Origin of the sequence: Agrobacterium tumefaciens, assembly GCF_017726655.1 — a bacterium.
GTDB classification, from domain to species: domain Bacteria; phylum Pseudomonadota; class Alphaproteobacteria; order Rhizobiales; family Rhizobiaceae; genus Agrobacterium; species Agrobacterium tumefaciens_B.
In genome coordinates this window covers 1,123,090-1,177,312 of record NZ_CP072308.1, presented here as the reverse complement: position 1 = coordinate 1,177,312, position 54,223 = coordinate 1,123,090, and the positions used below count along the sequence as shown (strand labels likewise).

Annotated in this window: 58 protein-coding genes and 1 pseudogene; 47 read left to right on the top strand and 12 right to left on the bottom strand. The window is 61.9% G+C overall.

The features are described from left to right. Positions 1–103 precede the first annotated feature (103 nt). The 3 genes from AT6N2_RS05895 (at position 104) to AT6N2_RS05885 (ending at position 3,056) form a co-directional block, all read left to right on the top strand. Positions 104–1,636: a sensor histidine kinase gene (locus AT6N2_RS05895; RefSeq protein ID WP_209089228.1), complete on the top strand. Its 1,533-nt coding sequence runs from the start codon at positions 104–106 to the stop codon at positions 1,634–1,636. Then, positions 1,608–2,510, top strand: coding sequence for a peptidoglycan-binding domain-containing protein (locus AT6N2_RS05890; RefSeq protein WP_209089226.1), 903 nt, complete (start codon positions 1,608–1,610; stop codon positions 2,508–2,510). Before AT6N2_RS05895 ends, AT6N2_RS05890 begins: the two co-directional genes overlap by 29 nt. Before the next feature lie 192 nt (positions 2,511–2,702). Further along, positions 2,703–3,056, top strand: coding sequence for a DUF1491 family protein (locus AT6N2_RS05885; protein WP_144575271.1), 354 nt, complete (start codon positions 2,703–2,705; stop codon positions 3,054–3,056). A 67-nt stretch (positions 3,057–3,123) separates the two neighbouring features. Here the strand turns inward: AT6N2_RS05885 and AT6N2_RS05880 are convergent, their stop codons facing one another. Continuing rightward, positions 3,124–4,071: a DUF2336 domain-containing protein gene (locus tag AT6N2_RS05880; protein WP_233282495.1), complete on the bottom strand. Its 948-nt coding sequence runs from the start codon at positions 4,069–4,071 to the stop codon at positions 3,124–3,126. A 561-nt stretch (positions 4,072–4,632) separates the two neighbouring features. On the opposite strand from AT6N2_RS05880, the gene AT6N2_RS05875 reads away from it, so the two are divergent. Continuing rightward, positions 4,633–4,821, top strand: coding sequence for a hypothetical protein (locus AT6N2_RS05875; RefSeq protein WP_209089224.1), 189 nt, complete (start codon positions 4,633–4,635; stop codon positions 4,819–4,821). A gap of 20 nt (positions 4,822–4,841) precedes the next feature. Here the strand turns inward: AT6N2_RS05875 and AT6N2_RS05870 are convergent, their stop codons facing one another. From AT6N2_RS05870 to AT6N2_RS05860, 3 genes are all read right to left on the bottom strand, one after another. Beyond that, positions 4,842–5,390, bottom strand: coding sequence for a DUF1254 domain-containing protein (locus AT6N2_RS05870; protein WP_063950937.1), 549 nt, complete (start codon positions 5,388–5,390; stop codon positions 4,842–4,844). Beyond that, positions 5,383–5,970 (bottom strand): DUF1214 domain-containing protein, encoded by a 588-nt coding sequence (locus AT6N2_RS05865; protein WP_063950938.1) that lies wholly within the window; start codon positions 5,968–5,970, stop codon positions 5,383–5,385. Before AT6N2_RS05865 ends, AT6N2_RS05870 begins: the two co-directional genes overlap by 8 nt. Before the next feature lie 111 nt (positions 5,971–6,081). Beyond that, positions 6,082–6,690 (bottom strand): LysE/ArgO family amino acid transporter, encoded by a 609-nt coding sequence (locus AT6N2_RS05860; protein ID WP_209089222.1) that lies wholly within the window; start codon positions 6,688–6,690, stop codon positions 6,082–6,084. 131 nt (positions 6,691–6,821) lie between these two features. Between AT6N2_RS05860 and AT6N2_RS05855 the strand changes: the two genes are divergently transcribed. Further along, positions 6,822–7,721 carry a LysR family transcriptional regulator ArgP gene (locus AT6N2_RS05855; RefSeq protein ID WP_063950939.1) on the top strand — a complete coding sequence of 300 codons (900 nt, stop codon included), beginning with the start codon at positions 6,822–6,824 and terminating at the stop codon, positions 7,719–7,721. Positions 7,722–7,788: 67 nt separating this feature from the next. On the opposite strand, the gene AT6N2_RS05850 is transcribed toward AT6N2_RS05855, so the two are convergent. Then, positions 7,789–9,978 carry a transglycosylase domain-containing protein gene (locus AT6N2_RS05850; RefSeq protein WP_209089220.1) on the bottom strand — a complete coding sequence of 730 codons (2,190 nt, stop codon included), beginning with the start codon at positions 9,976–9,978 and terminating at the stop codon, positions 7,789–7,791. Positions 9,979–10,232: 254 nt separating this feature from the next. Here AT6N2_RS05850 and AT6N2_RS05845 point away from each other — a divergent pair, with 254 nt between their 5' ends. The 7 genes from AT6N2_RS05845 to AT6N2_RS24115 all read left to right on the top strand — a co-directional run bounded on the left by AT6N2_RS05845 (position 10,233) and on the right by AT6N2_RS24115 (position 13,994). Beyond that, a complete protein-coding gene (locus AT6N2_RS05845; RefSeq protein ID WP_063950941.1) occupies positions 10,233–10,712 on the top strand; it encodes a YcgN family cysteine cluster protein in 480 nt (159 codons plus the stop codon). Between the two features lie 113 nt (positions 10,713–10,825). Next, positions 10,826–11,650 (top strand): class D beta-lactamase, encoded by an 825-nt coding sequence (blaOXA, locus tag AT6N2_RS05840; RefSeq protein WP_063950942.1) that lies wholly within the window; start codon positions 10,826–10,828, stop codon positions 11,648–11,650. Between the two features lie 30 nt (positions 11,651–11,680). Further along, positions 11,681–12,289: a class I SAM-dependent DNA methyltransferase gene (locus AT6N2_RS05835; protein WP_209089218.1), complete on the top strand. Its 609-nt coding sequence runs from the start codon at positions 11,681–11,683 to the stop codon at positions 12,287–12,289. A 343-nt stretch (positions 12,290–12,632) separates the two neighbouring features. Further along, a complete protein-coding gene (cueR, locus tag AT6N2_RS05830) occupies positions 12,633–13,055 on the top strand; it encodes a Cu(I)-responsive transcriptional regulator (protein ID WP_063950944.1) in 423 nt (140 codons plus the stop codon). A gap of 52 nt (positions 13,056–13,107) precedes the next feature. Continuing rightward, the gene (locus AT6N2_RS05825; protein ID WP_063950945.1) at positions 13,108–13,308 is read left to right on the top strand and encodes a heavy-metal-associated domain-containing protein; all 201 of its coding nucleotides are present in this window, start codon (positions 13,108–13,110) and stop codon (positions 13,306–13,308) included. 327 nt (positions 13,309–13,635) lie between these two features. Next, positions 13,636–13,788 carry a hypothetical protein gene (locus tag AT6N2_RS24120; protein ID WP_233282482.1) on the top strand — a complete coding sequence of 51 codons (153 nt, stop codon included), beginning with the start codon at positions 13,636–13,638 and terminating at the stop codon, positions 13,786–13,788. Then, positions 13,785–13,994, top strand: a complete 210-nt coding sequence (locus tag AT6N2_RS24115; RefSeq protein ID WP_233282481.1) for a type II toxin-antitoxin system RelE/ParE family toxin — start codon at positions 13,785–13,787, stop codon at positions 13,992–13,994. Before AT6N2_RS24120 ends, AT6N2_RS24115 begins: the two co-directional genes overlap by 4 nt. On the opposite strand, the gene AT6N2_RS05815 is transcribed toward AT6N2_RS24115, so the two are convergent. Continuing rightward, the gene (locus tag AT6N2_RS05815; protein WP_063950947.1) at positions 13,991–14,239 is read right to left on the bottom strand and encodes a hypothetical protein; all 249 of its coding nucleotides are present in this window, start codon (positions 14,237–14,239) and stop codon (positions 13,991–13,993) included. The genes AT6N2_RS24115 and AT6N2_RS05815 overlap by 4 nt on opposite strands. Before the next feature lie 172 nt (positions 14,240–14,411). Between AT6N2_RS05815 and AT6N2_RS05810 the strand changes: the two genes are divergently transcribed. Continuing rightward, a complete protein-coding gene (locus AT6N2_RS05810) occupies positions 14,412–15,800 on the top strand; it encodes an MFS transporter (protein ID WP_233282494.1) in 1,389 nt (462 codons plus the stop codon). A 29-nt stretch (positions 15,801–15,829) separates the two neighbouring features. On the opposite strand, the gene AT6N2_RS05805 is transcribed toward AT6N2_RS05810, so the two are convergent. Together AT6N2_RS05805 and AT6N2_RS05800 are read right to left on the bottom strand one after the other, a co-directional pair. After that, entirely contained in the window at positions 15,830–16,003 is a 174-nt protein-coding gene (locus tag AT6N2_RS05805; RefSeq protein ID WP_077225035.1) for a hypothetical protein, read from the bottom strand. A gap of 67 nt (positions 16,004–16,070) precedes the next feature. Continuing rightward, positions 16,071–17,789, bottom strand: a complete 1,719-nt coding sequence (locus AT6N2_RS05800; RefSeq protein ID WP_209089216.1) for a glycoside hydrolase family 32 protein — start codon at positions 17,787–17,789, stop codon at positions 16,071–16,073. A 169-nt stretch (positions 17,790–17,958) separates the two neighbouring features. Here AT6N2_RS05800 and AT6N2_RS05795 point away from each other — a divergent pair, with 169 nt between their 5' ends. After that, on the top strand, positions 17,959–19,419 hold the full coding sequence (locus AT6N2_RS05795) for a protein adenylyltransferase SelO (protein WP_209089623.1): 1,461 nt from the start codon (positions 17,959–17,961) through the stop codon (positions 19,417–19,419). A 193-nt stretch (positions 19,420–19,612) separates the two neighbouring features. On the opposite strand, the gene AT6N2_RS05790 is transcribed toward AT6N2_RS05795, so the two are convergent. Then, positions 19,613–20,713 (bottom strand): saccharopine dehydrogenase family protein, encoded by a 1,101-nt coding sequence (locus tag AT6N2_RS05790; RefSeq protein ID WP_209089213.1) that lies wholly within the window; start codon positions 20,711–20,713, stop codon positions 19,613–19,615. A gap of 125 nt (positions 20,714–20,838) precedes the next feature. On the opposite strand from AT6N2_RS05790, the gene AT6N2_RS05785 reads away from it, so the two are divergent. Then, complete coding sequence (locus AT6N2_RS05785; RefSeq protein ID WP_209089210.1) at positions 20,839–21,270, top strand: Lrp/AsnC family transcriptional regulator; 432 nt, start codon at positions 20,839–20,841, stop codon at positions 21,268–21,270. Between the two features lie 127 nt (positions 21,271–21,397). Here AT6N2_RS05785 and AT6N2_RS05780 read toward each other — a convergent pair whose 3' ends face one another. Next, positions 21,398–21,766: a winged helix-turn-helix transcriptional regulator gene (locus AT6N2_RS05780; RefSeq protein WP_063950951.1), complete on the bottom strand. Its 369-nt coding sequence runs from the start codon at positions 21,764–21,766 to the stop codon at positions 21,398–21,400. Positions 21,767–21,906: 140 nt separating this feature from the next. Here AT6N2_RS05780 and AT6N2_RS05775 point away from each other — a divergent pair, with 140 nt between their 5' ends. Next, positions 21,907–22,746: an SDR family oxidoreductase gene (locus AT6N2_RS05775; RefSeq protein ID WP_209089207.1), complete on the top strand. Its 840-nt coding sequence runs from the start codon at positions 21,907–21,909 to the stop codon at positions 22,744–22,746. Positions 22,747–22,768: 22 nt separating this feature from the next. Here AT6N2_RS05775 and AT6N2_RS05770 read toward each other — a convergent pair whose 3' ends face one another. Further along, a complete protein-coding gene (locus tag AT6N2_RS05770) occupies positions 22,769–24,409 on the bottom strand; it encodes an alpha/beta hydrolase (protein WP_209089622.1) in 1,641 nt (546 codons plus the stop codon). Positions 24,410–24,888: 479 nt separating this feature from the next. Between AT6N2_RS05770 and AT6N2_RS05765 the strand changes: the two genes are divergently transcribed. From AT6N2_RS05765 to AT6N2_RS05715, 11 genes and pseudogenes are all read left to right on the top strand, one after another. Then, positions 24,889–25,413, top strand: a complete 525-nt coding sequence (locus tag AT6N2_RS05765) for a hypothetical protein (RefSeq protein WP_209089204.1) — start codon at positions 24,889–24,891, stop codon at positions 25,411–25,413. Between the two features lie 3 nt (positions 25,414–25,416). Continuing rightward, positions 25,417–26,676 carry a DNA-packaging protein gene (locus AT6N2_RS05760; RefSeq protein WP_209089201.1) on the top strand — a complete coding sequence of 420 codons (1,260 nt, stop codon included), beginning with the start codon at positions 25,417–25,419 and terminating at the stop codon, positions 26,674–26,676. 449 nt (positions 26,677–27,125) lie between these two features. After that, positions 27,126–27,764, top strand: coding sequence for a hypothetical protein (locus AT6N2_RS05755; RefSeq protein WP_209089198.1), 639 nt, complete (start codon positions 27,126–27,128; stop codon positions 27,762–27,764). A gap of 55 nt (positions 27,765–27,819) precedes the next feature. Continuing rightward, complete coding sequence (locus AT6N2_RS05750; RefSeq protein WP_063951108.1) at positions 27,820–28,128, top strand: Dabb family protein; 309 nt, start codon at positions 27,820–27,822, stop codon at positions 28,126–28,128. Positions 28,129–28,424: 296 nt separating this feature from the next. Beyond that, positions 28,425–29,591 (top strand): phage portal protein, encoded by a 1,167-nt coding sequence (locus tag AT6N2_RS05745; protein WP_209089195.1) that lies wholly within the window; start codon positions 28,425–28,427, stop codon positions 29,589–29,591. Between the two features lie 197 nt (positions 29,592–29,788). Beyond that, the gene (locus tag AT6N2_RS05740) at positions 29,789–30,109 is read left to right on the top strand and encodes a DUF6107 family protein (protein ID WP_209089192.1); all 321 of its coding nucleotides are present in this window, start codon (positions 29,789–29,791) and stop codon (positions 30,107–30,109) included. A 29-nt stretch (positions 30,110–30,138) separates the two neighbouring features. Continuing rightward, a complete protein-coding gene (locus tag AT6N2_RS05735; protein ID WP_209089189.1) occupies positions 30,139–30,729 on the top strand; it encodes an HK97 family phage prohead protease in 591 nt (196 codons plus the stop codon). Positions 30,730–30,760: 31 nt separating this feature from the next. Next, entirely contained in the window at positions 30,761–32,029 is a 1,269-nt protein-coding gene (locus tag AT6N2_RS05730; RefSeq protein ID WP_209089187.1) for a phage major capsid protein, read from the top strand. Between the two features lie 179 nt (positions 32,030–32,208). Then, complete coding sequence (locus AT6N2_RS05725) at positions 32,209–32,778, top strand: head-tail connector protein (protein ID WP_209089184.1); 570 nt, start codon at positions 32,209–32,211, stop codon at positions 32,776–32,778. A gap of 3 nt (positions 32,779–32,781) precedes the next feature. Further along, positions 32,782–33,117 (top strand): phage head closure protein, encoded by a 336-nt coding sequence (locus AT6N2_RS05720; RefSeq protein WP_209089181.1) that lies wholly within the window; start codon positions 32,782–32,784, stop codon positions 33,115–33,117. Continuing rightward, positions 33,114–33,508, top strand: a pseudogene (locus AT6N2_RS05715) (DUF3168 domain-containing protein). Before AT6N2_RS05720 ends, AT6N2_RS05715 begins: the two are co-directional and overlap by 4 nt. Before the next feature lie 7 nt (positions 33,509–33,515). Here AT6N2_RS05715 and AT6N2_RS05710 read toward each other — a convergent pair. Continuing rightward, a complete protein-coding gene (locus tag AT6N2_RS05710) occupies positions 33,516–34,715 on the bottom strand; it encodes an MFS transporter (RefSeq protein WP_209089178.1) in 1,200 nt (399 codons plus the stop codon). 89 nt (positions 34,716–34,804) lie between these two features. Here AT6N2_RS05710 and AT6N2_RS05705 point away from each other — a divergent pair, with 89 nt between their 5' ends. The 20 genes from AT6N2_RS05705 to AT6N2_RS05610 all read left to right on the top strand — a co-directional run bounded on the left by AT6N2_RS05705 (position 34,805) and on the right by AT6N2_RS05610 (position 54,124). After that, positions 34,805–35,212, top strand: coding sequence for a phage major tail protein, TP901-1 family (locus AT6N2_RS05705; protein WP_209089620.1), 408 nt, complete (start codon positions 34,805–34,807; stop codon positions 35,210–35,212). Then, positions 35,212–35,571, top strand: a complete 360-nt coding sequence (locus AT6N2_RS05700) for a gene transfer agent family protein (RefSeq protein ID WP_063950962.1) — start codon at positions 35,212–35,214, stop codon at positions 35,569–35,571. The genes AT6N2_RS05705 and AT6N2_RS05700 overlap by 1 nt, the downstream gene beginning before the upstream one ends. After that, on the top strand, positions 35,568–35,777 hold the full coding sequence (locus AT6N2_RS05695; protein WP_209089175.1) for a rcc01693 family protein: 210 nt from the start codon (positions 35,568–35,570) through the stop codon (positions 35,775–35,777). Before AT6N2_RS05700 ends, AT6N2_RS05695 begins: the two co-directional genes overlap by 4 nt. Before the next feature lie 108 nt (positions 35,778–35,885). Further along, positions 35,886–36,467: a phage tail tape measure protein gene (locus AT6N2_RS05690; protein WP_209089172.1), complete on the top strand. Its 582-nt coding sequence runs from the start codon at positions 35,886–35,888 to the stop codon at positions 36,465–36,467. A 72-nt stretch (positions 36,468–36,539) separates the two neighbouring features. Then, a complete protein-coding gene (locus tag AT6N2_RS05685; protein ID WP_209089170.1) occupies positions 36,540–37,178 on the top strand; it encodes a TIGR02217 family protein in 639 nt (212 codons plus the stop codon). Then, a complete protein-coding gene (locus AT6N2_RS05680) occupies positions 37,175–38,059 on the top strand; it encodes a DUF2163 domain-containing protein (RefSeq protein WP_209089168.1) in 885 nt (294 codons plus the stop codon). The genes AT6N2_RS05685 and AT6N2_RS05680 overlap by 4 nt, the downstream gene beginning before the upstream one ends. Then, positions 38,056–38,490 (top strand): NlpC/P60 family protein, encoded by a 435-nt coding sequence (locus tag AT6N2_RS05675; RefSeq protein WP_209089166.1) that lies wholly within the window; start codon positions 38,056–38,058, stop codon positions 38,488–38,490. Before AT6N2_RS05680 ends, AT6N2_RS05675 begins: the two co-directional genes overlap by 4 nt. Positions 38,491–38,505: 15 nt before the next feature. Further along, positions 38,506–42,309, top strand: a complete 3,804-nt coding sequence (locus AT6N2_RS05670; protein ID WP_209089164.1) for a baseplate multidomain protein megatron — start codon at positions 38,506–38,508, stop codon at positions 42,307–42,309. A gap of 34 nt (positions 42,310–42,343) precedes the next feature. After that, positions 42,344–42,550, top strand: a complete 207-nt coding sequence (locus tag AT6N2_RS05665; protein WP_063951112.1) for a hypothetical protein — start codon at positions 42,344–42,346, stop codon at positions 42,548–42,550. A 136-nt stretch (positions 42,551–42,686) separates the two neighbouring features. Further along, the gene (locus tag AT6N2_RS05660) at positions 42,687–42,941 is read left to right on the top strand and encodes a hypothetical protein (protein ID WP_003497070.1); all 255 of its coding nucleotides are present in this window, start codon (positions 42,687–42,689) and stop codon (positions 42,939–42,941) included. Between the two features lie 93 nt (positions 42,942–43,034). Continuing rightward, the gene (locus AT6N2_RS05655) at positions 43,035–43,706 is read left to right on the top strand and encodes a response regulator transcription factor (protein WP_003509815.1); all 672 of its coding nucleotides are present in this window, start codon (positions 43,035–43,037) and stop codon (positions 43,704–43,706) included. Then, positions 43,696–45,096: an ATP-binding protein gene (locus AT6N2_RS05650; protein ID WP_063950969.1), complete on the top strand. Its 1,401-nt coding sequence runs from the start codon at positions 43,696–43,698 to the stop codon at positions 45,094–45,096. Before AT6N2_RS05655 ends, AT6N2_RS05650 begins: the two co-directional genes overlap by 11 nt. 104 nt (positions 45,097–45,200) lie before the next feature. After that, entirely contained in the window at positions 45,201–45,629 is a 429-nt protein-coding gene (locus AT6N2_RS05645; protein WP_063951113.1) for a hypothetical protein, read from the top strand. A gap of 184 nt (positions 45,630–45,813) precedes the next feature. Further along, a complete protein-coding gene (ccmI, locus tag AT6N2_RS05640) occupies positions 45,814–46,968 on the top strand; it encodes a c-type cytochrome biogenesis protein CcmI (RefSeq protein ID WP_209089162.1) in 1,155 nt (384 codons plus the stop codon). Next, positions 46,965–47,474, top strand: a complete 510-nt coding sequence (gene ccmE, locus AT6N2_RS05635) for a cytochrome c maturation protein CcmE (RefSeq protein WP_063950971.1) — start codon at positions 46,965–46,967, stop codon at positions 47,472–47,474. The genes ccmI and ccmE overlap by 4 nt, the downstream gene beginning before the upstream one ends. Next, positions 47,471–49,462, top strand: coding sequence for a heme lyase CcmF/NrfE family subunit (locus tag AT6N2_RS05630; protein ID WP_209089160.1), 1,992 nt, complete (start codon positions 47,471–47,473; stop codon positions 49,460–49,462). The genes ccmE and AT6N2_RS05630 overlap by 4 nt, the downstream gene beginning before the upstream one ends. Then, a complete protein-coding gene (locus AT6N2_RS05625) occupies positions 49,459–49,926 on the top strand; it encodes a cytochrome c-type biogenesis protein (RefSeq protein WP_209089158.1) in 468 nt (155 codons plus the stop codon). Before AT6N2_RS05630 ends, AT6N2_RS05625 begins: the two co-directional genes overlap by 4 nt. Positions 49,927–50,079: 153 nt before the next feature. Continuing rightward, positions 50,080–51,633: a Do family serine endopeptidase gene (locus AT6N2_RS05620; RefSeq protein WP_063950974.1), complete on the top strand. Its 1,554-nt coding sequence runs from the start codon at positions 50,080–50,082 to the stop codon at positions 51,631–51,633. A gap of 313 nt (positions 51,634–51,946) precedes the next feature. After that, positions 51,947–52,705 carry a response regulator transcription factor gene (locus AT6N2_RS05615; protein WP_273545423.1) on the top strand — a complete coding sequence of 253 codons (759 nt, stop codon included), beginning with the start codon at positions 51,947–51,949 and terminating at the stop codon, positions 52,703–52,705. A 9-nt stretch (positions 52,706–52,714) separates the two neighbouring features. Beyond that, a complete protein-coding gene (locus AT6N2_RS05610) occupies positions 52,715–54,124 on the top strand; it encodes a sensor histidine kinase (RefSeq protein WP_209089618.1) in 1,410 nt (469 codons plus the stop codon). Positions 54,125–54,223: the final 99 nt, after the last annotated feature.

The following is a 54,223-nucleotide window of genomic DNA, read 5'->3' as shown; positions in this document are numbered from 1 at the left end:
GGGTGCTTTGAGGTCATTCTTTTTATCCATTCCTTAAGCCGCCGCCTTCTATTGTCGGAGCCATTGGAACCGCCTTTTGGATTCGGGTTTGGTATTGCGTAATATGAGAGAAAAAGCGGTCGCACTGGTTGACCATGCAGCGGGCAGGTGGCTTGCGCGTATGGAAGAGGACGCCGAAAGGCGGACTGAGACCGTTGCGCGCCTGCGCTGGCTGATTGCCTTCAGCGCCGTCGGCCTTCTGGTTGTACCAGCCCTTTTCAGCCTGATCGTCAGCCCCGCCATCGCACTGCCGATTGGCGCCGCTCTGGTGCTGGCATTATTTTTGGCCGCTGCTGCAGTGCTCATCGCCTTTTCCCACAAGTCGCGCGGTGCATCCGCCAATGCGACCGCGTCGGCGAACGAGGATCTGATCGCGGCCTCGCAGGTGCCGGGGCTGATGCTGGTCATCGGGGAGACCGGCTTTGTCGAACACGTTTCCGGCCGCGATGTCTCAACCTTCCCGGCCGATCTTCAGGCCAGCAAGGGGCATATCCTCGTCGAATATGTCTATGTCTCTGACCGTATCGACCTGATGCAGGCTTTCGACGCGCTGAGGCAGGGCGAGGACACGGCAACGGCCGAACTCCGCTTCGAGACCGGTGCGAAATCGCGCCAGGCGCAGTTCATGCACGCACGGATCGAGATGACGGCCATTCGCGGCGCGACCGGACGCCTGCGCCGTATCGTCGCCCAGCTGACCGATATCACCGAGATGGAGCGCCTGCGCCGCGATGTCGCCCGCAAGGCGGCCGAGGCGGAATCCGCCAACGACGCCAAGTCGCGTTTCCTCGCCGCCGTCAGCCATGAGCTGCGCACACCGCTCAACGCCGTCCTCGGTTTTTCCGACATCCTCGCCGGCGAATATTTCGGCCGGCTGGAAAACGACCGCCAGCGGGAATATGTCGGCCTCATCCGCCAGTCGGGCGCGCATCTTCTCTCCGTCGTCAACACCATGCTCGACATGAGCAAACTGGAAGCCGGCCGCTACGAGCTGATGATGGAAAGCTTCCCGATTGCCGAAACGATCTCCTCCTGCGAAGCCATGCTCGGCCTCCAGGCCAAGGAAAAGGGCCTGACGCTGACGAGCCGCATCCAGCGCGGCATTGGCGAAATCGCTGCCGATCAGCGCGCCATCCGGCAGGTTCTCATCAATCTCGCCGGCAATGCCATAAAATTTACCGATGCGGGTGGTGTTGTGTCGATCGACGCCGCGCGTGAGGGCACGATGCTGAAGCTGACAGTGAGCGACACCGGTATCGGCATTGCCGAAGACAAGATCGAGCTCCTGGGCCAGCCTTTCATGCAGGTTCAGAATGAATATACCCGTCGCTATGAAGGCACGGGTCTGGGATTGTCCCTGGTCAAGGGGCTTGTGGCTCTGCATGGCGGCACGTTCGCCATCGCCAGCAAGCCCGGCGAGGGGACGGTCGTAACGATCACCCTGCCTGCCGACGGTTCAGGCATGGCGGGTGGCGGTGAAAGCGCTGAAGCCGAAAGCATGGTGGAGTTTCCACCCCGCATCCGGCAGCTCGGCGAGATGGCCGCAAGAATGAGAAAGGACGGTGACGATGGCCCCGCGAAAGCGAAAATCGCCTAAGAAAACAGCGGCCCAGCTTGGTGTCGGCATTGTTTCCTTGGTGGTTTCGGCCATCGGGCGCGAAATCCTGCGCCATCCGAAACTGGTCGGCGGCTGCGGTGCCTTTGCGGTCGTTTTCGGCTTTGTCGCCGCCAATGCGCTGTGGTATCAGCCGGGCGTTCATCCGACGCCATTCCTTCGCACGCGCGACGCTGAGAACCCGAACGGCATCGCCGGTTATCGCCCGGCCGAACCGCTCGGCACCCACGGCAATGTCACCACTTTCCGCATTGAGCGGCCAGCGGAGCCTGAGACGGCACCCCAACAGACGGCTGCAGCGGCCCCGGCGCAACCTGCCGCCGATGCTGCAAGACCACAGCAGATCGTCGCCGATATCCAGGGCGAACTGAAGAAGCGCGGGCTTTACGAGGGCGAGGCAGACGGTCGAATGGGCCCAAAGACGGCCGCCGCCATCATGTTCTTTGAAGAAACGCTCGGCATGGAACAGACCGGCGAACCGACGACACGGGTGCTGGCGGCGCTCAGGATCGACGGTGCAACGGTTGCCGCAATCCCGAAGGACCGCCCGGCTGATACCAGCGGCGGCGTCGAAATCGACCCCGTCGCCGCTGCCATCCGCAAGGCGGAAGCGCCGCATCCAAAGGCGGAGCCGATTTCTCTCAGCAGCGCGTCCAAGCCTGCAAGCCGTGATCTCATCGCAAAGATCCAGCAGGGCCTGATCAATATCGCCTATGCCGATGTGAAGGTGGACGGCGTGGCCGGCCAGCAGACCCGCAATGCCATCAGGGCGTTTGAGAAGCATTACCGTCTGCCGGAAACCGGTGAGCCGAGCGAGGCCGTGCTGAAGAAGCTGAAGTCGATCGGGGCGCTTTAGAGATATAGCAGCGGTCACGGCATATTTCTTCTCCCCGCCGGGGAGAAGGTGGCCCGAAGGGCCGGATGAGGGGGCAAGCTCTCCGAATCTCGCTGGCCGGGCCCCCTCATCCCGCTGCCGCGGACTTCTCCCCGGCGGGGAGAAGAAACAAGCGGCGCGCTCTGCGCCTATCACCTGTTCGAAAGCAAGCCCATGCGCCTCAAATCTGAAATGTTCGTCTCAGCCCTCATCCGCCGCGTCTTCACGGCCGGTGGATTTGCGGCTGTCGAAAAGAAGGGTGCGGAGGAGGCGGGCGCTATTTTCGTTCGCCAGCGGCTGCGCGATGGCCGCGAGAACCTCTATGGCCCCGCACCGCAGAGTTTCGCCGATGACGAGGAAATCCGTGCCGAGCGGCGTTTCGAAACGCGTCTTTCCGGCGTGGAGGCCGACGAAAGCGCTGCGCTGCTGGAAAAGGAGCGTCGCTTCGACAGCGATCTGTGGGTTGTCGAAATAGAGACCGACGAGATCGGGACGCTGTTGACGCTGGTGGATCAGCCCAGGTCTTAGAGGCAGACCACGGCCCCGCTTCTGCGGCCACGAAGCCTGTTGTGGCTCCCGCCGCAGGGCAGGCGCATTATCCCCGTGTGCCGGTCTTCTGCGCCGCGGGCGCGTGGGCGTTACGCTCGCGTCCATGCGTATAGCTGTCGGCCCGGCGCCAGCTTTCCAGCCGCTCTTCGCTTTCAATGATGTTCAGGCGGTCCAGCAGCGCTTCGGCACGGCTCATGTCGCCTTCGGCGGCGGAGAGATGCGGATAGAAGCATTGCAGCACGAAGGCCGCCTCGGAAAACTCCATGCCGAGCCCAGTCAGCGTCGTTGCGAGTTGCGCACCGGAAATGTCGAGCATGATGCGCTCAGACAGCCAGTAGCTGGAGGAAAGCGAGTCTGCCAGCGCCACCGCGAATTGCCGGGCGTTGCGCTCGCGCGCGAAGCGCACCAGCAACGCCTCCTGCACCTCGGTCAGACGGCGCAGGCCGAGCGTGTCGGTCTCCGGGCGGTGGAGGTGGCGGGCCATCTGCTTGATCCGCTGGCGCATGTCTTCCTCGAGCGCGGAAGCGGCGGCAGTCTTGTCCGTTTCGAGTTCGGCCGGCGGCTCGGCGGGACCTGTGGCAGCTGCCTGCGTCTCCGTATCTATCTCCGTCTTTGGCGTCGGCTCTTCTGGCCGCTTCAGATCTTCCGCGTGGCGAAGGCCGACAAGCGCGTCGATAACGGTGGGGGAGAGGTCCTCGCGCCGGACGATGGCGCGCGCATGGGCTGCCCCTTGCGTGCGGGCAACAGTTATCAGCGTATCGTCATCAAGGCATTTGGAGGAAATGAGGAAGGGCGCCGCAAGCGAAATAGGCTGGCAGGCGATGAAGAAAGCGACGGCGGAAGGCACGGCTGGATGCTGGGACAGCGCGGCGATTGCCTCCCGCTTTGCTTCATCCGTGGAGGCATTGAAAAGCGGCATGAAGAGTTCTGCGAACTGCCGAAGGTCCGTTTTTGACGGATGGGAAATAGTCTCGAAATTCGTCACCGTGGCCATAAGCACCACATCTTTCTTCCTCACGGCTCTTGGCCTCTCAAGTTCTCGAAACCGGTCGGTCAACGCACTACCCAACAAACGCAAACACAATATCGGCTCAAATTAGAGCAAATGCGTTGACGTCCTGTTAACTATGGGGGTCGGCAAGGGGGAATCCGACACTTTCAACAAGGAAATTTTAAATCCTTGATGATGCCGGAAAAGCGATGGAACTTTGCCGCATCGCCCTAGTTTTCAACGGGTGTGGCCCAACGGGAAAGAAATGAGGCTGCAGCAATTAGGGTTAACGAAACATTAACCTCTGTCTGTTTGTAATTTCATGGGCAGTATTAGGATTCCATGTTATTCTAACAGACGGAATAAATACAAAAATGGCATGCGAAGCCTGAATCTGCGCACGATCCCGTTCTAAGACGCTCTCGTAATTTTGGATCGTGCACATACCAGTCTGTGGGCTGGCCTATGCGCAATGTGATGGTGATGACATTCCCGACGCAGGATGAGGCCTGCGCGGTTCCCATGGGCAACATTGACACTCATGTCCCGAAGAGGAGATGAAGCATGGCAGAGATTATTCCAATAGCCGCGGCAAAGCGGAATCTGCGTCCGGCAGAGCTTGCGGAGCGGATGATTGGCCCGGCGAAGGTCGTGCTGTTCACCGGCGTTCGATATGAAAAACGCGATACCGAGCCGGCAGGCAAGGTCGTGCGCAACGGCAACGCCACGACGGACACCGCCCTCACGTCGTGATTATCAGCAATGACGCGGGGCTATTTCCACGGTGTCGGCTGGCACTTTGCTTCGCTTAAGAACCGCTCGGCCTCTTCGCCGAAACTCGGCTGCGGCACCATGGTCCGCAACACCACATATCCTTCCGTCTGATCCGATTCCGCCAGAATGGCCTGCGCAAGCGCGGGCGGCTGCGCCTTGCGGATCGCCGCGATCTGAACCGCATCGGCGACAAGAATATCCATTTCGCCACCTGCAGACGTGCGGTCGTTCATGCTGAAGACCTCGTTCGACGCCTTGTCGTAAACAGCAACCGACCAGAAGGGCACAGCACCGATGGCCGTCAGGCGGATCGGCTGTTCTTCGATATTGAAGGTGCAGACCGCGACGCGCATGAAGGGATCGCCGCTGCCGAGGGTCTTTTTCTCCGTCGTCTCCTCCAGCAGGTGAAAGACATGCGGCTTTCCTTCCGCCACGGCGCGCGTATAGGCGTCGCGGTTACTGAAATGCGGTATCGCCAGAAGAATGATGACATGCAGCACAGCCGCGCCGACGAGACCGGTGACGATGGCGAGCAGGACCCTAAGCATTGCCACACCCCAGCTTGCGAATTTGCGGCATGGTGATGTCGATCAGTCCGGAACTGCCGGCAATCGGCGTGTCGAGCAGGGTCATCACGAGCTTGAAGGTCTGACCCTGCGGCACCGCCAGCCAATTATAGGTTTGAGCGTCCGCAGCGATGGTGATGTCGATGCCGCCATCGGCGCTGCGCAGCAGCGTGCGGGAGTTCAGCGCGAAGGGCCGCCCGGCATCTTCAGCCAGAACGTTACCCTGCTGATCGGCCGTGTAAATCGTCCAGAAACGCGCGGGCGGCACGGTGCCCGCCAGCCGGTAGCGGCATTCGCCGGTCAGGCGCTGGCCGTCGCTATCCACCGCGGCTGTAAAAGACAAGCCTTCGGCGGTTCCATAAAGCAGCCGGCCGGCATCGGCCCGGTGCGACTTGGCATAAGGATCGGCCTCAATCGTCTGCGCTTCGGGAAACGCATCCCAGGAGCCGATGCGGATCGATCCAAAGCCGGACGTGGCTTCAAGCGCCGCCATCGTCGCGGCAATGCCGCCGCCAAAGGCGATCAGAAGGGCAATGCCAACAAGGAATGGAACTCGAAACACGCTGCTTTCCCATTTTCGAACAGGTCGAGGACTATCACTGATTCCCCGTTTGGAAAATGGCGCCGCTTGTTTAGTCCTCTTGAAAGTGCGTGGCGTCTCCCATTCCGGGCTTCAGGCACCCATGACGAGCTTGAAGGCGATGGCCCACATGGTGACGGCGACCACGCCTTCGAGCGTGCGCCAGGCCGATGGCTTCTCAAAGATCGGCCGCAGCCAGCGCGCGCCGTAACCCAGCGAAAAGAAGAACAGCAGCGAACCGGTGGCGGCACCTGCCGCAAAAGTCTTTTCGAAACCGGGAAACTGCGTGGAAATGGTGCCGAGCAGCACGACGGTATCCAGATAGACATGTGGATTGAGGAAGGTGAGCGCGAGACAAATGGCGAGCGTCTGCCACAGGCTCGTCTCCTGCCGCTCCCTGATGGAAAGCACTTCGGATGAACGTAGCGCCGAATGCAGGCTTTTGGCGCCGTACCAGAGGAGGAAGGCGGCTCCTGCATAGCGCATGACGGGATCGAGTGCCGGCATGATCGCGCTGATCCGCTGAAAACCGAACACACCGACGGTAATCAGCAGTGCATCTGCGATCGCGCAGGTGGCGCAGACGGCAAAGACATGCGAGCGGGCGAGCCCCTGTTTCAGCACGAAGGCATTCTGCGCGCCGATGGCAACGATCAGACTGAGACCCATGGTGAGCCCGGTGAAGAAGATCTGCATGTTCATGCGCATTGCTGCCTTTCGTTGTCACGGCTGAAGCAAGCCATCGCCGCATCCGTCGCTCGCCTGAGACCTTGGATATTCGCGCGGTATGGATTAATCAAATTAAACCATCTCAATCAGGATAAGCAGCGCTAATGTTGGACTATTCTTCCCTGCGCGCCGTTGCGCTTGTCGCCCGGACCGGCAGCTTCGAGAAGGCGGCGCAAGCCATGCACGTCACGCCTTCCGCCGTTTCCCAGCGCATCAAGCAGCTGGAGGAGCGGATGGGCGTGGTGCTGATCGTGCGTGGCAACCCCTGTGTGGCGACGGAAAAGGGCGAATGGCTGTGTCGCCACATGGACCATGTCGGCATGCTGGAGAGCGAGTTGTTCCAACGGCTTCCGGCGCTTGCCGATTCCGGCGTGGCACGCGAGCCCGTCACGCTCAACATTGCCACCAACGCAGACAGCCTCGGTACGTGGTTTCTTGATGCGGTATCGAAATTCACCGGCGGGAGCGACTATCTCGTGAACATTGCGGTGGATGATCAGGATCACACGGTGGAGTGGCTGCGCGCGGGCAGGGTGCTCGCCGCCGTCACCGCCCATGACAAGCCCGTGCAGGGCTGCCGCGTGACGCCGCTCGGCGTGCTGCGCTACCACGCGACAGCCAGCCCCGATTTCATGGCCCGCCATTTCGCCGAGGGCGTGACATCAGCATCGCTTTCCCGTGCGCCGGGGCTCACTTTCAACCAGAAGGACCGTCTTCAAGCGAACTGGATCAGAAAGGTTTTGGGCAAGGACGTCTCTTATCCCACCCATTGGCTGCCTTCGACAGACGGTTTCGTGAAGGCAAGCCTTGCCGGCATGGGCTGGGGCCTCAATCCCGTGCAGCTTGTCGCAGAGCATTTAACGGCGCAGCGGCTGGTCGAGGTCGTCCCCGGCACGCCACTTGATACGCCTCTCTACTGGCAGGTCAACCGGCTTGCGGCCGAGCGGCTGAAAGGACTGACGGATGCGGTCGTGGGGACCGCGAGGGCGGTGTTGGTGGTGTGAGGCGTCGCCCGGTAGGGCAGAGGGGGTGAGCCACAGGCTCCCCCAACGTCTTTACCGCGCCATAACCTCACCGCCGCGTGGCATCGCCGCCTTCATGCGATGAAGCATCCGCCACCTTCTGCGTCGTCACGCTCAGCGCTGTCGCCTCCTTCATCTTCCGTCCGATGGAGCGAATGACGCGCGTGGCTTCGGCTGAAAGCGAGCGAGGGCGCGTGAGCGCCGGCATGGTCGGCGTATTCGTTGAGGCGGCCGCCACTTCGGCAGAGGGCTGCGGGCGCGCGCCCGTCGGCAGCGGGTTCTGGATACCGGGAATGGGGCGCAGCTCCATGCCCTGATGGGCGTAATCCATCAGCCGCTTGAAGGTCATAGCGGGCAGGGCGCCACCGGTCATGTTATTCATCGGGGTGAATTCGTCGTTGCCGAACCAGACGGCGGTCGTGTAATTGCCCGTAAAACCCACGTACCAGGCATCGCGATAGGCCTGCGAGGTGCCGGTCTTGCCGCCGGAGACAATGCCGTTCTCAAGCGCGCCCCGCCGGGCCGTGCCCATGACCGGGATGGTTACCAGCATCTGGTTCATCTTCGCATTGGCATCTTCGGACAGCACGCGCTTGGCGGGCGGCTCGTTATGGCTGAAATCGTAAAGGACGTTGCCCTCATAATCCAGGACCTGCTCGATGCCGTGGCGGCGCGACTGCATGCCACCGGCCGGGAACACGGCATAGGCGGTGGCCTGATCGAGAACCGTTACTTCGGACGTGCCGAGCGGAATGGTCTTGTCGCTGCGCAGCGGCGTAGCGACGCCCATTGCTTTTGCGGTATCGACGATGACCTGCGTGCCGAGCACGTCCTTGGCGAGCCGCACCGGCACGGTGTTATAGGACTTGGCAAGCGCCATCTGCAGCGTGACCTTGCCGGCATAGGAGCGGCCGTAATTCTGCGGCGACCAGCCACGCCACGTCACCGGCGCATCCGAGATCAGCGTTTCCGGCTTCATGCCCTTTTCCATGGCGGCCGAATAGGTATAGACCTTGAACGACGAACCCGGCTGGCGCAGCGCCGCCGTGGCGCGGTTGAACTGGCTTTCGCCATAGTCCCGCCCACCGACCATGGCGCGAATGCCGCCGCCATTTTCGATCATCACGATCGCGCCCTGCTTGACGCGGTAACCCTCGCCATATTCGCGGAGCTCCATTTCCATCGCCTGTTCCGCCGCCTGCTGCAAGCCGGTATCGATGGTGGTGCGCACAACGACGGTGTGATCCCTGAACTTGCCCTCGGCGGCCAGACGCTGCACCTCGTCGAAAGCCCAGTCGAGGAAATAATCGGGCGCCTTGACGTCTTCGCGGTCGATGACGGTAGCGGGATTGCGCCGTGCGCCGACCACTTGGCCCTCAGTCATCAGCCCGCTCTGCACGAGGTTGGAAAGAACGGTATTCGCGCGGGCGCGCGCCGCCGGCAGGTTGACGTGCGGCGCATATTTGGCCGGCGCCTTGAACAGGCCCGCAAGGATGGCGGATTCGGCCAGCGTCACGTCGGTCAGGTTCTTGCCAAAGTAAAACTGCGCCGCCGCAGCAGCACCGAAGGTGCCGCCGCCCATGTAGGCGCGGTCGAGATAGAGGGAGAGGATTTCCTTCTTCGACATGTTGGTCTCGAGCCACAGCGCGAGGAAGGCTTCCTTGATCTTGCGCTCCAGCGAGCGCTCATTGGTCAGAAACAAGTTCTTGGCGAGCTGCTGCGTCAGCGTCGAGCCGCCCTGCACCACGCCGCCGGCACGGGCGTTTTCGCTCATGGCGCGGGCAAGGCCGATGAAGTCGATGCCGAAATGGTCGAAGAAGCGCCGGTCCTCGGTCGCCAGCACCGCCTTGATGAAATGATCGGGCATCTGGTCGATCGGCACGGAATCTTCATGGATGATCCCGCGATGGCCGATGGTGTTGCCATAACGGTCGAGAAAGGTGACGGCGAAATCACCCCTATAACGCCAGTCCTTCTTGGTTTCCTCAAAGGCTGGCATGGCCAGAGCCAGCAGCACGACGGAGCCAGCGGTTCCGAAAGTCAGCGCGTCGCAGGTGAGATTGACAAGGAGCTTCTTCCAGCCGCGGACATGCAGCTTGCGCGAGGCGATGGTGACATCTTCCCAGAAATCAACCAGCCGCGCGCCAGCCGTCCACAGGCCGCTATCGATGAAGCTATCGATCCGGAGCAGGATGTGCCGTTTTTTCCGGCCTTTTTTATCGTCTTTTTCGTCCTGCACCTGGCGATGTTTTCCTGTTCAAGGCAATGCGGCCGTCGGTATTTCTGCGCTTCAACCCATTCCCGACGCAAAACCGTGGCATGGTTATGTCGGAATTGCTTGACGTGGCGGTAGTTCGCGGGCCAATGACCCCTTCGCTGCCTGCCAAAATGCTAAAATATCGTACAAACCAGCCTTTGGCGATACGATATAATGGATTAGGGACTGGTTAAACCCACCGGTCCAGCGATCAAAATGAAACGGAAATGTTAACGATGAATGACGCGCCGTTCTGGAAAACCAAAACACTCACGGAGATGACCGGCGAGGAATGGGAAAGCCTGTGCGACGGCTGCGGGCTTTGCTGTCTCAACAAGCTGGAAGACTGGGACACCGGCGAAGTCGTATTCACCTCGGTGCGCTGCGTGCTGCTCGACGGTGAGAGCTGTCGGTGCTCCGATTACGAAAACCGCCGCGCCACCGTGCCTGACTGTATCCAGCTCGACCTGAAGAAGGTTCACGAGATCGGCTGGCTACCACCCACCTGCGCCTATGCACTGGTGCGCGATGGCAAGGATTTGTACTGGTGGCACTATCTCGTTTCCGGCGACACGGAAACGGTGCATCAGGCGGGCATTTCCGCGCGCGGACGCACGGTCAGCGAGGCCGATGTGGATGTTGACGACTTCGAGGATTATGTGGTCGACTGGCCGCTGACAGTTGGCGAGAAGGCGGCGGAAAAAGAGCGGACGTGATCAAAAACGGCAAATTTCGTCTTGGTCCTATTCCTGCCCCATCGTTTTCCTAAACCGCTTTTCACCATTCCGGCAAATGATCCGCAAAATGCGGACGAGGGACATCAAAACGCATGCGATACCGGCTGCCCGCCATCCTTCTTTCATGCCTTGCCCTTCCGGGCCTTCTCCCGCTCTCCGCTTCCGCCCAGCAGCCGCCGCAGGCGTTCGAGTGCACGCTGGTCACGTCGATCGAGACGGGCGCCATCATCAATCAGCAGGGCGCCTGCGACCAGCGTGTCGCGCCGGCCTCGACCTTTAAGGTGCCGCTGGCGCTGATCGGTTACGATGCCGGCATTCTTCAGGATGAAAAGACGCCCGCCTGGGACTGGAAACCGGGCGTGGAAGCGCGTGCTTCTGACCGCAAGACCGTCGATCCGACGATCTGGGAGCAGGATTCGGTCCTGTGGTATTCCCGCGAAATCACCCGCCGCCTCGGTCCGGAAAAATTCGCCGCCTATGTGAAGCGCCTCGGTTACGGCAATGCCGATGTCTCAGGGGAACCGGGAAAGAATAACGGGCTGACCCATTCCTGGCTCGGCGCATCGCTCACCATTTCTCCGGTTGAACAGGTTGGGTTCCTGCGTCGGCTGCTCGCCGGCAACCTGCCTTTTTCCCGCGATGCGCAGGCAAAGACGCGCGCCATCGTCCCCGTCTTCGACGCGCCGGAGAGCTGGAGCGTGCATGGCAAGACAGGCACCGGATATATCCGCGACGAAAAGGGCAATCCCGACCGCAACCGCCCCTTCGGGTGGTTCGTCGGCTGGGCGGAGCGTGAGGGCCAGCACATCGTCTTTGCAAGACTGCGCGTTTCCGACAAGCCCTCCAACGAGCCGCTCGGCCCCGCAGTGCGTGACGCTTTCCTGCGCGATATTCCGCGGCTGGCGGTGCATCGGTAGCGGAAAAATCATAAAGGGAGGGATGGGCCCATGTGTGACGCCTCTCGTAACGTCATCAGGCTCTATACCGAACACGGCGCTGATTTCGATAAACAGCGCGATCGGTCTCTTGTCGAAAAAAACTGGCTCGACAGGTTTACCTCGCTTTTGCCCGACGGCGGCTCGATCCTCGACATAGGTTGCGGCTCCGGAGAGCCAATCGCGGGCTACCTCATTTCTAAGGGCTACGATGTCAGCGGGATCGATGCGTCGATGCCGCTGATCGCACTTTGCCGCGGCCGGTTTCCCGCAAATTTCTGGGCGGTGGCCGATATGCGCGAATTGGGCCTCGGGCGGCGGTTCGATGGTCTGATTGCCTGGAACAGCTTTTTCCATCTGAAACCCGACGATCAACGGCGAATGTTTGACGTCTTCCATCTTCACGCCAATGAGCGTGCGGCGTTGATGTTTACTGCGGGTCCCGAACATGGCGAAGCATTAGGCACCCTTCGCGGGGAGCCCCTTTATCACGCGAGCCTTTCGCGTGAAGAGTATGAAGGTTTGCTGCGCGCGCATGATTTCCGCCTTCTCGATCACGTCAGCAGCGATCCGCAATGCGGCGGGACAACGATTTATCTGGCCAGACGCGTGGTGTCTTAGAAACCATTGCCTAGCCGTGACAGATCAAGCATAGGGTCTGCAGACACTCTTTTTGAGGGCAGTCCCCATGCGTCCCGTCAGCCGCGCGGCGGCTGCCGTATTCATCGGCCTTTGGTTGGTAGCGGCGCTCGCGATTTTATTCGCAGCAAAAAAATCCTTCTTCTCTTGACCTTCCCATCATGGGAATCCCTACATAGGGGTTGAAAGGGGATTTCCCATGACCGAGACAGACAATCGTCCTGCCATCGGCAACATCAGTGACAGTATCTTGCCGGGTTTCAACATCAGGCCCCGGCGTGCCGACGTGGAAGCGGGAACAGGTTGCGACGAAAGAGGTGACGACATGAATATCGGCCAGGCATCGGAGGCATCGGGCGTTTCCGCCAAGATGATCCGCTACTACGAACAGATCGGGCTGATCACGCCCGCGGCGCGCACCGGCAATAATTACCGCGTCTATGGCACGCAGGATGTGCATAATCTACGCTTCATCAAGCGGGCGCGAACGCTCGGTTTTTCGCTGGAAGAAACCGAAACGCTGTTGAAACTCTGGCAGGACAAGAGCCGCGAGAGTTCAGCGGTCAAGGATATCGCACTCGGCCATATCGCGGATCTCGAGCAGAAAATCGCCGAGATGAAAAGCATGGTGAAAACGCTCTCCCATCTCGCCCATTGCTGCGGCGGCGATCACCGCCCCGATTGCCCCATCCTTGATGATCTCGCAGGCGCCGACAAGACAGACGGCAAGCTCACCAGTACCCATTGACCGTGAAAAAAGAGCCGGCGCGAAAACTCGACGCCGGTCAAAGGAGAAGACCATGACTGCAACCACCTTCCTCATCCCCGACATGACCTGCGGCCATTGCGAAAAGACCCTGCGTGGCGCGCTTGCCGAAGTGCTTCCCGGCGCGTCGGTCAGCATCGACCTCAACGCTCATAAACTCACCGTAACGGGCGACGCCGCGACCGCAGAAGCGGCTATCCGCGAGGCGGGTTATTCGCCGGAGCGGGAGTTTTGAAGAGGTAGATGCTGGTTGAATCAGCAGAAATGTGCTGCGGAGTAGCATCCACAGCGAAGGGAGTTCGCAATGTCCATCAAGGCCTCCGCGTCTATTTCTAACCAACAGGACATCTTCGCCCGTAAGCTTGTGGAAGAAGGACGATATGCTAGCTTTAGCGCAGTCGTGCAGCGGGGCTGGAGTTGGTCCGACAGGAAACAGAACTCAAAGAAGCGGAGCTTGCGGTTCTCCAAGATCTGCTTGATAACCGTAGACAAGGCGGTTTTGTAGCGGTGGAAGAGGGCGAAAAGCGAACCGGTGCGATGATGGCTGACCGAAAGTCGGCTTATGGCCTTTAAGGTCTGGCGCTCAACACAGACCGATGAGGACATAGGCCTCATTCTCGATCATCTCGTTCAGTCCTACCTCGACATTGGCGATGAACTGGCGGACGCCTTCGAAAGGGCAGTCCAGCGTATCACCGCGATTGAGGCGACATGAAGTCGCTCGGTACCGCGTCCTTCCAGGGGACGTTGTTGCCCAACGTGTTGCCCGGCCTTCGCCGGGTAACAAAACATCAGGCGATATTCTATTTCGATGTTGATGAGCCGAAAGAAATGGTGCGTATTCTGGCTGTGTTCTTCGGCGGGCAGGACCATCAACGTCACATGTTGAAACGTCTCGCAGCCCGCCCGCCAGACGCTTAAACCTCGTCGAACGCCCCGCCTTCACGCGACGGATTGCGGTTGATCACCCGTTCCTCGTCATCGTCAGGGAGTGCTTCGTCGCTTTCCTGATAGGGGTCGTCCTCGCTCTCAGCTTCCTCTTCCTCGATGTCGTGTTCGATGGACTGTGGAATTTCGCCCTTGGCGGGCAGGGCGTCGATGTCGAGATCGATCAGATCCTCATTCATCGCATCTTCGGTGCCGGGCAGGATTTTCTTGGGGTCCATGAGGGTTTCCTTTCGTCTGTTCAGTGGTCAAACGACTGGCCGGGCGGCAGGTTCCTGCTGCCCGACGATTACTTTCACCTGAGCTGCAAAAGGCGTCTTGACCTCAATCACGCTTGAGGTTCTAGTTTCCCCGCCGTGTCACGGAAGTGGAAAGGATACGGCTTTGTCGAGTGTGGAAATGGCGGAGAAAAACGGCTGGAGTGAATTGTTGAGTGGGGCGAATCTCTCGCTTCTGACCGTCATCTCCTCCGGAATTGGCCTGCACGCCTTTAATCAGTTCGCGGTGGTGACGGCCCTGCCGGTCGCCGTCAAGGAGATTGGTGGCGCCGCCTTCTATAGCTGGGCCTACAGTCTTTATTTCGTCGGATCGGTTGCTGGCGGGGTCACGGCCGTGCTGTTTCGCGAAAGGTTTGGCGCGCGTGGGGTGCTGCTTCTCTGCTGCCTGCTGTTTTCGCTCGGGTCGGTTCTCTCGGCCATTGCGTCGGAATTTTTGTGGGTTGTCGTCGGCCGCGCCTTGCAGGGTCTGGCTGATGGATTGATCGTCGCCGTCTGCTACAGCCTCATACCCGCAGGCTTCCGCTCGGGCCTTCTGCCGAAAGTCTTCGCCATCGAGGCGGGAATCTGGGCGGTCGCCTCCTTCGTCGGCCCGCTCACCGGCGGCTATGCCACCGAACATGTCTCGTGGCGCGCGACCTTTCTGCTGTCGGCGCCGCTGATCGTGCTGCTGGTGGCCTATACCACCATCGCCGTTTCCGCCGAGCGCCCGGTTGTGGCGCCGCGTAAACCGCTGGTGCCACTGTTGCTTTGCCTTGCCGGGGCGCTGGCCTTCTCCGCGCCATCCGCGTTTGAGGGTGCAGGCTTGCGGGCGGCCGCGTTGCTCGCCGGGGCGGCACTGCTCTGGGCATCGCTGCGCGCTGGAATTCAACCCTCCGTCGGTCTGTTCCCGAAGGATTCCTTCCGGTTGAAGACGGTGCTCGGCAGCGGCTTCTGGGTGCTGTTCCTGATGTCCTATGCGCATGCACTCGGCAGCGTCTATCTCGCTTACGTCGCCATCAATCTATGGAACCATGAGCCAACTTTTGCAGGTTTCATTGTGGTGACGATGCCGCTTGCCTGGAGTTTCGTCGCAATGCTGATCGGTAGTCTCCGATCCGCCCGCCTGCGGGAAATCTGCCTGCATTATGGCCCTTATCAGATGGTGCCGGGCTGCATCCTGTTGGGATTGGGGCTTGCATCCGGAAACTGGGGCGAAATGTTGCTTGGCCAGATTTTGATCGGCTCCGCCTTCGGCATGTCGTGGGCGGGCATCAGCCAAGCGGCCATGGAGGCTGCGCCAGAGGAAGAGCGCAAGATGACCGGCGCGCTGCTGCCGACAGTCGCGACCCTCGGTTCGGCAGCCGGCGCCGGCGCAAGCGGCACGGTCGCTGCTGCAAGCAGCCTTGTTGAGAACATCGAGCTGGGCGATGTGACGATGCCGATGATCTATCTTTACGGGATCGGGGTTGTTGTGTCCGTGCTCGCGGTTATGGCAACCAGCGGGCTCAGGGGCGAGCGGCCTTAGGCCGCCCCGCGCCCCTCTGGTCAAGTCTTTTAAGACTGAGTGGTAGCGATGGTAATAGCCACCAGATAGACGACAAATGCCATGATGGCGATCGCGCCAATGATGATGACGATGCCCTTGCCTGCTCGTTTTTTCTCGGTCTTGTTTTCATTGGCTTCGGTGGGAAACAGGATCGGGTCGCTGGTATCGCGAATTTTGGTCATGCCTTCTCTCCTTTCGGCGGAACGGGCTGTTTCAGTCTATCAACCGCCCAGTCCGTCAAAAGGTTCCTCACGGCTTCAGCGCCCAGCTGGTCGCATGCGCGACCGTATCGGGAGCAGCCTTCAGCAATGCCGAACGCACGGGCTCGAATCCCTCGATCCGCTTGGTGCCGACATAGCGCCCGCGATTGGCAAAAACCTCGATGGAGCCGTAATCAAGGAAGATGCGGACACGGGAGGCCTTGGCGCCCCTGGCGATGTAATGCGGAGAGGGGCCGGTGCGCCCATCCTCATGGCGGATCCATAGCCCGGTTTCATCGGACACGACGCCGAGCTTGACCGTGGGATGGTCCAGTTCCAGTTCGAAGGGCGCACCGGGGGAGGTGAGCTCGAACAGGATTTCCACCGCACCGGTCGTGAAGGGAACGCGTTCGCCATTGGCCAGGCGTGTGCGGTCGAGGATGTGGCTGCGCAGGCTTTCCGCCGCGCCGATGGGCGGGGTCAGAAGCTCGCCATTCGCGTAATGAATCCGGCGCGGCAGCGTCATCGAGGTCGGGAAATCAATCTCGGGATTGGCGTCGGCCCAGTTGGCCAGCCAGCCGATGCCGATGATGCTGTCACCATCCAGAAACGCCTGGAAGGCATAGTTATCCGTGCCGAAGTCAAGTTCCTGGCCGAATTCCTTGGTGAATGTCTTGCCGTCGAACCAGCCCACATCGGCCATGGTCAGGTTCTTGCGGCCGGTTTCCGGATCTTCGGAATGCATCAGACCGTAGACAAGCACCCATCGGGTGGAGCGCGCATTGGCCGGGCCGTCGAGCGGCAGCAGGCAGGGGCACTCGATGGCCGTGGTCTTGTAGCGGGTTTCTACCCACAGCTTGCCGACATAGGTCCAGCCGGAAGCGGCGGTGGGATCGAGCGTTTCGTAAAGCAGGATGACGCCGCCGCCGTCGCTCTGGCTGCCAAGCACCATCTTCCACAGGCCATCCGGACCGCGGAAAACGTAAGGATCGCGAAAATCCGGCGTCAGCCCCTGTCCGTCCGGGCGGTGGCCCAGGATGACCTCGGCCTGGCCCGCCATGATGAGATCGGAAGATGTCGCCGTCAGCTGGATTTGCTGTTCGGGAACGCGGTCCTGCACCTGCTCGGTGAAAAACACCCGGATGCCTGTCCCTTCGACCAGCGGAATGGTGGAGCCGGAATAGGCGCCGCCGCGCTTGTCCGGCCGCGTTGTCAGATCCTCTGACGGAAACAGGAAGATCGGCAGATGCCGCCAGCGCAGGTAGTCGGACGAGACGGCGTGACCCCAATGCATCGTGTTCCAGCGCAGGCCATGCGAATAATGCTGATAGAAAAGATGCGGTCGTCCCTCGAACCGGCCAAAGCCGTTGGGATCGTTCATCCAGCCGAAGGGTGGGCGGAAATGATAGCTGCCGGGTAGTTCGGGCGCTGCATTATCAGGCTTGGTATGAACCACCGTAATACCCGTCTCCAGCACATCGGACGCGGTGAACCAGTAGATGACCGACACGGCAGTCGTGACGGTATCATAGCTTAGTTCAACGTGGCCGCCGCCGAAGATCTGGTAGATTCGAAATCCGTACTCTTCCGTGTTGATGCTTGAAACTTCAGCAAATTTTCCATTCTGGTTGGAAAAGGAAACCGCCCCCGGCTCGGCCGCTTTTTTCGCCTTCAGCCAGACATGGAAGGTGGCGTTGACGGGCAGATCCATGTGAATGGTGCGGATGGCGCTTTCCGGTTCGGCGGTCACGGCTTCAACAACGGTCATTGCTTTTCCTTTCCTTTCGGCATTCTGCGGGTCAAGCATAGCAACGATGATGGCGCGGGAAAGTTCATTGCGCAAAATTCAATGCGGCTATTGGAACGACAGGGCATTTATCGCTCGCATCCAAGGTCTCCCCGCCCCATATAGGGGCAAAGCAGGGAGTTTAACCGTGATGAAATTCGACAATTCCTATGCGCGCCTGCCGGAGCGCTTCAGCGCCGCCGTGCTGCCGACGCCGGTCAAGGCTCCGCGTCTCATCGCTTTCAATCGCGCGCTGGCAGACGAGCTTGATCTTGATGTTGAAGGCCTCGATGACGACAGGCTGGCGGCGATCTTTTCGGGCAATGTCGTGCCGCAGGGGGCTGAGCCGCTGGCGATGGCCTATGCCGGCCACCAGTTCGGCGGTTTCGTGCCGCAACTCGGTGACGGGCGTGCCATCCTGCTCGGCGAAGTGGTCGACAGGAACGGCAAGCGTCGCGACATTCAGCTCAAGGGCTCCGGCCCGACACCATTTTCGCGAAGGGGCGACGGGCGCGCGGCGCTCGGTCCTGTGCTGCGCGAATATATCGTGTCGGAGGCGATGTTTGCGCTGGGCATTCCCGCCACGCGGGCAATGGCGGCAGTCGTGACGGGCGAGAGAGTGCAGCGAGAGGTCGGCCTGCCGGGTGGCGTGTTTACCCGCGTTGCGGCAAGCCACATCCGTGTCGGCACGTTCCAGTTCTTTGCCGCGCGGGAAGACAACGAGGCGATCGGACACCTCGCGGATTACGTCATCGATCGGCATTATCCCGAGGCAAGACTGGCGGATAATCCCTATCTCGCCTTGCTGCAGGGCATTGCGCAGCGGCAATGCGACCTCATCGCCCGCTGGATGATGGTGGGCTTCATCCACGGCGTGATGAATACCGACAATATGGCGGTGTCGGGCGAAACCATCGATTTCGGCCCCTGCGCTTTCCTGGATGAATATCACCCCAACAAGGTCTTTTCCTCCATCGATGCGCAGGGACGCTACGCCTACAACAATCAGCCCGGCATCGCCCAGTGGAACGTCGCGAGGCTGGCGGAATGCCTGCTGCCGCTGCTCGATCACGAGGTTGAAAAAGCCGCAGAACTCGCCAATACCGTTCTTGCCGATTTTGCCGCCGCCTTTCCCAAACGCTGGCTTTCCGGCATGCGCGAGAAGCTCGGCCTGACCACCGAGGAAGAGGGCGACATGGATCTGGTGCAGGCTCTGCTTGGGCTGATGCAGGCGTCGGAGGCGGATTATACGCTCACCTTCCGGCGTCTTTCCCATGCGGCTGAAGGCGACGTGGAACCGTTCCGCGGCATGTTCATCGACCTTGCCGGAGCGGACGCGTTCCTCGCGCGCTGGCGCGAAAGAGCTGGCCGTGAGGGGCTTTCGGATCGAGACAGATCGGCGGCAATGCTCTCGGTTAATCCCGCGATCATCCCACGCAACCACCGTATCGAGGAGCTGATCGAGGCTGCGGTGGAAGAGGATGATTTCGAGCCCTTCCACGCCATGCTGAAGGCGATCGGGACACCCTTTGACGAGCGGCCGGACAATGCCGTCTACATGCAGCCGCCGATGAGCCACGAGCGGGTGTTCAGGACGTTTTGCGGGACGTAAGCGTAGCGCTGATCCGCAGCGCCGGAGCGAGCGGGTGCCTGTTTCGCCTTCTCCCGAGGGGGAGAAGGTCGCGGCAGCGGGATGAAGGGGGGGACATTAGCGATAGATCGAGAGGTTGCCCCCTCATCCGACCCTTCGGGCCACCTTCTCCCCGGCGGGGAGAAGAAACCGGCGGCAATGCTGTGCCTTTAAATCACCCAACCTTTGCCAGCGGCTCATGCGCGCCATAATACCGGCCGAACCGGTTGTCGAGGAACTTCGGCAATGCCACTTCCTCCTGTCGCACGAAGCCCTTCTGCGGCAGCGCGCCCTCGGCAAGCAGATCGAGAACCGTGCAGATGCCTGACGCCGTGGTGATCTGGATGGCGCTCATCATTCGGCCGGAAACCGGGCCGGCATAGACCTTGTTGGCATAGGTTTCCTGCAGGAAGCGGCCGTTGCGGGTGCCGCAAACCGTGACGAAGACGATGACCACATCCTGCATGGTGCCGGGCAGCGCGTTCTCGAACAGGTCCTTCAGCACGTCGCGTCGGTTGCGCAGATTGAGGTCGTTCAAAAGCGCCTTCATGATCGCCACGTGGCCGGGGTAACGGATGGTGCGGTAATTCATCGTCCGTACTTTGCCCTCCAGCGTGGCGCAGAGCGTGCCGAGGCCGCCCGAGGTGTTGAAGGCCTCATAGGTAACGCCATCGAGCGAAAACTCCTCCCGCTCCTCCAGAGCCGGAACGGCGGTGAGGCGACCTTCGACGATGGCCTCGCAGGGTTCGATATACTCGTTGATCAGCCCGTCCGTGCTCCAGGTGAGGTTGTAGTTGAGCGCATTGGACGGATATTGCGGCAGCGCGCCGACGCGCATCCTGACGCTATCGAGCTTGTCGAACTTGCCGGCAAGATCGGCAGCGACGATGGAGATGAAGCCGGGGGCGAGGCCGCACTGTGGAATGAGGGCCGTCGCGGAGGTTTCCGCCAACGCCTTGACCTTGCGGGTGGATTCGACGTCCTCGGTCAGATCGAGGTAGTGTGTGCCGACGGCGACGGCCGCCTCGGCGATACCTGCCGTCAGATGAAACGGCGCGGCGGAGAGCACGGCAAACTTGCCTTTGAGCAGCGCTTCGAGCGCAGGCCGGTCCGTGATGTCGACGATCTCCGTATCGACGCGTTCATGAGCAGGCACATTGGCCAGCTGATCGGCCGAGCGATCGGCGACTGTAATGCGATAATCGCCTGATGCCGCCAGCATCCAGGCGATGGCCGAGCCGATATTACCCGCGCCGATGACGACAATGTTTTTCATGTTTTTGTTCCCCGCAGAAAAAATTCATCGGGCACAATCATATTGCGGCTTCGCTGCGATTCAGAGCTTCACTTTGTGCAGAACGCCCGATATTATTAAGCAGTTAGACGACAGGATTGGTCATTATGGCAATAACGGATAAGGATCGGGCGCTGCTTGCGCTGCTGTCTGAAAACGCCCGCATGCCGGTGGCGGAACTGGCGCGCCGGCTCGGCCTTTCCCGCACCACGGTGCAGGCCCGCATCGAGCGGCTGGAGACGGACGGGGTGATCGCGGGTTATGGTCTGAGGCTGTCTGAGACCTATCTCTCCGGGCTGGTGCGCGCCCATGTGTTGATTACCATCGGCCCGAAGGCCCTGCCGTCGGTCACTGCCGCACTTGCCGCGATCAAGGAGGTCATCACACTGCATTCGGTCAGCGGCACCTTCGACCTGATTGCGATTCTGTCCGCGCCGTCGATCCTGGAGCTCGACCGGCTGATCGACCGCATCGGCGCGCTCGATGGCGTGGAGCGCACGCTGTCTTCGATTATTCTGTCGACGCGGATTTCGCGGTAAAAGCGTTTGAGGGAGTGGAAGATACGCGAAACCCAATTCCGTATGCCGGACGCGACGGTCTGCAAAACGAAACAACAAGGGAGCTTGCCGCTCCCACGCTTCCATTGCTACGCGAAAGCGAAGCCGTCTAGATCACCGCCCTCTCGTCATAAGCCCGCTGCGCCGCCATCACCGCGTCCATATTGCCTTCCGCCCAATGGGCAAGCGCCGCCACGGTATCGGTCAGCGTGCGTCCCAGCGGCGTGAGTGAATATTCGACCGTGACAGGAACCGTCGGAAAGGCCTGCCGGGAAATCAGCCCGTCACGCTCGAGCTTCTTCAGCGTCTGCGACAACACCTTCTGCGAAATGCCCTTGATCTCGCGTCGTAGCAGGTTGAAGCGAACGGCATCACGCCGCAGCTTGTCGAGGATCAACAGCGCCCACTTGTCGGCGATCCGATCCAGCACCATGCGCGTTGGGCAGCGATCCTCATAGACGTCATAGGCATGTTCCATCTCTACGCTCCGTCGTTCAGGCCAGGAGGGTTTCCGCAAGGAAACCAGCTAACCGAAAAGTGCTCTCTTTTCATGATTTCTCCAACGCAGTATCTGTGTTTTCGAAACATGGTTTCCATTAGATACTAAGGAGATTTGAGATGGCAGGCAAGATACTTGTGATCGGTTCCACCGGCACCATCGGCACACCGCTGGTCAAGGCGCTGGTTGCCAGGGGCGAAAGCGTGAAGGCCGCGTCGCGCAGCGGCAAGCCGGCGGACGGCGCGGAAGGGGTGCGTTTCGATTACACCGACGCGTCGACCTATGCGGGGGCATTTGACGGCGTTGACCGCCTGTTCCTGCTTCTTTCCGGCGGGCGTCTGGACGCCATCGATGCGCTGACGCCTGTTGTCGAAGAGGCCGCGCGCCGCAAGGTCAAGATCGTTTTCCTCAGCGTCCTCGGCGTCGACGCGGATGATTCCATTCCCTATCGTCAGATCGAATTGAAAATCATCGCGTCAGGCACGCCTTACGTCATCCTGCGCCCGAACTGGTTCGCCGATAATTTCCACAGCTACTGGAAGGCTGGCATCGACCACGGCCAGATCGCCGTGCCGGCGGGTGAGGGCAAGTCCAGCTTCATCGACGTGCGCGATATCGCCGATAGCGCAGCCGCCGCGCTGACGTCCAATGCCTTTGACGGCAGGGCCTTTAACCTGACCGGGCCAAAAACCCTGGGCTATGGCGAGGCAGCCGCGCTGATTTCTCAGGCGATCGGCAAACCGGTCTCCTACAGCGCGGTTTCGGATGATGTCTTCATCGGCATTCTCACCGGTGCGGGTGTACCGCAAGATTACGCCGCCTTTCTCGCATCGATCTTCTATCCCGTGCGCAAAGGCTGGACAGCCGTGGTGACCGGCGACGTCGAAACGCTGACCGGCCATGCGCCGCGTTCGCTGGAGACCTACATCGCCGACAATCTGGACCGGCTGAAGGGCTGAGTCGTTACGATGCCCGCCGCGATCAAGCCGGATCGGTGGAGCCGCGGCGGGCCTTGAAGAACATTTTCAGCCGCTGAATGTCCTCGGCGCTCCAGCCTTGTGGCGCCGTCACCTCCGTCCACGCATCGATGTAATGCTCCGGCGCGTAGACATGGCCGTAACCGATGGGTGCCGTCGTCGCCGCCGCGACATCAAGGCCGAGCTGCAGCAGGGTGACGACCGGAAACCAGCGGAACGAGGTGGAGACATCGGGTCCGTGATGCGCCATCCATTGCGGCCGCCGGTAAAGCGAGGCGGCCTCGAAGAAAGTGATCGGGTCACTCGCATATTGCAGATAGACGATCCGCATCGGCCCCCATGCCGCATCGGGCATATGCGCCGTTGTATATTGATTGGCGAAGCGGATGACGGAGGAATCGCGGAAGCGTGGGAGCCATTCCGGCGTGCCCTTCACCCGGCCGTTTGTGGCCATGCGCCATGTGGGGCTGGAAAAGGGCGGGCCGCTCCACAAGGCACCCTGGAAGGGATCGGCCAGCACATCGTAGAGATCGGAGGACTTCTGCGAGTTGAGCGAACCGAGGCTCAGGCCATGCAGGTACAGTTTCGGTCGCGTTTCCTTGGGCAGGGTCGTCCAATAACCATAGATGGCTTCGAACAGGGCGCGGGCCGTCTCGACACCGTAATCCGGCTCCGTCAGCAGGGCGATCCAGCTGGAGAGATAGGAATATTGCACCGCGACGCTGGCGATATCGCCATCATGCAGATACTCGACCGTATCGAGCGCTTCCGGATCGATCCACCCGGTGCCGGTCGGAATGACGACGAGAAGCACCTTGCGTTCAAAGCCGCCGACACGCTTCAGTTCCGAAAGCGCGAGAGCCGCCCGTTCCTCGGGCGTCGCGGCGGAGTTCAGCCCCGCATAAACCCGCAGCGGCTCCTTGGCGGCGCGGCCGGTGAAGGCTGCTATGGTCTCGCCCCGAGGACCTTCCGCGACAAACTCGCGTCCACGCCGGCCGAGCGATTCCCACGTCATCAGCGAGGCGTCGCTGCCGGTCTTCAACGGATCGGAAGGGCGCGGCACATCCGGCTCGATCAAGGCGTCGACCTGTTTCAGTGACGAATCCGCAAAGCGCAGCCCGATATCGAAGATCAGCCCGTTGAGCAGCATCCATGATACGATGACGGCGGCTGCGATGCCGAGAACATTGGCCAGGCGACGCGGCAGGAAATGCCGGCTGCGTGCGGCAAAGAACCGCCGGATCAGCTGGAACAGCCGGCCCGCGCCGATCAGAACCGCCGCAACCAGTACGGCAAGGCCCCCCGTCCTGGTGGGATGGGCGCTCGGGAGCGGATCAAGCTCCATCACCACGCGGATCGAGTTTTGCCAGTCCTTTGCCTGCCATAAAAACGCAATCGCCGTGATCGCCGCAGCAAGTCCGATCAGAAAGCGAATGCCACGCATATTGTGACGCGAGGGTTCTGGCAGCTCCAGATAAGCCCAGACGGCATGGAGTGCGACCCCTATCAGGTAGCCGATTGCGAAGGAAAAGCCGCAAAGCACGCCCTGCATCACCCAGGTGCGCGGCAGAAGCGACGGGGTGAGAGAGGCGCAGAATAGCAGGGTGCCAAAGACGATGCCGGTTGCCGAAAGGCCCGCAAACAACCGCTTAACCCATTGTTTCACCAACTCAGCATGCCCCTTATGCCCCGTGTCCGTGCGTAGTGTAATATGCGATGGGCATGGGTGCAAATCCCATGCTGAAGGAAAAAAATCAAAGAAATAGGAAAATAATCCTTTACACCGTGACGGTGGTTTGGTAGTGTTTGGTTACAGTCGGAGATTTGCGGCTGACGGACGGGAAACGATCCAAGAGGTTTTTCCGGGTTGTCGGTGAGGTTCCCTGACACACGGCGCCATATTGTTGCCTGTCCAGCGGACGTTCGGTTTTGTTCTCCGGGGCCAGAACCCTCTCCTGATCATTCCGGGCTTGACCCGCCATCCAGCCGTCGCGGGGTCTGCCGCGAAAAGACCTTTCAGTCCGATGACTCGGGCTGGCTGAATTCCGGCTCAGGGTCGGAATGACGGAAGATGTTCCGTTACACAACCGTCATCACTGCCATTTCCATCTCAGGCTCGATCCCATGACGAAATCAGACACTTGCGACCCGGCTCTCCACAGCGCGTGGCCGGAACGGCCCACCGGTACGGGCGAGGGCACTCTGGACACCGCGCCGGAAACGAAGTCGCGGGCCAATAAGCTGATTGCCGAAGATGCGGTGCGCAACGGTCGTCTGCGAGAGCTGCTGAACGAGCTGACGGACGAGATGCGCGACGAGGTCGGGCTCTACCGCAATCTCCGGCAGGCGGGTGAGGCGGCCTTGCTGGGTGCGCCGGAGGACACGTCGGCCAAGTTAGCGCGGGCCGATGTCAAAGCCGCGACCGACCAGTTGTCGCTCATTGTGCGCACGCTGGAGCGGATCGACGCCTTGCAGCGGGTGCTGGCTGAAGAGCGTGAGGCGCTCGTCATCGAGGACGATGCGGAGGCTGAAGCTTACGAAACGGCGGTCGCGCATTTTCTCAACCGTATCGATGAACTGGCGGAGCAGAAGTGCCGCGCTTGGCAGGAGGCGCTTGTCGCATCGAACGGTCCGGCGGCTGGTGAGTGACGGATGCAGGACCTTTGCGATGAACTCCATCTGCAGACGCAGCTTCGCGCTCTCCAGCGAGACTGGCGTTTTGTCGGTAACCTGCCGCAGCAGCCGCCAAAAGGGGATTGGCGCACATGGCTGCTGATCGGCGGACGTGGTTCCGGCAAGACCCGGGCGGGAGCCGAATGGATACACGCAGTCGCTTCCTCCGGCAGGCAGTCGGAGCTGCGCATCGCGCTTGTGGCGGAAACGCTGGGTGATGCCCGCGAGGTGATGATCGACGGTATCTCCGGCATATGCCGCATCGCCCGCAGGCGTCGTCCGGTTTTCGAAGTGTCGCGGCGTCGCCTTCTCTGGCCGAATGGCGCGGTGGCGCAGGTGTTTTCCTCGGAAGACCCGGAAAGCCTGCGCGGGCCGCAGTTTCATATGGCCTGGGCGGATGAGCTCGGCAAATGGAAATATCCGCAGGAAACCTGGGACATGCTGCAATTCGGTCTGAGGCTGGGGGAGGCGCCGCGGCAACTCGTCACCACGACCCCCCGGCCCATTCCGCTGCTGAAGGCCCTACTTGCCGATCCGACGGCGCGCGTGGCGAGGATGCCGACCGCGATGAACGCACGCAATCTGTCTCCGGACTTCCTGAAAGCTATCGAGGACCGCTACGGCGGCACCCGGCTGGGGCGGCAGGAAATCGGCGGCGAACTGATCGATGATCGCGAGGGGGCGCTCTGGAAACGGGCCGACCTGGAGGCAATCACCGACGCCGACCACGAGCCTCTCTCGCGTGTGGTGGTCGCGGTCGATCCGCCCTCGGGCGCCGGTGAACATTCCTGCTGCGGCATCGTTGTGGCAGGGCAGGGCATGTCCGGTCGTCTTGTGGTGCTCTCCGACTCCTCCGTGGAAGCCGAAACGCCGGCAGGCTGGGCCCGCGCGGTTGTGGCCGCTTTTCGCCGGCACGAGGCCGACCGGGTGGTGGCGGAAATCAATCAGGGCGGCGAGATGGTGCGCGCCATGCTGCAGAGCATCGATGCACACCTGCCGCTGACGCTGGTGCGCGCAAGCCGGGGCAAATTCGCCCGCGCCGAGCCCGTGGCGGCCCTCTACGAACAGGGCCGCGTGCGTCACGCCGCCCGATTTGAAAAACTGGAAGACCAGATGACCGATTTTACAGCCGATGGCCTCTCGTCGGGTCGCTCCCCAGACCGGCTGGATGCGCTTGTCTGGGCGATGACGGCGCTGACGACGCTGGTAACGAGTGAACCGAAGGTGCGGGGAATGTAACGCTTTCGCTGATGAGCTTATGCGGGCGCAGGCTGAACGAGGTCTGGCGCAGGCTGCCAGTTTCTTCTCCCCGCGAGGGAGAAGAAACGAGGCATCGTCAGTGGCCGAAAATCAGGCGGCTGACGGCTATCACTTCTTGGGCGACTGGGATGGTTTCGGCTGGGAACCGGTTTCACGCATCTGGCGCCACTCGTTTTCGAGACGGTCATAAACGGTCTGGGGGATTGTCGCTGTCATGGTGGCATTCCTCCTTAGAATGGTTAACGCTGCAGGGCTGCGCGATGAACGGAGTAAGCGCCGTAAGGTTCCGAAATTCAAGGAATTTTTTACCCCTAAACCGGCGCGTGCGAATTAAAATCGATTAAGATTTTTTCAAATCGATTTAGTCCCGACGGTCGTCATGTGGACAATTCCGGCCGCCACGATGCCTCTCATTTTCAGGAGCCTATATGCCATACCACGAGGCACGATTCGTCGCGTCGATACGCCTGTCGGTCTTCGACGGTCGTCTGCTCGGGGAGCAGCTCGCTGGCACGAAAGCGATCGTTTCCGGTTTCGAAAAGCAACTCCCTCAGGGTGACACGCGCTGGCTCGCCTACATGCTGGCGACGGCTTTTCACGAAACGGCGGCGACCATGCAGCCGGTGCGCGAGACCATGGCGGCGAGCGATGCCGAAGCGATTGCGCGGCTCGACCGGGCTTTTACGGCCGGACGGTTGCCCATGGTACGCAAACCCTATTGGCGCCCGGATGCCGAAGGAAAAAGCTGGCTCGGCCGGGGTTTCGTGCAACTCACCCATCGCCGCAACTATGAGACCATGTCGGCGATCACAGGCGTCGACCTTCTCGATCGGCCGGAACGCGCCATGGCGCTTGACGTGGCGACGGCGATCCTGATCCTTGGCATGGTGCGTGGCAGCTTCACCGGCCGCCGGCTTTCGCATTTCCTGAGCGGGGCCAGCGAAGATTGGGAAGGTGCGCGGGCAATCATCAATGGCAGCGACAGGGCGCGGCTGGTCGCGGGCTATGGCCGTGCATTTCATGCGGCCCTTGTCGCGGCGCGGATTGAACCCGCGCCAGCCAGATGATAACCCCTACCACCGCCAACCGGCCATCGTTGAACTTTGCATGACAGGTGACACCGTGATCCGCCATATCGTCTTCTTCACCGTTCCCGAGGAAAACCGCGATGCCGTGCGCAAGGGCCTCTCCGGCCTCACCGCCATCCCGCACGCGCTGAAGCTGGAAATCGGCGAGAACGTCAAGAAGGACCAATGGGGCAACTCGGTCGATTTCATCGTCTATGGCGAGTTCGAAAACGAGGCGGCGCTTGCGGCGTACAAGGCCGATCCCGCTTATGATCTTTCGACCCGCACGGTAAAGCCGCTGCGCGACACCCGCATTGCCGCCGATTTCGACAGCGACAGGGCGGTGAAAGCGCCGATCCGATAGGCCGTTACCGCCGCGACGACCGCAAGGCCTGGCGAACGGACTGCGGACAACACCCGAACCCCTTTATTCCGTCATGCCGGACCCGATCCGGCATCCAGCCTGCCCGAGTCTTTGGGCTGAAAGAGGTTCTTCGCCGTGCAGACTCACGTCGGCTCTATTCCGGCTCGAGGCCGGAATGACGGGATCTATGTGTCTTGCGCTGCCGGTCGCAATCTCAATTTGAACCGGACAGTCGTGGATCTGGTCCCGGGTGACGACATAGGCGCACAGTAAGCCATCAACACAAGGACAACCCAATGCGACTTCCCTTCTCCCTGCCGTGGCTGCGCCCGGTGGACGGCAGAGCCGTGCCTGAAAACCGGAAAATGGCTGATGGCTTCATGGCGGTGGCAGTGCAGGGCGGACAGGCTTTCTGGTCCGGCCGGTCTTATGCCGCGCTGTCCCGCGAAGGCTTTATGAAGAACCCGGTCGCCCACCGCGCGGCGCGCATGGTTGCGGAAGCGTCTGCCGCCGTCAGCTGGCTGCTCTATGACGGCGACGACGAACTGGCCGACCATCCGCTGCTGGCATTGCTTGCAAAGCCGAGCGGCCATATGAGCGGCCCTGATTTTTTCGAGGCGCTTTACGGTCATCTGCTGCTTGCCGGGAACGCCTATGTCGAACCGCTCGTTATCAGCGGGCGGTTGCGCGAACTGCATCTGCTGCGGCCCGACCGGGTCAGCATCGTCGAGGGGGCGGATGGCTGGCCTGTCGCTTACGAGTACCGGGCCGAAGGACGCACGACCCGGCGTATCGCGGCCGAGCGCGATGGCCTGGGCCTGCTGCATCTCAAGCTGTTCCACCCGCTGGATGACCGGACCGGGTTTGCGCCGCTTGCATCCGCGGGCGCCGCACTCGATCTGCACAATGCCGCAAGCCAGTGGAACAAGCGCCTGCTCGACAACTCCGCTCGGCCCTCAGGCGCGCTGGTCTACCAGCCGAAGGAGGGCGGCAATCTTTCGACGGAGCAATATGAGCGGCTGAAGCGGGAGCTGGAGGAGGGTTATCAGGGCGCGATGAATGCCGGCCGGCCGTTGCTTCTGGAAGGCGGGCTGGATTGGAAGGCCATGGGCCTTTCGCCGCGCGACATGGATTTTCTGGAGGCGCGCAACGGTGCTGCGCGCGATATCGCGCTCTCGCTCGGCGTGCCGCCCATGCTGATCGGCATCCCCGGCGACAACACCTACGCCAACTATCAGGAGGCAAACCGCGCCTTCTACCGCTTGACCGTGTTGCCGCTGGTGAACCGTACGGCGGCAAGGCTATGCGGCTGGCTCGCTCCGGTCTTCGGGGCGGGGCTGCGGCTCGAACCGGATCTCGACAAAATTGCCGGACTGGCGGGCGAGCGGGACGCGCTGTGGTCCCGCATCGGAGCCGCATCTTTCCTCAGTGACGAGGAAAAACGCGAAGCGGTCGGCTACTGAAGAGGCAGGACGCGCTCGCGGAGCGCTTGGCGTCCGCCTTAAAGCGATCTCTGAAGTCGCGGATTCTCTTTCTGAGGTTCTCCGCCCAAGCGATTCCGAAGATTCGAAAAATGTCCCGTCGCAGGCGCGCAAACGCCACCTGCGGGCGTCGCCATGCGTGCGCCCGATTTCAACATCCTAGAACGGAATGATTACCCATGTCTGAATTCGCCAACGAGGCCGGCATCTGGGCCGCCCGCATTACCGGCGCCGTCGCGGGTGCCGGCGTATCGCTTGTTTACCTGCTGCCGAAAAGCAGGCGGGAAGCCGCGAGCCGTTTCATTACCGGCGTTTCCTGCGGCATGATCTTCGGCGGGCCGATCGGCCTGTGGATCGTGCAGCAGCTCGACATTGCCGGTGCCCTTTCGGGGCGGGAAATCATGGTGGCGGGCTCGGCGGCCGCCAGCATGGGCGCGTGGTGGGGACTTGGCGTCCTGGTGCGTATCGCCGAACGCTACAGCGCCCGTCCGCGCGTCTGACATCAGCGTCCACATCGCAGGAGTTTCCCATGCACGTCTATCGCGGGCCACGCCCCGCCACGCGCAAATTCGCCAGTCTGGAACTGCGCGGCATCACCAGTGACGGCACCTTTTCCGGTTACGCCAGCGTCTTCGGGGAGGTCGATCTCGGTCAGGACATGATCGAGCGCGGCGCCTTCCGCCGATCCATCGAGGAGCGGGGCGCTGGCGGTATCCGCATGCTTTACCAGCATGATCCAGCCGAGCCCATCGGCGCCTGGCGTACCATCCGCGAGGATGAGCGCGGACTTTATGTCGAGGGCATGCTGGCGCCCGGTGTTGCCCGTGCCCGCGAGGTGCATTCGCTGATGAAGGCCGGCGCGCTGGACGGGCTGTCGATCGGCTTCCGCACAGTCCGTTCCAGTAAAGAGGCGCGCGCTCGCAAGGCGACCAAAGCCGGTGTCCGGCGCATTCTGGAAGCCGATCTCTGGGAAATCTCGGTCGTTACCTTTCCGATGCTGCCGTCCGCGCGCGTCTCCGACGTCAAGCACGCCCGCTTCTTCCGCGACCGTGAGACCGAACTGGTGCGCATCATGCGTCGCGCCGCCCGCTCGCTGTTCGACACAAGCTTCAAACGCTGAACCTTCAGGCACCAACCAACAAGGAAACGACATGACAGACCAGACGACGAAACCGGCTCCGATGACCGTCGCGCCGCAGGTGAAGGCTGTGCCCGATACGGTGACCGCGGCATTCGACGACTTCATGGAGGCCTTCGAGGCGTTCCGGGAAACCAACGACCAGCGGCTTGCCGATATCGAGCGCAAGATGGGCGCCGATGTCGTCACCCGTGATAAGCTCGACCGCATCGACAAGGCGCTCGACGATAACCGCAGGATCATGGACGATCTGGCGCTCAAGAAGGCACGCCCCGCGCTTGGACGCAAGGACGTCTTGTCTCACGATGCCGAAGAGCATAAGGCGGCCTTCGAAGCCTATATCAGGCGCGGGGAAGACGGGGGACTGCGCGATCTCGAGGCCAAGGCCTTTTCCGGTTCGGCGGGAGCTGATGGCGGTTTCCTGTTGCCGACTGAAACGGATGGCGAGATCGGCCGGCGCATGACGGCGATTTCGCCGATCCGGGCGCTGGCAACCGTCCGGCAGGTTTCCACCGCCGTTCTGAAAAAACCTTTCTCCGCCAGCGGCCTGGCCAGCGGTTGGGTCGCGGAAACCGCGGCTCGCCCCGAAACGACGACGCCGAAGCTGTCAGAGCTGACCTTTCCGACCATGGAACTTTACGCCATGCCCGCCGCCACCCAGGCCCTGCTGGACGATGCTGCGGTTGATATCGAGACGTGGATCGCCTCGGAAGTCGATATAGCCTTCGCCGAGCAGGAGGCCTCCGCCTTCATCGCCGGCGATGGCGTCAACAAGCCGAAGGGTTTTCTCTCCTACACGGCCGTTGCCAATGACAGCTGGAGCTGGGGCAATATCGGCTATGTCGCGACCGGCGTTTCCGCCGGCTTTGCGTCGGGAGGACCGATGGATGTGCTCCTCGACGCGGTTTACGGGCTGAAGGCGGGGCACCGCCAGAACGGAAACTTCCTGATGAACCGCAAAACCCAGTCCGCACTGCGTCGCTTCAAGGACACGACAGGCGCCTATCTCTGGCATCCGCCAGCCGCAGCCGGCCAGCCCGCCTCGCTGATGGGCTTTCCGGTCACCGAAGCGGAAGACATGCCGAACGTTGCGGCCAACAGCTTTGCCATCGCCTTCGGTGATTTCCGCGCAGGTTATCTCGTGGTCGACCGCACCGGCGTCCGCATCCTGCGTGATCCCTATTCGGCCAAGCCCTACGTGCTGTTTTACACCACCAAGCGCGTGGGCGGCGGCGTGCAGAATTTCGAGGCGATCAAGCTGGTGAAATTCGGCGTGAACTGAGCCTCGACGGTGCCGCTAGCTTCTTCTCCCCGTGGGGAGAAAATGGCCCGAAGGGCCGGATGAGGGGACAAGCTCTCGGTCTATCACTGCCCTTGCCCTCTCAGCCCGCTGCCGCGACCTTCTCCCCCTCGGGGAGAAGGCGAAAGACGCACCAGCTTGCCCTCTTCATCGGAGACGCCATGACCTATGCCCTCATTCATCCGCCGCAGGCGGAGCCGCTGACGCTTGCCGAAGTAAAGGCGCATCTGCGCCTCGACAGCGGCGAAGAAGATCTGCTGCTTGCCGCGCTGATCCGCACCGCGCGCGAGCATCTGGAGCGGACCACCGGCCTTTGCCTCCTCAGCCAGACATGGCGGCTTTATCTCGATCGCTGGCCGCAAACGGGTGTGATTCTGCTTGGCAAGACACCGGTGCAAACCATCGAAACGATTCTGGTTTTCGATGGCGCGGGCCAGGCAGAGAACCTGCGTGGCGTCGAGAGATTGCTCGATGGCGCGGCACGTCCGGCACGGCTTTGGCTGCGCGATCCGCCGTCCCCCGGGCGGGTGATGAACGGCATCGAGATCGATTTCATCGCCGGTTACGGCGAGGCGGGGACGGATATGCCCGACACGCTGAAGCGCGCCATGCTCTCGCATGTTGCACAGATGTTTGCCTTCCGCGGCGCTGTCACGCCGGAAAACCAGCCTGCGGCGGTTCCTGCCGGTTACGAGCGGCTGGTGGCCCCCTTCTGCCGCCTGGGACTTTGAGCCATGAACCTCGTTTTTCTCGACCCCGGCAAGCTGACGGCACGGCTGGAACTGGACGTGCGGACCGAAACGCCGGACGGGCAGGGTGGTGCTGCGCAAAGCTGGAATTTCCTCCTGTCGCTCTGGGCCGCAATCGAACCGGTGTCGGAGACATCGCATGAGCGGGCGTCGGCCGAAGGCGTGACGATCACGCACCGCGTGTGGCTGGTGTACCGTGAAGACATTGCGGCCGGCATGCGTTTTCGCAAGGGCCGCCGCAGTCTCGCCATCCGCGCTGTGATGGACCCGGACGAAACGCGCCGCTTCATCGTCTGCCGCTGCGAAGAGGAAAACCGATGAGCGCCGCAAACCCGCTTCTGAGGGCCATCGTCAAGAAGCTCGCCGGCGATGTCGCGCTGACGACCCTCATCCCCGGGGCATTGTCGACAGGCTTCTGCCGCGTGGGAATCTGCCTTGCATTGTCTTCGACGAACTCGACACCCGCGATTATTCGACCGCAACGGAGAAAGCCGAGGAGCATTTCCTGACGCTGCACATCTGGGGCGATGCCAACGGCCGCAGGGCGTCGGGTGAGATCGCTGCCAGGCTGAAAACCTTGCTGGATGACGCCGCGATGCCGCTCGTCGGCTTCTCGCTCGTCAATCTCCGGCTGCTGTCCAGCCGCTCGCGCCGTGAGCCGAAGTCACGGAACTTCGTCCTCGAAATGCGCTTCAGGGCGGTAACGGAGTGAGCCGCTTTCAAGCCTTTTGTGCCGCCACGGTTTTCCAAAGCAGGATCAGCAGCAGCAGGGAACAGATGATCAGGATGGAAGCGATGCCGAGCATTACGGCCACACCGCCGCGGTCCAGCGCCATGGTGAAGATGACAGGCGCAAAGGCGATGGCGAGATTTTGCGGGAGCGAGATCCGCGCAGCCTGAAGTCCGTATTGCTGCGGAGAGAACACCGCAAGCGGCAGCACGGCGCGGCTGACCGTGAGCACACCCGCGCCGAAACCGAACAGGCAGATGAAGCCGGCAAAGGCGGGTATGGCCGGAGAAAAGACGAGCAGGACCAGGAAGGATATCAGGAGAAGACAGAGCCCGATGAGGCATGTGATGAAGGGATTGCCACGTTTTCCCAGCAGAAAATCGAGCCCGCGCGCAGTAATCGCCAGCACGCTGCGCACCGAGGCCAGCTGGATCGCAAGCGCTTGCGATGCGCCTGAATGCACCAGAAGCAAAGGCAGAAGCGGCGAGAAGCCGAAGGCGGTGAAGGAGCTGAGCGTAATCATCGCCGCCAGAAGCAGGAAGGCGCGCCGCGTATCGACAGGCGAGGCCGGGATTTCGCCAGGATGGAGGCTCTGGCCTGGAGCCGCGCCCTGTCTTTGCGGAAGAACGAAGATGTAAAGCGGCAGCAGCAGGAACAACTGAAGACAGCCGTAAAAAATCAGCGTGCCCCGCCAGCCGAGATGCTGGTCCGCGAATGCTGTAACGGGCAGGAACACGGCCGCCGAAAGGCCGGTAAAGACCATCAGCAGCGTCAGGGATCGGCTGCTCTCTGCGCCGACACGCTCGACCACGGCAGTGTGTGCCGCCGTCGTCAGCCCGCAGGTGCCGGCAAGGCCCATCACCGCCCAGCCCAGCAGATAGCTGGTGACGCCGCCTGCAAAAGCAAGCAGTGCAAAGCCGCAGGCAAAAAGAAGCGTGCCGCTGATCAGCACGGGCGCGGCACCATGGCGCACGAGCATCCGCCCGAGCAGTGGCCCGCAAAGCGCGCTGATGGTCATCATGACTGTCAGTCCGGCAAAGACGACTTCGTTGGAAATGGCGAGTTCGCGTCCTATTGGCGGGCCGAGAATGGCCAGCATGTCGAAGCCGGAACCCCAGCTGACGACCTGCCCGAGCGCCAGCACGCCGATAAGGCGTGTGCGGAATGTCATGGAGGCAACATCGGACATGGCAGGACCGCACAATGCAAGGGCAAGGAACATTCTTGGTGGCAGGCCCGCAATACCCTGCAACCGCAATCGAAACGGAAGGAAAAAGCATGGTGGCGCAGAAGGGCAAGGATTTTCTGCTGAAATTCAGCAATGCCGGAACATATGTCACTGTTGCCGGGCTGAGAACCCAGCGGCTGGCCTTTAACGCCCAGGCGGTGGACATAACCGATGGGGAAAGCGCCGGGCGTTGGCGCGAGTTGCTGGCGGGTGCCGGGGTGCAGAGAGCTGCGCTGACGGCGTCGGGCATCTTCAAGGATGCGGCGAGCGATGCGCTGGTTCGGGGCGCCTTTTTTACGGGCACCATTCCCGGCTGGCAGATCCTCATTCCCGATTTCGGCACGATTACCGGGCCGTTCCAGATCGTCGCGCTCGAATATTCCGGGCGTCACGATGGCGAAGTGCAATTCGAGATCGCGCTGGAATCGGCGGGTCTTTTGACATTTGGAGCGGTGTGATGGCTGAGCGTTTGCGTTACGGGCGGGCAAACCGCCACCGCGGCGAGATCGAAGCGCTGATCGATGGCGAAAGGCGCATTTTATGCCTGACGCTCGGGGCGCTTGCCGAGCTCGAAACCGCCTTTGAGGCCGACGACCTGACCGCGCTCGCGCAGCGTTTCGCAAGCGGGCGCATGAAGGCGGCGGATATGATCAGGGTGATAGGTGCCGGTCTTCGTGGTGCAGGCAATGTCTTCTCGGATGAGGACGTCGCCGCCGCCACCGTGGAAGGCGGCGTTTCCGGCCATGCCGCGATCGTCGCCGATCTCCTGACAGCCACATTCGCATACCCGAAAGGTCACCCGTCACCGGACCCTTGATAGCCGCAGCAGGCGGGGCGACACCGCCGCCCTTCCCATGGCAGGCCGTGCTTCATACGGGCTTCCACCTGCTGCGGCTTTCCTCCGAAACCTTTTGGCGCATGACGCCGAGGGAGTTCTTCGCGATGACCGGGGGAAACATGACCCCACGCTGCCCTGACCGCCCGACAATGGAGGCATTGATGCGGCAGTTTCCGGATGGGTGACGGCCTCAGGGCATCTTTCCAGCCGGGTTTTGAAGAACTGAAATAGCGGATTTTTGAAAGATGTTTCAGCACCCTGGATTCGTCAGTTGAATCAGAAAGGCAAGCGTCATGACAGGAGAAAGATCGATTGCCGAGAACCGCGAGGAGGCCGAGGCTTTGTCTGAGGTCATGAGCGATCTCGAACGGCGGTCCGAGCGGTTCGGGGCGGCCTTGACGACGGCCCTTCAGGCGGCAACGACGGGCGGCAAGGGGCTGGATGATGTGCTGCGCGGCCTTGGCCAGAGGCTTTCCGGAATGGCGCTTTCAGCCGGGCTGAAGCCACTGGAAAGCATGATCGGCAACGCCGTGAGCGGGCTGCTGAACGGCGGCGGTTCTTTGTTTGCCTTTGCCGGCGGGGGTGCGCCGGGGCGCAGCATCACGCCCTTTGCCGAGGGTGGCGTGGTCTCCAGTCCTGCCTTCTTTCCGATGGGCGGCGGGCTTGGCCTGATGGGCGAGGCGGGGGCGGAAGCAATCCTGCCGCTGAAGCGTGGCTCCGATGGCGCGCTTGGTGTCGCCGCACCCGCAGGCGGTGGCGGCGCGCAGATCGTCTTCAACGTTACCGCGACGGATGCGGCGAGCTTCCGCAAAAGCGAAGGCCAGATCGCCGCGATGCTGGCGCGCAGCGTCGGACGGGGCCAGCGCGGCCTGTGAGCCGAGCTTCAGCCCATGCCTTCGGCAGCGCCTGATTCCGCAGACGATCAAAAAGAATCCAGGATCAATCACATGGCGGCATTTCATGAAGTGCGGTTTCCGCTGCGGCTTGCGCTCGGTGTGAGCGGTGGGCCGGTGCGGCGGACGGATATCGTCAACCTCTCGAACGGCAGGGAGAACCGTAACCAGCGCTGGAGAAACGCACGGCGCTCCTATGACGCGGGCTCGGGCATTCGCTCCGTCGCCGATCTCTACGACGTCCTCGCCTTCTTCGAGGCACGGCGTGGCGAGCTTTACGGTTTTCGCTTCCGCGATCCCGTCGATTTCAAATCCTGCCCGCCCGGCCAGAAACCTGCTGCAACCGACCAGATAATCGGGACAGGCGATGGGGCGACGGCCGGATTTCAGCTGCTGAAGACCTATGCCGATGCGGGCGGTTCCTTCACCCGCAGGATTGAAAAACCGGCAGAAGGTTCCGTGACCGTTTCGGTCGATGGGGCAAAGGCTGGCTCTGACGATGCCGATGTCGACTACACGACGGGTATCGTAACATTTCGGGCGGGGCGGTTGCCGCGCCCCGGCGCAATCATTCGCGCCGGTTTCGAATTCGACGTTCCGGTCCGTTTCGCGATCGATCGCATCGAGGTGAACCTCACCGCTTTCGAGGCAGGTCGCATCCCCTCGATCCCCCTCTTGGAAATCTTGCCATGAAAACCATTCCCGCTGCCCTCGCCGGGCATCTCGGCGCCGATGCGACCACCATTTGCCATTGCTGGAAGGTGACATTGAGAGACGGCGCAGTGATCGGCTTCACCGACCATGACGAGCCGGTCTCCTTTGGCGGCGCGGTCTACCTGGCTGCCAGTGGCTTTTCGGCGAGCGACAGCGACAGCGAAACCGGACTTGGCGCAAGCGCCGGCGAAGTGGCGGGAGGCTTTTCGAGCGACGCCATCGCGCAGGACGATCTCGCCGCCGGCCGCTTCGATGGCGCGACGGTGGAGCTTTTCCTCGTCAACTGGCAGGCGCCGGACCAGCGCGTGCTGCTTCATGCGCGCGAGATCGGCGAGGTGACGCGGGCGGGTGGGTCGTTTCGCGCGGAGCTTCGCAGCATCGCCCATCGCCTCGGCCAGCCGCAGGGCAGGGTCTATGGTCGCCGCTGCGATGCCGCGTTGGGAGACAGGCGTTGCCGCGTTGATCTCTCCCGTTTCACCGGCCACGGCCGCGTCGCGGCGGTGCAAACCTCGGGCGCGCTTCTGGCGTCCGGCCTCGACGCCTTTGCGGACGGTTTCTTTGCGCGGGGAAAGCTGCATTTCGCAAGCGGCAGGCTCGCCGGCAAAGCCTTCGATATCGAAGGTCATGAGCGACGCACCGGCGGTGCGCTCCTCTCTTTCTGGCTGCCGCCGGAAACGCTTCCTTTGCCCGGGGATACGTTTTCGATCATTGCAGGCTGCGACAAGAGTTTTGCCGCGTGCCAGGCGAAATTTGCCAATCAACTGAATTTTCGCGGTTTTCCGCACATGCCGGGTGCCGATTTCGCCTATTCCTATGCAAGCGGCGGCCAAATCCATGATGGTGGAGCGCTGATTCCATGAGCGACACAGCCGAGAAAGTGCTGGCGCTGGCCGAAAGCTGGATCGGTACGCCTTACAGGCATCAGGCGTCCCTGAAGGGTGTCGGCTGCGATTGCCTCGGCCTCATCCGCGGCCTCTGGCGCGAGCTCTATGGCGAAGAGCCCGAGTCGCCGCCCCCCTATGCGCCTGACTGGGCCGAACGCGGCGGCGAGGATCGGCTGATGGCGGCGGCGACGCGCCATTTTGGCGCGGTTTCCAGCCTGGACGAGGCAAGGCCCGGGGATGTGCTGCTGTTTCGCTGGCGGGCGGATGCCGCGGCCAAACATCTGGGCATTCTCGCCGACCCGGATCATTTCATCCACGCCTACGAACAGGCGGCGGTGGTGCGCTCGGCGCTGGTGCCGGGCTGGCGACGGCGCATCGCCGGCGTTTTCCGTTTCCCCGATTCCTGATTTCGTGAGGCAGGCATGGCGACGATCGTTTTTCAGGCAGCTGGTGCTGCCCTCGGCGGCGTTTTTGGTCCGCTCGGTGCGGTGATTGGCCGTGCGGCCGGGGCGCTCGCCGGCAATGCGGTCGATCGCGCCCTTCTCTCGAACGGCAGGACGGTGACAGGCCCGCGCCTTTCGACGGCGCGCCTTCCCGGTGCGGATGAGGGTGCTGCAGTCAACCGGCTCTACGGCACGGCGCGGATCGGCGGCACGCTGATCTGGGCCACGCGTTTCGAGGAGCAGACGGAGGTTCAAAGGCGCGGCGGCAAGGCGGGCCGCGGCCCGAAAACGGAAACATTCCGCTACTTCGCCAATGTCGCCATCGGTCTTTGCGAAGGCGAAGCGGCAATGGTGCGGCGCGTATGGGCCGATGGTCGGGAACTCGATCTCAACGCTGTCGAGATGCGTTTCTATCCCGGCAGCGAGACGCAATTGCCCGATCCGCTCATCGAGGCGAAGCAGGGCGCGGGCAACACGCCCGCCTTTCGCGGACTGGCTTATGTGGTGTTTGAGCGCCTGCCGCTCGACACCTACGGCAATCGCATTCCGCTGATGCAGTTCGAAGTGGTGCGGCCGGTCGGCAAGCTCGAAAAAACCGTCCGCGCCATCACGGTCATTCCCGGTGCAACGGAGCACGGCTACGCCACGGCGCAGGTCAGCGAGCGCACGGGCGTCGGCCAAAGCCGCATCATGAACCGCAATGGTTTGACCGCAGCGACCGACTGGCAGGCGGCGATCGATGAATTGCAGGCGCTCTGCCCCAATCTCGAAAGCGTGGCGCTGGTAGTCAGCTGGTTTGGCACGGATATGCGCGCGGGCGATTGCCGCGTTCTGCCCGGCGTGGAGGTGGCCGCACGCGACGGGGAAACGAGCCCATGGTCCGTCGCCGGCGTTTCGCGCGGGGAGGCGCACGTCATCAGCCGCCACGCCGGTGGTCCTGCCTATGGCGGCACCCCGAATGACGAAAGCGTGCTGCAGGCGATCGCCGATCTCAAGGCCCGTGGGCTGCGGGTGTGCCTTTACCCCTTCGTGATGATGGATGTGCCCGCGGGCAACGGATTGCCCGATCCCTACGGCAGGCCTGAACAGGATCCCTACGCCTGGCGCGGGCGCATCACCTGCTTTCCCGCACCGGGACGGCCCGGCTCGCCGGATGGCAGCGCAGCGGCCCGGGCGACGATTACCGCCTTCTGCAATCGCAGCGACGGATACCGCCGCATGATCCTGCATTATGCGGCGCTTGTCGCCCGCGCGGGCGGGGTGGACGCCTTCCTCATCGGCTCGGAGTTGCGCGGACTGACATCGCTTCGGGATGAAAACAACGCCTTTCCCTTCGTCGAGGAACTGGTGCGGCTCGCCGCTGATGCAAGGGCCGTGATGGGCCCAAAGGTGAAGCTCACCTACGCGGCGGACTGGAGCGAATATTTCGGCCACCAGCCGGCGGATGGCTCGGGCGACGTCTTTTTTCATCTCGATGCACTCTGGGCGAGCCCGGATATCGACGCCATCGGCATCGACAATTACATGCCGCTCTCCGACTGGCGTGATGAGGATGCTGCAAGCGGCAATCCCGATGGCATGACCGGCCCGGACGACGCCGCCGCATTCCGGCGCGCCATCACGGCCGGCGAGGGTTATGACTGGTATTATGCCAGCGACGCCGATCGTGCTGCCCGCCGGCGGACGCCGATTTCCGACGGGCTTAGGGGCAAGGCATGGGTATATCGATACAAGGACATCGGCACTTGGTGGCGGAGCCGCCATTTCGACCGGGTGAAGGGTATCGAAAAGCCGACGCCCACGGCATGGGTCCCGGGCTCGAAGCCCATTTGGTTTACCGAGCTCGGTTGCCCGGCAGTGGACAAGAGCGCGACGCGCCCGAATGTCTTTCCTGATCCCAAATCGGCGGAAAACGCTTTTCCCCATTTCTCCCGTAAAAACCGTGCCGACAGCCAGCAGCGGCGGTTTCTGGAAGCCCATCTCGATCACTGGCAAATGGCCGGCGGGACCATGGTCGACCCCCGCCGCATCTATCTGTGGACCTGGGATGCACGACCGTTTCCGGCCTTTCCGCAAAACGGCGCGGCCTGGAGCGATGGGGCAAACTGGCGCACCGGCCACTGGCTGAACGGAAGGTTGGGGACGGCGACGCTGGCCGATACCATCGCCGCGATCCTCACCGATCACGGCTTTTCCGCCTTCGACGTTTCCGCCGTCACCGGAGATCTCACTGGCTACGTGCAGGGCGACGTGACCTCCGCCCGCAACCTGCTTGAGCCTTTGATGGCAGCGTTTCAGGTGGATGCGGCGGAAGATGGCGCCTTCCTCCGCTTTCGCTCGCGCAACACTGCAGTCATGCCCGTGCGGGAGATCGCCGTTCTCGCGGATGGAGAGGACGAGCCGCTCTGGTCGGAAAACCGCGGTCACGACAGCGATTTTGCCGCCGAGGTGGTGCTGACCTCATTCAATCCCACGCTCAATTATGAACAGGCTAGTGTTCGGTCCCGCCGCATCGACAATGCCGGCAGCCGGGTGATGCGGCTCGATCTCGCTGCCGCCTTGCCTGCGGAAACCGCGCAGGCGGCAGCAGAAGCCCTGCTGCGAGACAACAGACAGGCGCGCCGCAGCCTGCGTTTTGCCGTGCCGCCCACGGAGATCGGCCTTGAGCCGGGCGATTGCATCCGCCTGCCGGGCGGTGCATTTCCACAAGCGCCTGCCGGGCGCTTTCTCGTCAGCCGCATCGAGGACGGCGCGGTGAGGCAGGTGGAGGCGCGGGCGTTTTCTCCCGCCTTTTCGGTCTTCAGCGGCGGCCCGGAGGAGGAGCGGGGCGGCAATGCGTCGAGCGGCGCGCAAGGTTTCGCGCCGGAAGTGTTGTTCCTCGATCTACCCTATCATGACGGCAGTCTGCCGGAAGATTCAGCGAGGATCGCGGCCTTCGCAAAGCCGTGGCGCCCCATCATCGTCTCGGCTTCGCCGGGGACTGAAGGCTATCGGCAGCGCGTCCTGCTTTCGCAACCGGCGACGATCGGCGCCCTGTCACAGCCCTTGGCGAGCGGTCCCTCCGGCCGCTTCGACCGGCAGAACAGCATCATCGTGGATTTGTCCTCTGGTGAACTTGCCTCCGTGCCGGAGCTTTCGGTTCTGAACGGCGAGAACCGCCTTGCCATTCGTGCCGCCAATGGCATGTGGGAAATCGTCGCCTTCGCGCGCGCCGAGGAAATCGCGCCATCGCGCTGGCGGCTCTCCTCGCTGCTGCGTGGGCTCGGTGGCACGGAAGACGCTCTGGTCACCGGGGCTCCAAAAGGCGCGCCGGTGGTGGTTCTGGATGGGGCTGTGCAGCCGCTCGGCCTTGCTGCCGGCGAGCGCGGGAGACGTCTGAACTGGATCGCGGAGGCCGCAGGCATGGCGCGCGCGCCGAGTGGGCCCTTCGCCTTCGAGGGCGGCCTGCGGGCTCTGACGCCGCTTTCGCCGGTTCATCTTGTTGCTGAGAGGCGCCGGGAAGGCGTGCTTGTGCGGTGGAAACGGCGCGGGCGGGTGGAGGCCGATGGGTGGGATGCGAGCGAAATTCCACTGGACGAACCTTCTGAATCCTACCGCATCGAGGTGCTTGACGGAGCAACTGTCCGGCGGGTGGCGGAAGTTTTAGAACCGCTCTGGCTTTACGCCACCGCCGCCGAACTCACAGATTTCCCGGCATTGCGGGATCACATTTCCGTGCGTGTCCGCCAGCTTGGCCGCGCGGTGCCCTGGGGCATGGCGGCGCAGGCCGTCCTGCCGACCTGACATGTGCCTGAAAAACAACGAAAAGGACAAGATTATGGACAGTACCAAAGCATGGTATCAATCCCGCACCATCTGGGGCGCGCTGGTCGCGGTTTTCGCTCCGCTCTTCGGCATCGCCGGACTGCATCTGCCAGCAGGGCTGGAAGGCGAGCTTGCCGACGGACTGGTGACGGTCGCAGGCGGAATTGGCGGGCTGATCGCCCTTTACGGCCGGCTTTCGGCAACCAGAACCATCCGCTGACGTTGTCATCCGAAACGCCGTCTCCACCACCTGCCTTGGCGGCGGGGGCGGCATTCATTTGCCATTCAGACGCTTTGCGCTACATATTCGCTCACAATAAGGTTCGAGACGCACCCGGTTTTTGGAAGTTTGTAGAATGGCATCACCTCTCATCATCGCGACGCTTGCAGCCGGGCTTTCCGGTTTCACGGCGCCCGAGGCTGATCTGCAGGGCCATTACATTCTCGCAGCCAGCGACTGTGGCGCAGCCGTTGCCCGCGTCGTGCGCGAAACCGGCGGTCAGCTTCTTTCTGTCTATCCTTCTGGCGATGGTCAGTCCTGTGTCGTCACCGTTCTTGTGCAGGGCAACGGAGAGCGCCCGCGCAAGGTGACGATGCGCGTGCCGATGTAGCTTGCCCGCATCGCCGAAATATCGGAGAACAAGCGAACACACGCAGCATGACCGGCCGCACATCCAGGCCGGGACGGAAGGAAAGGGCGGATAATGCGCATTCTCGTTGTTGAGGACGATGCCAATCTCAATCGTCAGCTGACCGATGCCTTGAAAGAGGCCGGTTACGTGGTCGATCAGGCATTTGACGGCGAGGAAGGCCATTATCTCGGCGATACCGAACCCTATGACGCCATCGTTCTCGATATAGGCCTGCCGCAGCTGGATGGCATTACCGTCGTTGAAAAATGGCGGGCGGCCGGCAAAGCCATGCCGGTGCTCATCTTGACTGCGCGCGATCGCTGGAGCGACAAGGTGGCGGGCATCGACGCCGGCGCCGATGACTATGTGACCAAACCGTTCCATGTCGAAGAAGTGCTGGCCCGCGTGCGTGCGCTCATCCGCCGCGCTGCCGGCCATGCCTCCTCGGAGCTGGTCTGCGGCCCGGTGCGGCTCGACACCAAATCCTCCAAGGCGACCGTCAACGGCACGACGCTGAAGCTCACCTCGCACGAGTTCCGTCTGCTGTCCTATCTCATGCATCACATGGGCGAGGTCGTCTCGCGCACCGAGCTGGTGGAGCATATGTACGATCAGGATTTCGACCGCGATTCCAACACGATCGAGGTGTTTGTCGGACGTCTGCGCAAGAAGCTCGGGGTTGATCTGATCGAGACGATCCGTGGTCTCGGTTACCGGATGCAAGCGCCGGCAGATGCGAAGTAATTCTCTCACCGCCCGCGTGCTGCTGCTCGCCTCGCTTTGGTCGGTGCTGGCGCTGGTGGTGATCGCCGTCGTGATCTCGACTCTATATCGGCAGGGGGTGGAGCGCAGCTTTACCGATCTTCTGAGGGCGCAGCTCTACAACGTCATCAACTCCGTCACGATCTCCAACGAGAACACGCTCGCCGGCAGCCCGCAGCTTGGCGATCTTCGTTTTTCGCAGCCTGATACGGGCTGGTACTGGGTCGTGGAGCCGCTTGGCAATTTCCAGACCGCACCGCTGGTGTCTTCGTCGCTCGGCGTTTCCACCCTGCCGGTGCCGAGCATTCTCGATGCACCCTTCGACAACAGGTACGAGCGCTTCTATACGGTGACGGATGAGGCCGGTAATCAGGTGCGGGTAGGGGAAACCGAGGTCGTTCTGGACGGCGAGGGCCGTGCCGCGCGGTTCCGCGTCTCGGGCAATCTCAATGTCGTGGAAGACGATGTTCGCGACTTTTCCAACAGCCTTTATCTGGCGCTGGCCGTCTTTGGTGTCGGCAGCCTCGTCGTCAACGGCCTTGCCATTCTCTACAGTCTGCGGCCGCTCGATCAGGCCCGCGTCGCGCTTGGCAAGATCCGGGGCGGTGAGGCGGAAAGCCTCGAGGGCGAGTTCCCGCGTGAAATCCAGCCGCTTGCCAATGAGGTCAATGCGCTGATCGACAGCAATCGAAGGCTCGTGGAGCGCGCGCGCATGCAGGTCGGCAATCTCGCCCATTCGCTGAAGACGCCGATTGCCGTTCTCCTGAACGAAGCCCGCACGCTCGATCCGCAGCATGGCGATCTCGTGCGCGCTCAGGCGGATGCCATGCAGGCCCAGGTGCAATCCTACCTCTCGCGTGCCCGCATCGCCGCCCAGCGCGGCTCCATTCTTGCCCGCGTGGAGGCTGAACCGGCGCTGGAGAGACTGGTGCGGGTGATGCGCCGCCTCAACCCGGACAAGCAGTTCATTTTGAACATAGACCAGGCGGGTGCGGTGCTCGGCATGGAGCAGCAGGATCTGGAAGAGGTCGTCGGTAATCTTCTGGAGAATGCCGCGCGCTTTGCGCAGACGCGGGTGGTGATCACGCTTGGCGCCGGGACACACCCGTCTTCCGATGCCGAAATCGCCCGTCGCGCCTGGGTGGAACTGACGGTGGAAGACGATGGGCCAGGGCTGGAGCCGGAGCAGATCAGCGAGGCCATGAAGCGCGGCCGCCGCCTTGACGAGAGCCGGCCGGGAACTGGTCTCGGATTGTCGATCGTTTCCGAGGTGGTGTCAGAGTACCATGGCCGCTTCTCGCTGTCGCGGAGCAACATCGGCGGCCTGAAGGCCGACCTGATTTTGCCCGGGCTTTCGAAAGAGCTTGCGTGAGCCGCGAAAAAAGGCAAGAGATTCAATGCCGATATATTGGGTGCGATGCAGTAGAAAGAGGACAGGGTTTGGTTGACGTTTACGATGGCTGCCGTTCCGTGACGATGCGTTCACTGGTGTCACGCCCGGCACTTCTCTCCATCCTGTGTGTCTCGATGCTGAGCGCCTGCACCACCACCGGCACCCGCCCATCCGGCGGTGGCCTGTTCGGTCGGTCAGCGCAACCGTCAACCCCCATTCTTGCCAATCTGCAGGGCGGTATTGTCGGACGAAGCGGCGTTGAGCTTGACCGTGGCGACCAGACGAAAGCGCTTGAAGCGGAGTATAAGGCGCTGGAAACCGCACCGGTCGGCACGCCGGTCTCATGGTCTGGCGATGACGTCAAAGGACAGGTGGTTGCCAATGCGCCCTATCAGGTCGGCAACCAGAACTGCCGCCAATATTCCCACACCTTGACGGTCGATGGACGCGAAATCAAGGCGCGCGGCGCTGCCTGCCGCAATGCCGACGGAAGCTGGTCGCCTCTCACCTAGAGCATTTCCAGCCGAAGCGTGTTGTCAAGTTTGACGTAAATCAAGGTCGCGGGCCTTCGACGGTGAGAAAAAGGGCGCGGCGCGACAGCCGAAACAGCATCTGCGGTGCGGCGTGATGTCTCAAATTCGCGTCATCCTCGCGCTTCATGTTTCCATGTCGCGCGCATTCGAGTAATTGAGCCTGATGTTCTGGATTGTCGTTGCGATATTGACGGCGGCTGTTGCCCTCGTCCTGATGTATCCGCTGATGCGGAAAACCGAAGTGTCGCAGACGCGCCGCGACGGTGAGGTTGCCGTTTATCGCGACCAGCTCGCCGAACTCGACCGCGAACGCAAGGCTGGCCTGATCGGCGAAACCGAGGCCGAATACGCCCGCGCCGAAATCGGCCGTCGCCTGTTGGCCGCCGCCGAAGCCGAGGAGAGGCCGGCAAAAGAGGACCGGCCGCGTCGATACAATCTCGCCGCAGGCTTCATCACCGCCCTTCTGCCGGCACTCGGTCTCTGTCTTTACATCTGGAACGGCAGTCCGGAGACGCCGGACATGCCGCTCGAGGCACGTCTCGCAAACCCCGGCAACGACATGAACCTTCTGGTTGCCCGCGCGGAACGGCATCTGGCGCAGAACCCCGAGGATGGCGCCGGATGGGACGTTCTGGCGCCGATCTATTTCAAGATGCAGCGCCTTAGCGACGCCGAGCTCGCCTATCGCAATGCGTTGCGCATTGCCGGACCAAGTGCCGAGCGATTGACGGGCCTTGGCGAAACGCTGGTGGCGGGCAATGACGGTGTCGTCACTGACGCTGCAAGGGACGCCTTTGCAGAGGCCGACCGGCTGAGCCCCGGTAATCCGCGCACCCGTTTTTATCTGGCGCTGGCGCTCGAACAATCCGGCAAGTCTGCGGACGCCCAGTCGGCCTTTACGGCACTTGCCGCCGCTGCACCCGCCGGTGCTCCGTGGCTGCCATTGGTGCAGGAACATATCGCCCGTACTGGCGGAAAAGCCGGGACAGGGCCAACTGCCGCCGATGTGGCTGCTGCCAATGACATGGCGCCAGCCGACCGCCAGGCGATGATCGAGGGCATGGTTGCGAGCCTCGATGCCAAGCTGAAGGAGAACCCTGATGATGTTGAAGGGTGGATGCGGCTCATGCGCGCTTATTCCGTGCTGAAGAACCAAGCCAAGGCTGGTGAAGCCTTGCGGGACGGCCTGCAGGCTTTCCCACCGGAGGGCGAAGAGGGCAGGCAGCTTCTGGCGCTGGCAAAGCAACTCGGTGTTTCCGCCGGGCCAATCCGCCCCACCGGACAACAGGATGCCGCGCCGCAGGGAGTGACGCAATGACCCGCAAACAGAAACGGCTGGCGATCATCGGCGGCGGCATGAGTTTCATCGTGGCGGCCGTTCTGCTGGTCATGTTCGCTTTCGGGCAGTCCATCGCCTATTTCTACATGCCTGCCGATCTGGAAAAGACGCCAGTCAATCCCGGCACGCGTATTCGTCTTGGCGGTCTGGTGGCCGAAGGCTCCATCAAGCGCGGCGAGGGACGCACGGTCAGTTTCACCGTCACCGATGGCGAGGCGACCGTGCCGGTGAGCTATACCGGCATCCTGCCGGATCTCTTCCGTGAGGGGCAGGGCGTGGTGACGGAGGGCATGTTCGATGCCACCACGCACGGTTTTGTAGCCGACAGCGTTCTGGCCAAGCACGACGAGAATTACATGCCCAAGGAAGTGGCGGACAGGCTGAAGGACAAGGGCCTATGGCAGCAAGAGGAGGGCGGAAAGCAGCCCGCCGACGCGGTCTCAGGCGCAGCCTCTTCCGCCGACAAGACCGGAGCGACCCGATGATCAACGAGATCGGCCATTACGTCCTTGTTCTGGCGCTTGGCGTCGGGATGATCGTCTCGATCCTGCCCGTCATCGGGGCGCGCCGCAATGATCGTGCCTTGATGGATGTTGCGTCCATCGGCTCCGTCCTGATGTTCCTTTTGGTCGGTCTGTCTTTTGCAGCGCTGACGCGAGCTTATGCGGTCTCGGATTTTTCCGTGCGCAATGTCTGGGAAAATTCGCATTCTCTGATGCCGATGCTCTACAAGCTGACCGGCGTGTGGGGCAACCATGAAGGATCAATGCTGCTGTGGCTGCTCATCCTTGTGTTTTTCAGCGCACTCGTCGCCACCTTCGGCCGCAACCTGCCGGAAACGCTCAAAGCCAATGTGCTTGCCGTTCAGGCCTGGATTTCCGTCGCCTTCCTGTTGTTTATCCTGCTCACCTCCAACCCCTTCCTGCGGCTGGCCCGGGTGCCGGCCGAGGGGCAGGACCTGAACCCGATCCTGCAGGATTTCGGTCTCGCCATCCATCCGCCATTGCTCTATCTCGGTTATGTCGGCTTTTCCGTCTGTTTCTCCTTTGCCGTTGCCGCCCTTCTGGAAGGGCGCATCGATGCGGCCTGGGCTCGCTGGGTGCGGCCTTGGACGCTTGCTGCCTGGACCTTCCTGACGGCCGGTATCTCCATGGGCTCCTACTGGGCTTATTATGAGCTCGGCTGGGGTGGCTGGTGGTTCTGGGATCCGGTGGAAAACGCCTCCTTCATGCCGTGGCTTGCCGGCACGGCGCTCTTGCATTCAGCGCTCGTCATGGAAAAGCGAGAGGCGCTGAAGATCTGGACCGTGCTTCTGGCGATCATGACCTTTTCGCTGTCGCTGCTCGGCACCTTCCTCGTGCGCTCCGGCGTGCTGACCTCGGTCCATGCCTTCGCCACCGATCCGAGCCGCGGCATTTTCATTCTGGGCATCCTCACCGTTTTCATCGGCGGCGCCTTCGCGCTTTTCGCCTGGCGGGCGCCGACGCTGAAGGCCGGCGGCCTCTTCGCGCCGATCTCGCGTGAAGGTGCACTTGTCCTCAACAACCTTATCCTGACGGTTTCGACCGCGACCGTCCTGATCGGCACCCTTTATCCACTCATCCTCGAAACCCTGACGGGCGAAAAAATCTCGGTCGGTGCGCCTTTCTTCAACCTCACCTTCGGCTTGCTGATGATCCCGATCCTGATCGTGACGCCATTCGGCCCGATGCTGGCCTGGAAGCGCGGCGATCTTCTCGGCGCTTTCCAGCGGCTTTATGTGGCCGCTGCTATTGCGGCTCTGGCCGGGCTGACGCTGTGGTATGTCGAAAATGGCGGTCCGGTGCTGGCAGCCCTCGGTATCGCCGCCGGTTTCTGGCTGATCCTCGGCGCATTTGCCGATCTCTGGTATCGCGCCAATTTCGGCAAACTCGCCTTCGGCATCGCGTTGCGCCGCCTGAAAGGCCTGCCGCGGTCGGCTTTCGGTACGGCGCTCGCCCATATGGGCCTCGGCGTCACCGTGCTTGGCATCGTCATCGTCACCACGTTCGAGACCGAAACGGTGCTGGAGATGAAGCAGGGAATGGTGGCGGAGGCGGGCGGTTACAGCCTGACATTCGATGGCATCCGCCACGCCGTCGGACCGAACTTCACCGAAGATCGCGGCCATTTCACCGTCCGCAGGGCAGGCGTGGAGGTGGCCGACGTCTGGTCGTCCAAGCGGCTTTACACGGCCCGGCGCATGCCGACGACAGAAGCAGGCATCCTGACTTTCGGTCTCAGCCAGCTCTATGTCTCGCTGGGCGACCCCATGGCGGATGGCGGCATGGTGGTGCGTATCTGGTGGAAGCCCTTCATTCTCTGCATCTGGGGCGGCACGCTTTTCATGATGGCGGGCGGCGTCATCTCGCTCTCCGACCGGCGCTTGAGGGTTGGCGCGCCGACCCGCAAGGCAAAGCCAGTGCCGGCGGCGATGCCGGGAGCAGCGGAATGAGCAGGCTCGTCGTCAAGCTGACTTTTCTTCTGACCGTCCTGTTCGCGGCCGTTTCGCCCGCCAGCGCCTTCAACCCCGACGAGGTCCTGAAGGAACCGGTTCTCGAACAGCGCGCCCGTCATCTTACCTCCCAGCTGCGCTGCATGGTCTGCCAGAACCAGTCCATCGACGATAGCAATGCGGAGCTCGCCAGAGACCTGCGGGTGCTGGTGCGCGAGCGGATCGTCGAAGGTGACAGCGACGAGGCGGTCATCGATTACGTTGTGTCGCGCTACGGCGAGTTCGTGCTTCTGAAGCCGCGCCTCAGCCTGCGCACGATCCTTTTGTGGGGCGCGCCGATCGGCCTCACACTTGCGGGCGTTCTTGCGGTCTTCATCTTTTCCCGCCGCCGGGTCACGCTGGAGCAACCGAAAAAACTCAGCGCTGACGAAGAGGCGAAAATCAGAGATCTACTTGAAAAATAACCGTTTTTCTTTTTTCGGATAGGTTCTTTTTCAACATTACGGATTTTTCATTCCTCAGACACTTCGCTGTAAGGTGCCGCCTCCTATATCTTCATCATCCACCGCTTCCCCGGTCACTCGGGTTCCAGTCTGAATGAAGAAAGAAGGTACACCATGTCTCATTCGCAAAACGGCCATTCCTCGCTGAAGACGGCCCTGAAGGCCACGACCGTTGGCGGTCTTGCTGCGCTGATGCTCTCGACCGGTCTTGCCGCGCCTATCCTGCATTCCTTCGCCGCCCCTGTCGAAGTCACGGCGCCGCAGGTTCCAAGCTTTGCCAATGTGGTCGATGCCGTATCGCCCGCCGTCGTATCGGTTCGCGTGCAGTCGAACGTGCAGCCTGCTTCCGATGACTCCAGCAACTTCTCCTTCAACTTCGGCGGCCGTGGCCTCGACCAGCTCCCGGACGACCATCCGCTGAAGCGCTTCTTCAAGGAATTCGGCGGCCCGAACCAGGATCGCTCGGACCGTGGTCCGAACCGCCACCGTGACGGCAAGGGCCCGCTGCGCCCCGTCGCTCAGGGTTCCGGCTTCTTCATCTCCGAAGACGGTTACGTCGTCACCAACAACCACGTCGTGGATGATGGCTCGGCTTACACCATCGTCATGAATGACGGCACCGAACTCGATGCCAAGCTGGTCGGCCGTGATCCGCGCACCGATCTGGCGCTGCTGAAGGTCGATGTGAACCGCAAGTTCACCTATGTGAAGTTTGCCGATGACAGCAAGATCCGCGTCGGCGACTGGGTCGTCGCCGTCGGCAACCCGTTCGGTCTCGGCGGCACGGTCACCTCGGGCATCATTTCGGCCCGTGGCCGCGATATCGGCTCCGGCCCTTACGACGACTACCTGCAGATCGACGCTGCCGTGAACCGCGGTAACTCGGGTGGCCCGGCCTTCAATCTCAATGGTGAGGTTGTCGGCATCAACACGGCGATCTTCTCGCCGTCGGGTGGCAGTGTCGGCATTGCCTTCGCCATTCCATCGTCCGTTGCCAAGGAAGTGATCGCCGACCTGCAGAAGGACGGTAAGGTCGAGCGTGGTTGGCTCGGCGTGCAGATCCAGCCTGTGAGCAAGGACATTGCCGAATCGCTTGGCCTTTCCGAAGCCAAGGGCGCGCTCGTCGTTTCGCCGCAGTCCGGCTCTCCGGGCGACAAGGCCGGTATCAAGCAGGGCGACATCATCACCGCCGTCAATGGTGAGACGATCAAGGACGCCCGTGACCTCTCGCGCCGCATCGGTGCCATGGCGCCGAACAGCAAGGTCGAGATTTCGCTATGGCGCAATGGCAAGTCGCAGTCCGTCAACGTCACGCTCGGTGATCTGGCCAGCGATGAAGCCTCCAAGTCCGCACCGAGCCAGGGTGACGACAAGGGCGGCCAGTCCTCCAGCGATAAGGTTCTCTCGAGCCTCGGCCTGACGGTCGCACCCGCTGAAGATGGAAATGGCCTTGCCATCACCGATGTCGATCCCGACAGCGATGCCGCTGCCCGTGGTCTGAAGACGGGTGAGAAGATCACCTCGATCAACAACCAGCAGGTAACCTCCGCCGCCGATATCGAGAAAATCCTCGAGCAGGCCAAGAAGGACGGACGTTCCAAGGCGCTGTTCCAAATCCAGACGGATGACGGCAGCCGCTTCATCGCTCTGGACATCGACCAGGGTTGATAGGCTGAAACGCGATGCCGGCTTTCTTGGGAGGCCGGCGTCGCTACGGAACATGTCTCGCTATAGGAACGAGACAAGGAATGTGGAGCGAATGCGCACCGCTTGTTTCTTCTCCCCGCCGGGGAGAAGTCCGCGGCAGCGGGATGAGGGGGCGAGGGTAGAGATATTCGGCAACGTTACCCCCTCATCCGACCCTTCGGGCCACTTTCTCCCCGGCGGGGAGAAGAAACTCAGCCGCACCCGCCCAATCCATAGACGATTGCCCGTCTTGAAGCGCAATGGTGCCAGAAACCAGGTCTTCGGAGGAAACCTCATGGAAAACAAAGTTCAGGAAGTTACTCCCGCATCTGTTTCCAGTTGTACGGAAATGGGCGAGGGCGCTATTGTCCCGCACATGAAGATTCTTGTCATTGAAGACGACCTCGAGGCTGCGGCCTATATGACCAAGGCGTTCCGCGAAGTCGGGATCGTTGCCGATCATGCCAGCGACGGCGAAAGCGGCCTGTTCATGGGCTGCGAGAATGCCTATGACGTGATGGTAATCGACCGCATGTTGCCGCGCCGCGACGGACTGTCCGTCATCAGCGAGCTGCGCCGCCGCGGCATCGAGACGCCGGTGCTAATACTGTCGGCGCTGGGTCAGGTCGATGACCGCGTGACTGGCCTGCGTGCCGGCGGCGACGATTATCTGCCAAAACCCTATGCCTTTTCCGAACTGCTCGCCCGCATCGAGGTGCTTGGCCGCCGCAAGGGCAAGCCTGAGCAGGACATGATTTATCGCGTTGGCGATCTTGAGCTTGACCGACTGTCCCACGATGTGCGGCGTGGCGGCAAGGAAATCCTGTTGCAGCCGCGCGAGTTCCGCCTGCTCGAATATCTGATGAAGAATGCCGGGCAGGTCGTGACCCGCACCATGCTTCTGGAAAACGTCTGGGATTACCATTTCGACCCGCAGACCAACGTCATCGACGTGCATGTCTCGCGTCTGCGCTCGAAGATCGAAAAAGATTTCGAGAAGCCGCTGCTGAAGACAATTCGCGGTGCGGGTTACATGATGAAGGACGAGGGCTGATTGGCGAAAATGGCCCGCCTCAGAATTTTGTTCAGATCGACGGCAGTGCGCCTTTCGGCGCTCTATATCCTGCTTTTCGCGCTCTGTGCCGCATTTCTGGTCTTTTACGTCACAGCGCTTTCCGAACGCCTGTTGAACCAGCAGACGCGGGATGCCGTGCTGCAGGAAGTCTCCGATGTTCAGCGCGTCTATAATCGTGGCGGCATCAATCCGCTGCTGCGGATGATGGAGCGCCGCGCCCGCCAGCCGGGGGCGAGCCTTTATATCATTGCGGGGCCGAACGGCGAAATCCTCGCTGGCAACGTCGCGTCCGTGCAGCCGGGCGTTTTCGACAAGGAGGGCTGGACGGGTTTCCCCTTCCGCTATGAGCGCTATTCCGAAAGCGGCGACAGCGTGCAGCACCTCGCCACCGCAAATGTCTTCGTGCTTGATAACGGCCTGCGTATCCTGATCGGCCGCGATCTGGGTGAACCGACGAAGTTCCGGGCGCTGGTGCGCAACGCCCTGATGGTGGCTCTTGCGATCATGAGTGGCGGTGCTTTGCTCATCTGGTTCGGCATTGGCCGCAATGCCTTGAAGCGCATCGACCGCATGTCGGCGGCGACGAAGAAGATCATGGCGGGTGATCTATCCCAGCGCCTGCCGGAAGGCCGCTCGGGCGATGAATTCGACCGGCTGTCTGGCTCGCTCAACGCCATGCTCGGCCGCATCGAAAAACTGAATGAGGGCCTGCGACAGGTCTCCGACAACATCGCCCATGACCTGAAGACCCCGCTGACCCGCCTGCGCAACAAGGCGGCGGCAGCCCTGGATGACGCCGACGAGACCAAGCGGCGGGCCGCGCTGGAAGGCATCATCGCTGAATCAGACCAGCTCATCCGCACCTTCAACGCGCTGTTGATGATCTCCCGCGTCGAGGCCGGTTCGATTGCCGCCGAAATGACCGATGTCGACGTGTCAGCGATTGCCGCCGACAGCGCCGAACTTTATGAGCCTGTTGCCGAGGATGCCGGTCTCGTATTGGAAACCCAGATCGAGCACGGGCTCTCCGTAAAAGGAAATCGTGAGCTGATCGGCCAGGCGCTCTCCAACCTCATCGACAACGCCATGAAATATGCCTGCGAGGCCGAGGGCGACAAAAAACTCGTCGTTCGTCTGGCAAGAGAGCCGGAGGCGATCGTGCTTTCCGTTGCCGATAACGGTCCCGGCATCCCCGCCGACAAGCGCGGCGAAGTGCTGAAACGGTTCGTCAGGCTGGATGAAAGCCGCTCCAAGCCGGGCACGGGGCTTGGCCTCTCGCTGGTGGAAGCCGTGATGGAGCTGCACGGCGGATCATTGCTGCTCTCGGACACGGATGCCACCAACACGGCCTGTCCGGGACTGACCATTTCGATGGTTTTCCCCATTTCAAAGCCTTAGCGGGCATACCTGCGGTTTTAGCACCCTCATATTCATGCGCGGAGACATGTTTGAGGCCGCCGCAGGTACATGGGGACGGGTATCCGGTCGTTGATATCA

What these genes read in the sequence shown, in the direction of transcription:
- AT6N2_RS05895 (WP_209089228.1), top strand. Translation starts at nt 104, where the DNA reads ATGAGAGAAAAAGCGGTCGCACTGGTTGACCATGCAGCGGGCAGGTGG.
- AT6N2_RS05890 (WP_209089226.1), top strand. Translation starts at nt 1,608, where the DNA reads ATGGCCCCGCGAAAGCGAAAATCGCCTAAGAAAACAGCGGCCCAGCTT.
- AT6N2_RS05885 (WP_144575271.1), top strand. Translation starts at nt 2,703, where the DNA reads ATGCGCCTCAAATCTGAAATGTTCGTCTCAGCCCTCATCCGCCGCGTC.
- AT6N2_RS05880 (WP_233282495.1), bottom strand. Translation starts at nt 4,071, where the DNA reads ATGGCCACGGTGACGAATTTCGAGACTATTTCCCATCCGTCAAAAACG.
- AT6N2_RS05875 (WP_209089224.1), top strand. Translation starts at nt 4,633, where the DNA reads ATGGCAGAGATTATTCCAATAGCCGCGGCAAAGCGGAATCTGCGTCCG.
- AT6N2_RS05870 (WP_063950937.1), bottom strand. Translation starts at nt 5,390, where the DNA reads ATGCTTAGGGTCCTGCTCGCCATCGTCACCGGTCTCGTCGGCGCGGCT.
- AT6N2_RS05860 (WP_209089222.1), bottom strand. Translation starts at nt 6,690, where the DNA reads ATGAACATGCAGATCTTCTTCACCGGGCTCACCATGGGTCTCAGTCTG.
- AT6N2_RS05855 (WP_063950939.1), top strand. Translation starts at nt 6,822, where the DNA reads ATGTTGGACTATTCTTCCCTGCGCGCCGTTGCGCTTGTCGCCCGGACC.
- AT6N2_RS05845 (WP_063950941.1), top strand. Translation starts at nt 10,233, where the DNA reads ATGAATGACGCGCCGTTCTGGAAAACCAAAACACTCACGGAGATGACC.
- blaOXA (WP_063950942.1), top strand. Translation starts at nt 10,826, where the DNA reads ATGCGATACCGGCTGCCCGCCATCCTTCTTTCATGCCTTGCCCTTCCG.
- AT6N2_RS05835 (WP_209089218.1), top strand. Translation starts at nt 11,681, where the DNA reads ATGTGTGACGCCTCTCGTAACGTCATCAGGCTCTATACCGAACACGGC.
- cueR (WP_063950944.1), top strand. Translation starts at nt 12,633, where the DNA reads ATGAATATCGGCCAGGCATCGGAGGCATCGGGCGTTTCCGCCAAGATG.
- AT6N2_RS05825 (WP_063950945.1), top strand. Translation starts at nt 13,108, where the DNA reads ATGACTGCAACCACCTTCCTCATCCCCGACATGACCTGCGGCCATTGC.
- AT6N2_RS24120 (WP_233282482.1), top strand. Translation starts at nt 13,636, where the DNA reads ATGGCCTTTAAGGTCTGGCGCTCAACACAGACCGATGAGGACATAGGC.
- AT6N2_RS24115 (WP_233282481.1), top strand. Translation starts at nt 13,785, where the DNA reads ATGAAGTCGCTCGGTACCGCGTCCTTCCAGGGGACGTTGTTGCCCAAC.
- AT6N2_RS05815 (WP_063950947.1), bottom strand. Translation starts at nt 14,239, where the DNA reads ATGGACCCCAAGAAAATCCTGCCCGGCACCGAAGATGCGATGAATGAG.
- AT6N2_RS05805 (WP_077225035.1), bottom strand. Translation starts at nt 16,003, where the DNA reads ATGACCAAAATTCGCGATACCAGCGACCCGATCCTGTTTCCCACCGAA.
- AT6N2_RS05800 (WP_209089216.1), bottom strand. Translation starts at nt 17,789, where the DNA reads ATGACCGTTGTTGAAGCCGTGACCGCCGAACCGGAAAGCGCCATCCGC.
- AT6N2_RS05795 (WP_209089623.1), top strand. Translation starts at nt 17,959, where the DNA reads ATGAAATTCGACAATTCCTATGCGCGCCTGCCGGAGCGCTTCAGCGCC.
- AT6N2_RS05790 (WP_209089213.1), bottom strand. Translation starts at nt 20,713, where the DNA reads ATGAAAAACATTGTCGTCATCGGCGCGGGTAATATCGGCTCGGCCATC.
- AT6N2_RS05785 (WP_209089210.1), top strand. Translation starts at nt 20,839, where the DNA reads ATGGCAATAACGGATAAGGATCGGGCGCTGCTTGCGCTGCTGTCTGAA.
- AT6N2_RS05780 (WP_063950951.1), bottom strand. Translation starts at nt 21,766, where the DNA reads ATGGAACATGCCTATGACGTCTATGAGGATCGCTGCCCAACGCGCATG.
- AT6N2_RS05775 (WP_209089207.1), top strand. Translation starts at nt 21,907, where the DNA reads ATGGCAGGCAAGATACTTGTGATCGGTTCCACCGGCACCATCGGCACA.
- AT6N2_RS05765 (WP_209089204.1), top strand. Translation starts at nt 24,889, where the DNA reads ATGACGAAATCAGACACTTGCGACCCGGCTCTCCACAGCGCGTGGCCG.
- AT6N2_RS05760 (WP_209089201.1), top strand. Translation starts at nt 25,417, where the DNA reads ATGCAGGACCTTTGCGATGAACTCCATCTGCAGACGCAGCTTCGCGCT.
- AT6N2_RS05755 (WP_209089198.1), top strand. Translation starts at nt 27,126, where the DNA reads ATGCCATACCACGAGGCACGATTCGTCGCGTCGATACGCCTGTCGGTC.
- AT6N2_RS05745 (WP_209089195.1), top strand. Translation starts at nt 28,425, where the DNA reads ATGCGACTTCCCTTCTCCCTGCCGTGGCTGCGCCCGGTGGACGGCAGA.
- AT6N2_RS05740 (WP_209089192.1), top strand. Translation starts at nt 29,789, where the DNA reads ATGTCTGAATTCGCCAACGAGGCCGGCATCTGGGCCGCCCGCATTACC.
- AT6N2_RS05735 (WP_209089189.1), top strand. Translation starts at nt 30,139, where the DNA reads ATGCACGTCTATCGCGGGCCACGCCCCGCCACGCGCAAATTCGCCAGT.
- AT6N2_RS05730 (WP_209089187.1), top strand. Translation starts at nt 30,761, where the DNA reads ATGACAGACCAGACGACGAAACCGGCTCCGATGACCGTCGCGCCGCAG.
- AT6N2_RS05725 (WP_209089184.1), top strand. Translation starts at nt 32,209, where the DNA reads ATGACCTATGCCCTCATTCATCCGCCGCAGGCGGAGCCGCTGACGCTT.
- AT6N2_RS05720 (WP_209089181.1), top strand. Translation starts at nt 32,782, where the DNA reads ATGAACCTCGTTTTTCTCGACCCCGGCAAGCTGACGGCACGGCTGGAA.
- AT6N2_RS05710 (WP_209089178.1), bottom strand. Translation starts at nt 34,715, where the DNA reads ATGTCCGATGTTGCCTCCATGACATTCCGCACACGCCTTATCGGCGTG.
- AT6N2_RS05705 (WP_209089620.1), top strand. Translation starts at nt 34,805, where the DNA reads ATGGTGGCGCAGAAGGGCAAGGATTTTCTGCTGAAATTCAGCAATGCC.
- AT6N2_RS05700 (WP_063950962.1), top strand. Translation starts at nt 35,212, where the DNA reads ATGGCTGAGCGTTTGCGTTACGGGCGGGCAAACCGCCACCGCGGCGAG.
- AT6N2_RS05690 (WP_209089172.1), top strand. Translation starts at nt 35,886, where the DNA reads ATGACAGGAGAAAGATCGATTGCCGAGAACCGCGAGGAGGCCGAGGCT.
- AT6N2_RS05685 (WP_209089170.1), top strand. Translation starts at nt 36,540, where the DNA reads ATGGCGGCATTTCATGAAGTGCGGTTTCCGCTGCGGCTTGCGCTCGGT.
- AT6N2_RS05680 (WP_209089168.1), top strand. Translation starts at nt 37,175, where the DNA reads ATGAAAACCATTCCCGCTGCCCTCGCCGGGCATCTCGGCGCCGATGCG.
- AT6N2_RS05675 (WP_209089166.1), top strand. Translation starts at nt 38,056, where the DNA reads ATGAGCGACACAGCCGAGAAAGTGCTGGCGCTGGCCGAAAGCTGGATC.
- AT6N2_RS05670 (WP_209089164.1), top strand. Translation starts at nt 38,506, where the DNA reads ATGGCGACGATCGTTTTTCAGGCAGCTGGTGCTGCCCTCGGCGGCGTT.
- AT6N2_RS05665 (WP_063951112.1), top strand. Translation starts at nt 42,344, where the DNA reads ATGGACAGTACCAAAGCATGGTATCAATCCCGCACCATCTGGGGCGCG.
- AT6N2_RS05660 (WP_003497070.1), top strand. Translation starts at nt 42,687, where the DNA reads ATGGCATCACCTCTCATCATCGCGACGCTTGCAGCCGGGCTTTCCGGT.
- AT6N2_RS05655 (WP_003509815.1), top strand. Translation starts at nt 43,035, where the DNA reads ATGCGCATTCTCGTTGTTGAGGACGATGCCAATCTCAATCGTCAGCTG.
- AT6N2_RS05650 (WP_063950969.1), top strand. Translation starts at nt 43,696, where the DNA reads ATGCGAAGTAATTCTCTCACCGCCCGCGTGCTGCTGCTCGCCTCGCTT.
- AT6N2_RS05645 (WP_063951113.1), top strand. Translation starts at nt 45,201, where the DNA reads ATGCGTTCACTGGTGTCACGCCCGGCACTTCTCTCCATCCTGTGTGTC.
- ccmI (WP_209089162.1), top strand. Translation starts at nt 45,814, where the DNA reads ATGTTCTGGATTGTCGTTGCGATATTGACGGCGGCTGTTGCCCTCGTC.
- ccmE (WP_063950971.1), top strand. Translation starts at nt 46,965, where the DNA reads ATGACCCGCAAACAGAAACGGCTGGCGATCATCGGCGGCGGCATGAGT.
- AT6N2_RS05630 (WP_209089160.1), top strand. Translation starts at nt 47,471, where the DNA reads ATGATCAACGAGATCGGCCATTACGTCCTTGTTCTGGCGCTTGGCGTC.
- AT6N2_RS05625 (WP_209089158.1), top strand. Translation starts at nt 49,459, where the DNA reads ATGAGCAGGCTCGTCGTCAAGCTGACTTTTCTTCTGACCGTCCTGTTC.
- AT6N2_RS05620 (WP_063950974.1), top strand. Translation starts at nt 50,080, where the DNA reads ATGTCTCATTCGCAAAACGGCCATTCCTCGCTGAAGACGGCCCTGAAG.
- AT6N2_RS05615 (WP_273545423.1), top strand. Translation starts at nt 51,947, where the DNA reads ATGGAAAACAAAGTTCAGGAAGTTACTCCCGCATCTGTTTCCAGTTGT.
- AT6N2_RS05610 (WP_209089618.1), top strand. Translation starts at nt 52,715, where the DNA reads ATGGCCCGCCTCAGAATTTTGTTCAGATCGACGGCAGTGCGCCTTTCG.